Raw genomic sequence first — 46,264 nt, forward strand, 5'->3', positions numbered from 1 at the left:
ACGCCGGCGCCGACGGTGCGGCCGCCTTCGCGGATCGCGAAGCGCAGGCCGTTTTCCATCGCGATCGGCGCGATCAGCTCAACGTCGAACTTCAGGTTGTCGCCCGGCATCACCATCTCGGTGCCTTCCGGCAGGGTCACGGTGCCGGTCACGTCGGTGGTGCGGAAGTAGAACTGCGGACGGTAGTTCGCGAAGAACGGGGTGTGGCGACCACCTTCTTCTTTGGTGAGGATATAGGCCTCAGCTTCGAACTTGGTGTGCGGCTTCACGGAACCCGGCTTACACAGAACCTGGCCACGCTCAACGCCGTCACGGTCCACACCACGCAGCAGGGCGCCGATGTTGTCGCCTGCTTCACCGCGGTCCAGCAGCTTGCGGAACATTTCCACACCGGTACAGGTGGTGGTGGAAGTGTCACGGATACCAACGATTTCGATCGAGTCGCCAACGTTGATCACGCCACGCTCAACACGGCCGGTCACAACGGTGCCGCGGCCAGAAATCGAGAACACGTCTTCGATCGGCATCAGGAACGGCTGGTCAACAGCGCGCTCAGGGGTGTCGATGTAGTCATCAACAGCCGCCATCAGCTCTTTGATCTTCTCTTCGCCGATTTCCGGCTTGTTGCCTTCCATCGCCGCCAGAGCGGAGCCTGCAACGATCGGAATATCGTCGCCCGGGTACTCGTAGGAAGACAGCAGTTCGCGGATTTCCATTTCGACGAGCTCCAGGAGCTCTTCGTCGTCAACCTGGTCCACTTTGTTCATGAACACGACCATCTTCGGGATGCCAACCTGGCGGCCCAGCAGGATGTGCTCGCGGGTCTGCGGCATCGGGCCGTCAGCTGCGTTCACAACCAGGATCGCGCCGTCCATCTGCGCCGCACCGGTGATCATGTTCTTCACATAGTCAGCGTGGCCGGGGCAGTCGACGTGCGCGTAATGGCGGTTGTCGGTCTCATATTCCACGTGCGCGGTCGAGATGGTGATGCCGCGGGCTTTTTCTTCCGGGGCGCCGTCGATCTGGTCGTAGGCTTTGAAGTCACCAAAGTATTTGGTGATCGCCGCGGTCAGAGTGGTCTTGCCGTGGTCAACGTGGCCGATGGTGCCGATGTTGACGTGCGGTTTATTACGTTCAAACTTTTCCTTAGCCATGGTGGCCTCCTTTTGTTTCGAGAAGGGTCCGCACGGATTGCGAACCCCTCGATTTCTTGTCGCTTACGCGAATTTCGCCTGGATCTCTTCCGAGATGTTCTGCGGAACCGGTTCGTAGTGATCGAACTGCATGGTGAACTGGGCGCGGCCCGAGCTCATCGAACGCAGGGTGTTGATGTAGCCGAACATATTCGCCAGCGGCACAAATGCGTCGATCGCGATTGCGTTGCCGCGGTTCTCCTGGCCGGACACCTGGCCACGACGCGAGGTCAGATCGCCGATGATACCGCCGGTATAGTCTTCCGGGGTGATCACTTCGACTTTCATCACCGGCTCGAGCAGTTTCGCACCAGCTTTGCGCATGCCTTCACGCATGCCCATACGGGCCGCGATTTCAAAGGCCAGAACCGAGGAGTCCACGTCGTGGAACTTACCGTCGATCAGGGCAACTTTGAAGTCGATCACGGGGAAGCCGGCCAGCGGGCCGCTATCCATGACGGACTTGATGCCTTTTTCAACGCCCGGGATGTATTCCTTCGGAACCGCACCGCCAACGATACGGGATTCGAAGGAATAGCCTTCGCCCGGCTCTGTCGGCGAGATGATCAGTTTCACCTCGGCGAACTGGCCCGAACCACCCGACTGTTTCTTGTGGGTGTAGGAATGCTCGACCTCTTTGGAGATGGTCTCGCGGTAAGCCACCTGCGGCGCACCGATGTTGGCTTCAACCTTGAACTCGCGCTTGAGACGGTCCACCAGGATGTCCAGGTGAAGTTCGCCCATGCCCTTCATGATGGTCTGACCGGACTCGAGGTCGGTTTCGACGCGGAAGGACGGATCTTCGGCGGCCAGACGGGCCAGACCCTGGGACATTTTCTCCTGGTCGGCCTTGGTCTTGGGCTCAACCGCGATCTCGATCACCGGATCCGGGAAGGTCATGGTTTCCAGAACCACCGGATCGTTGACGGCACAGAGCGTGTCACCGGTGGTGGTGTCTTTCAGACCTGCCAGCGCGATGATGTCGCCCGCGAATGCTTCCGTGATTTCCTCACGGTTGTTCGAGTGCATCATCATCATCCGGCCAACGCGCTCTTTACGACCTTTGGTCGAGTTCAGCAGCGTGTCGCCCTTGTTCAGGACGCCCGAATAGATCCGGGTGAAGGTCAGCGAGCCGACAAAGGGGTCGTTCATGATTTTGAACGCCAGGCCCGAGAACGCCATGTCATCATCCGCACGGCGCGGGATGTCACGGGTTTCAGTCTCGTCGCCGGGTTTGAAGCCCATGTAATCAACAACGTCCAGCGGGCTGGGCAGATAGTCGATCACAGCGTTCAGAAGCGGCTGAACGCCTTTGTTCTTGAACGCGGAACCGCCCAGAACCGGAACGAACGCCAGTTCCAGAGTACCTTTGCGCAGCAGTTTGCGCAGGGTCGGAACGTCGGGCTCTTCGCCTTCCAGATAAGCTTCCATCGCGTCGTCGTCCATTTCGACGGCTGCTTCGATCATCTTACCGCGCCATTCGTCAGCCATGTCTTTCAGGCTGTCGCGGATCGGAGCTTTGATCCAGGATGCGCCCAGGTCTTCGCCCTGCCACAGCCATTCTTCCATGTTGACCAGATCAACCAGGCCTTCCAGCTCGGTTTCTGCGCCGATCGGAACACCAACCGGAACCGCGCGGGCGCCGGTACGGTCTTCGATCATGTTGACGCAGTTGAAGAAGTCAGCGCCGATCTTGTCCATCTTGTTGACGAACACCATACGCGGAACCTTGTAGCGGTCAGCCTGACGCCACACGGTTTCGGTCTGGGGTTCAACACCGGCGTTGGCGTCCAGAACACAGACAGCACCGTCGAGAACCGCCAGCGAACGTTCAACTTCGATGGTGAAGTCAACGTGGCCGGGGGTGTCGATGATGTTCAAGCGGTGCTTGGGCGAGTCAGCGGTTTTGCCGTCTTCGGTGCGTTCCCAGAAGGTGGTGGTCGCAGCCGAAGTGATGGTGATGCCGCGTTCCTGTTCCTGCTCCATCCAGTCCATGGTGGCTGCACCGTCGTGCACCTCACCGATGTTGTGGGATTTGCCAGTGTAATACAGGATGCGCTCGGAACAGGTGGTTTTACCTGCGTCGATGTGCGCCATGATACCGAAGTTACGGTACAGGTCGAGCGGATATTCGCGTGCCATAGGTCTATGTCCTCCGGCTTACCAGCGGTAATGGCTGAAGGCTTTGTTCGCCTCGGCCATCTTGTGGGTGTCTTCGCGCTTCTTAACCGCGGTACCACGGGACTGGACAGCGTCCAGCAGCTCGCCTGCAAGGCGCTCTTCCATGGTGTTTTCGTTGCGGTTGCGGGCGGCAGTGATCAGCCAGCGGATGGCCAGGGCTTCGCGGCGCTCGGGACGGACTTCAACCGGAACCTGATAGGTCGCACCACCAACACGGCGGGAGCGGACCTCAACGGAGGGTTTGATGTTGTCCAGGGCTTCGTGGAAGACTTCAACCGGAGCGCGCTTGATCTTGCCTTCGACGCGGTCGAATGCGTTGTAAACGATACGCTCTGCGACCGACTTCTTGCCGTCGATCATCAGGTTGTTCATGAATTTGGTCAGAACGCGATCGCCGAACTTGGCGTCGGGCAGGACTTCGCGTTTTTCAGCGGCGTGACGACGTGACATATCAGCCTCTCCTTCTTACTTAGGACGCTTCGCGCCGTATTTCGAGCGGCGTTGCTTACGGTCTTTGACGCCCTGGGTATCCAGAACACCGCGCAGGATGTGGTAACGGACACCCGGAAGGTCTTTTACACGACCGCCGCGGATCAGAACCACAGAGTGTTCCTGAAGGTTGTGGCTTTCACCGGGGATGTAGGAGATGACCTCGAAACCGTTGGTCAGGCGGACCTTCGCAACTTTCCGCATAGCGGAGTTCGGTTTCTTCGGCGTGGTGGTGTACACGCGGGTGCAGACGCCGCGCTTCTGCGGGCACTGCTCGAGGTGCTGGGACTTCGAAACTTTACGCTTCGGCTGACGCGGCTTGCGGATCAGCTGCTGGATCGTTGGCATTCAGGTGTTCCCCGTTTAGCAACTTGTCATGCACGCCGGCGCGTGCGGGTGATTTCACTGCACCTGTGCGTCCACAAGCGCAAAAACCGCAATCGCTCCCATTCCGAGGTGAGACGACGCGGTGTGTTTACAGAGGATCCGGGTGGTAAAAGTGCCCGGACCTTGAGCCACTGCAATTTTGAATTCGGCTTTCAGAGCATACACTCCGGGTGCCGGATAGGCGCGCGTATATGGGGAGTCGCAGCGGTTGTCAACAGCAGCCCCAGCCTGGCGGCCCGGCCCGCTGCGGGTGCTTGCCTAGAGGCCGGCCGACCGGCATAGTCACGGCGCACAGCTTTACATCGCGAAACGGATTTCAGAATGCAAGTCATCGGATTGTGCCGGTTTTCCTACCCGGCCCTCGGCGGGTTCCAGGTTGAGCATGAAACGATGGAAGAGCGTCTTGCCTATCTCTACTCCGACGCACGGATGGCAGAGCGTTTTCGGCTGTTTGAAACCGTCGCCCTGCCCTCTCTGCGGCAGCAGACGGATCAGGATTTTGACCTGATCCTGGTGACCGGAGACAGTCTTCCGCAGCAGCACCGCGACAGGCTGCATAGCTTGACCGCAGACATGCCACAGGTGCGGATCGTCACTGAACCGCCGCGCCGACACCGCCCGATTATGAAGGATCTTCTGAACCAGGCGCGGCGGGATCCGAACCAGCCCTGCCTGCAATTCCGTTTCGACGACGACGACGCGGTGGCCGGGGAGTTCGTTGCACGGCTGCGGGAGACGGCTGCGGACTGCGCGCCGCTCCTGGCCAAGACAGCCGCTGCCGCGATTGATTTCAACAGCGGTTACATCGCCGAATTCAGCGCGGATGGGATCGCGGCAGCAGAACCGGCCGTATACCCGTATTTTACCGCCGCGCTGGCCATGTACGCCGCCGGCGGCAGCCGCATGACGATCATGAATTTTGCACACCACCGCATCCATCATCACATACCAACAGTGACTGTGCCCGATGTGCCGATGTGGGTGCGCAGCCACAACCGGTTCAATGACTCCCGCCAGCTCCGCGCCGATCAGATCGCAGTCACACCGCTGACAGCAAAACAGGAGCGTGAATTCGAAACCATCTTCGGCATTCGCAGCGCCCATGTCCGGCAGGTCTTCGGCTCCTAAAAGACCAGCCTCTCCAACTGCTGGCGGTCAAAGCCGAAATGCTGTTCAAGCGCGCTATCCACCTCAGCCGGGGTTGATTTCCGGGTGTTTCCCATCTTTGCCGGGTTGGACATATTGTCCCCATGAATGCTGCGCAGGAAGGACGGGACCGAGATATCCGAGTAGGTGTTGATATGCTGCGCGAATTTGCGGTGATTATAGCTGTAGGGATTGATGCTGGCCGAAACCGGCGCCACCACCGACAGGCCAGTTGACAGCGGCGCCCATTCGCATGTGTCGTAAACCTCGGGTCCGGCAGCCGTCTTTTCCAGATAAAACCCACGGTTATGGGCTATCGCAAAGGGCGTTTGGTCTTGGCCCTGCAAGGGGATTAACCCCCGGGCAAGTTCCTTGGTGCGTTTGACGAAATCCCGGTCCATCGCGTCATCATCATCAAGTCGGAAAAAGGCGCGGTGGCTGGCCCGGCGCAGCTGTACCATGCCATAGCCTTCCTTGATCTGCTTGTAATGCGGCCCTGGCGCAACACCGTGGCAATAGACATTTCTGAACGGTTCTGTCAGGTCCAGAAGCCGTTCCAGATAGCGTTCGGGCATTTCGCTGGATGTCAGCACGATCAGCCGGAAGCTGCTGTCGCTTTGCTGCGTCAACGAACGCAGGCAGAGGTTTTCAAACAGACGAAAGCGCAGTTCCATCCGCTCTGGCGCATAGAGGTGATCAGCCTTTTCCTGCAGGGATTGGAAATCCTCATCAAAGAATTCCGTGCTCAGCACCGAAAACCGGACCAGCCCGATCATCCGCAACTTGATGTCCATCTTTCCCCCTGCCCGCAAGCCTGCTGCCAGAGCTTGTTCGCCGCCCCGGTGATCCCACGCAAGTTAACCGCCGCCGGCAAAATGAAAAGCCCCCGCATGACATCATGCGGGGGTCTTTTTCGCTTGCTCTGAGGAGCCTGCGGCTTAGTCGCGGCTTTCCGGTGTATCGACCAGGTTGTCCAGATCGCTGCCGCCCATCACGTCGTCATCCATCATCGGTGCAGCCAGAGCTGCAGCCGCTTCGGCTTCTTCACGGCGGGCTTCCAGAACCACGTTGTCGCGGCCCTGTGCAATCGAGCGCACAGCCTGGGTCGCGCCGCCGGTGCCGGCCGGGATCAGGCGGCCCACGATGACGTTCTCCTTGAGGCCGACCAGCTTGTCCTTCTTGCCCTGCACCGAGGCCTCGGTGAGAACGCGGGTGGTCTCCTGGAAGGAGGCCGCCGAGATGAAGGAGCGGGTCTGCAGCGACGCCTTGGTGATACCAAGCAGGATCGGTTCGCCTTGAGCGGGGCGCTTGCCGCGAGCCAGCGATTTCTCGTTGGCTGCGTCAAACTCCTGCTTGTCGACGTGTTCGCCTTTCAGCAGCGTGGTGTCACCGGAGTCGGAGATCTCCCACTTCTGCAGCATCTGGCGGACGATCACCTCGATGTGCTTGTCGTTGATCTTCACACCCTGCAGGCGATAGACGTCCTGAACCTCGTCGATCATGTAGTTCGCCAGAGCCTCGACACCCATGATGGACAGGATGTCATGCGGCGCCGGGTTGCCGTCCATGATGTAATCGCCCTTCTGGACAAAGTCACCTTCCACAACCGGGATGTGCTTGCCTTTGGGCACCATGTATTCGACCGGTTCCAGCGCCTCGTCCACAGGATCAATCGCGATGCGGCGCTTGTTCTTGTAGTCACGGCCAAAACGCACGTGACCATCAAGCTCGGCGATGATCGCGTGATCTTTCGGACGGCGGGCTTCGAACAGTTCCGCAACACGCGGCAGACCACCGGTGATGTCCTTGGTCTTGGCGCCTTCACGCGGGATCCGCGCAACAACGTCGCCTGCCATGATCTGCTGGCCGTCTTCGACCGACAGGATGGCATCCACGGACATCGGGTAGGTCAGCGGGTTGCCGTTGTCGTTGCGGACCGGCTCGCCGTTGCTGTCGACCAGAATGATTTCCGGCTTCAGATCCGATCCCTTCGGAGCCGCACGCCAGTCGATCACGATCTTCTGGGTCATGCCGGTGGCTTCGTCGGTCTCGTCCCGCACAGCGATCCCCGAGATCAGGTCCACGTATTTCGCGGTACCCGGCTTCTCGGCGATGATCGGCAGGGTATAGGGATCCCATTCGAACAGCTTGTCGCCGCGCGCAATATCCTGGCCTTCCTTGACGAACAGCTTGGAGCCATAACCCAGCTTGTGGCTGGCACGCTCTTCGCCGTGCTCGTCCTGGATGATCAGCTTCATGTTGCGGCCCACAACCAGGGTCTCGCCATTGGCATTGACCAGGGTGTTGGGCATTTCAAAGACGATCTTACCCTCTTGCGAGGCTTCCTGGAACGACTGCTGGCCACCCTGGGCAACGCCGCCGATGTGGAAGGTCCGCATGGTCAGCTGGGTGCCGGGTTCACCGATCGACTGCGCCGCGATGATACCGACGGCCTCGCCGGTGTTCACGCGGGTACCACGGGCCAGGTCACGGCCGTAGCACAAGGCGCAGACGCCCTCTTCGCTCTCACAGGTCAGCGGCGAGCGGATACGGGTCGACTGCACACCGGCCTCTTCCACTGCATCGGACATGCGCTCGTCGATCAACTGGCCTGCAGCCACAATGATCTCTTCGGTGCCGGGGCGTTTGATGTCATCTGCAGCCACACGGCCCAGGATGCGCTCGCCCAGAGACGCCACGACTTCACCGTCGTTCACAGCCGCTTCGGCGGTGATCGCACGCTCAGTGCCGCAATCGATTTCACGAACGATGCAGTCCTGCGCAACGTCCACCAGACGGCGGGTCAGGTAACCCGAGTTCGCCGTCTTAAGCGCGGTATCCGACAGACCCTTACGGGCACCGTGGGTGGAGTTGAAGTACTCCAGAACGGTCAGGCCTTCTTTAAAGTTCGAGATGATCGGTGTCTCGATGATGTCGCCGTTCGGCTTGGCCATCAGGCCGCGCATACCGCCCAGCTGCTTCATCTGGGTAACCGAGCCACGCGCACCGGAGTGCGCCATCATGTAGACCGAGTTCGGTTCCTTGTCGGAACCGTCTTCGTGCTTCTGAACGGCCGAGATCGAGCCCATCATCGCCTCGGTAACCTTGTCGTTACACTTGGACCAGGCATCAACAACTTTGTTGTACTTTTCGCCCTGGGTAATCAGGCCGTCCATGTACTGCTGTTCAAAGTCCTTCACCTGATCGCGTGTCTCGTCAACAAGCGGCCATTTGGTGTCGGGGATCAGCATGTCGTCCTTGCCGAACGAAATGCCGGCCTTGAACGCTTCGCGGAAGCCCATGGTCATGATCTGGTCGCAGAAGATGACCGACTCTTTCTGACCGCAGTAGCGGTAGACGGTGTCGATGACCTGCTGAACCTCTTTCTTCCGCAACAGGCGGTTGACCAGTTCAAACGGCGCCTTGGCGTTCTTCGGCAGCAGCGCGCCCAGACGGACACGGCCCGGCGTGGTGTCAAACCGCGACTGAACCGCGTTGCCTTCCTCGTCGAACTGGGTGATCCGGGCTTTGATCTTGGTGTGCAGATGCACAACACCTGCGTCCAGCGCGTGCTGAACTTCCTCGATCGAGCCGAACACCATGCCTTCGCCCGGCATGCCTTCGCGTTCCAGGGTCACATAGTAGAGACCCAAGATCATATCCTGCGACGGAACAATGATCGGCGCGCCGTTTGCAGGCGACAGAACGTTGTTCGTGGACATCATCAGGACGCGCGCTTCCAGCTGGGCCTCAAGGCTCAGCGGCACGTGCACAGCCATCTGGTCGCCGTCAAAGTCCGCGTTGAACGCCGAGCAGACCAGCGGGTGCAGCTGGATGGCCTTACCTTCGATCAGTGTGGGTTCAAACGCCTGGATACCCAGACGGTGCAGCGTCGGTGCGCGGTTCAGCATCACCGGGTGCTCGCGGATCACCTCATCCAGAATATCCCAGACTTCGGGGCGCTCTTTTTCGACCAGCTTCTTTGCCTGCTTCACGGTCGAGGACAGGCCCTTGGCCTCCAGACGTGAATAGATGAAGGGCTTGAACAGCTCCAGCGCCATCTTCTTGGGCAGGCCGCACTGATGCAGCTTCAGTTCCGGACCGGTCACAATGACCGAACGACCGGAGAAGTCGACGCGCTTACCCAAAAGGTTCTGACGGAAGCGGCCCTGCTTGCCTTTCAGCATGTCAGAGAGCGATTTCAGCGGACGCTTGTTGGCGCCGGTGATGACGCGACCACGGCGGCCGTTGTCGAACAGGGCGTCAACGGATTCCTGCAGCATCCGCTTTTCGTTGCGGACGATGATGTCAGGCGCGCGCAGTTCGATCAGACGCTTCAGACGGTTGTTCCGGTTGATCACACGGCGGTACAGGTCGTTCAGATCAGAGGTCGCAAAGCGGCCACCGTCCAGCGGCACCAGCGGGCGCAGTTCCGGCGGGATGACCGGGATCACGGTCATGATCATCCATTCCGGACGGTTGCCCGATTCCAGGAAGCTCTCCACCACTTTCAGGCGCTTGATGATCTTCTTGGGCTTCAGTTCGCCGGTGGCTTCGGCCAGTTCGGCGCGCAGCGTTTCGGCTTCCGATTCCAGGTCGATCTGGGCCAGCATGTCACGGATCGCTTCAGCGCCGATATTGGCGGTAAAGGCGTCCATGCCATAGGCATCCTGGGCGTCCATAAACTCTTCTTCGGTCATCATCTGGCCGTAGCTGAGGTCGGTCAGACCCGGCTCGATGACAACGTAGTTTTCAAAGTACAGAACCCGCTCCAGATCGCGCAGGGTCATGTCCAGCATCAGGCCGATGCGGCTGGGCAGCGACTTCAGGAACCAGATGTGTGCAACCGGTGCGGCCAGTTCGATGTGGCCCATGCGCTCGCGGCGCACTTTCTGCAGGGTGACCTCGACGCCGCATTTCTCGCAGACGACGCCGCGGTATTTCATCCGCTTATATTTGCCGCACAGGCATTCATAGTCTTTGATCGGGCCAAAGATCCGGGCGCAGAACAGGCCGTCGCGCTCCGGCTTGAAGGTCCGGTAGTTGATGGTCTCGGGCTTTTTGATTTCGCCATAGGACCACGACAGAATCCGTTCCGGGCTGGCCAGCGAGACTTTGATTTCATCAAAGACCTTGGGCGGGGTCAGCGGGTTGAACGGGTTGTTGGTGATTTCCTGGTTCATTTTGATACCTCAAATCTTGCGGAAGGGGGGACGGGAGAAGGGCGCGAAGCCCTTACTCCTCAACCTCCGCATCCAGGAGTTCCATGTTCAGGCCGAGGCCACGGACTTCTTTGACCAGAACGTTGAAGGATTCCGGCACGCCGGCTTCAAAGTTGTCCTCGCCCTTGACGATCGACTCATAGACCTTGGTCCGGCCGGCGACGTCATCCGATTTCACGGTGAGCATCTCCTGCAGGGTGTAGGCGGCGCCATAGGCTTCCAGTGCCCAGACTTCCATTTCCCCAAAGCGCTGACCACCGAACTGCGCCTTACCACCCAGCGGCTGCTGGGTAACGAGGCTGTAGGGACCAGTGGAACGTGCGTGGATTTTGTCGTCCACCAGGTGGTGCAGTTTCAGCAGATACTTGATGCCAACGGTCACGGGACGCGCGAACTGCTCACCGGTGCGACCGTCAAACAGGATCGACTGGCCCGATGTGTCAAAGCCCGCACGCTTCAGAGAGTCGTTGACATCGGCCTCTTTGGCGCCGTCAAAGACCGGCGTCGCAATCGGCACACCGCGGGTCACATTGCCTGCGGCCTCGACCAATGCGGTCTCGTCCATGTTGGCAATGCCTTCGTCATAGACATCGTCGCCATAGGCGTGGTGCATGGCTTCGCGCACCGGGGTCAGGTCGCCCGAGCGGCGGTATTCCTGCAGCGCGTCATCCACCTTGATGCCAAGACCGCGTGCGGCCCAGCCCATGTGGGTCTCCAGGATCTGACCGACGTTCATACGCGACGGAACGCCCAGCGGGTTAAGGCAGAAGTCGACCGGGGTACCATCGGCGAGGAACGGCATGTCCTCCATCGGCACCACTTTCGAAATTACACCTTTGTTGCCATGACGGCCGGCCATCTTGTCGCCCGGCTGCAGCTTGCGCTTCACCGCGATAAAGACCTTGACCATCTTCATCACACCCGGCGGCAGGTCGTCGCCGCGGCGGACCTTCTCGACCTTGTCTTCAAAACGGGCATCCAGAGCACGCTTCTGTGCTTCGTACTGCTCGTTCAGGGCCTCAACGACCTGGGCGTCCTGCTCATCCTCAAGGGCAAGCATCCACCACTGGCCGCGGGACAGGCTGTCCAGCATGTCCTGATCGATCGGGGCGCCGGAACGCACACCTTTCGGGCCTTTGACTGCCACTTTGCCCAGCAGCATACCGTGCAGGCGGGCATAGATGTTGCGGTCCAGGATCGCCAGCTCGTCGTCCCGGTCACGGGCCAGACGTTCGACTTCCTCACGCTCGATCTGCAGCGCACGCTCGTCTTTTTCAACGCCATGGCGGTTGAAGACGCGCACTTCGACCACAGTACCGTAATCGCCCGGCTTCACACGCAAACTTGTGTCGCGCACGTCAGATGCTTTTTCGCCAAAGATGGCGCGCAGCAGCTTTTCTTCCGGGGTCATCGGGCTCTCGCCCTTGGGTGTGATCTTGCCGACCAGAATGTCGCCCGGCTCCACATCGGCACCGATGTAGACGATTCCCGCCTCGTCGAGGTTGCGCAGGGCTTCCTCGCCGACGTTGGGGATGTCGCGGGTGATTTCTTCCGGCCCAAGCTTGGTGTCACGGGCGGCGACTTCGAATTCCTCGATATGGACCGAGGTAAAGACGTCGTCACGCGCGATGCGCTCGGAGATCAGGATGGAGTCTTCGTAGTTGTAGCCATTCCAGGGCATGAACGCGACGACCACGTTTTTACCCAGCGCCAGTTCACCCATATCGGTGGACGGGCCGTCAGCGATAACCTCGCCTTTGACAACGGTGTCGCCCACTTTGACCAGAGGTTTCTGGTTGATGGTGGTGTTCTGGTTTGAGCGCTGGAACTTGCGCAGACGGTAGATGTCAACGCCCGCGTCGCCCAGCTCCAGATCAGAGGTGGCCCGGATCACGATACGCTGCGCATCGACCTGGTCGATGATGCCTGCGCGCTTGGCCTGAATGGCCGCGCCAGAGTCGATCGCCACTTTTTCCTCGATGCCGGTGCCGACCAGCGGCGCCTCGGCGCGCAGCAGCGGAACCGCCTGACGTTGCATGTTCGAGCCCATCAGAGCGCGGTTGGCGTCGTCGTTTTCCAGGAACGGGATCAGCGAGGCCGCAACCGAGACCAGCTGCTTGGGGCTGACGTCGATCAGGTCCACGCTTTCGCGCGGTGCCAGCGTGTAGTCGCCGGACTGACGGGTCGAGACCAGATCGTTGATGAACTTGCCGTTCTCGTCCAGGGTCGCGTTCGCCTGTGCCACGGTGTGGCGCATTTCTTCGGTCGCGGACATATAGTGGACTTCGTCGCTCACCTGACCCTCGTTCACAACGCGGTAAGGTGTTTCGATGAAGCCGTATTTGTTGACGCGCGCAAAGGTCGCCAGCGAGTTGATCAGACCGATGTTCGGGCCTTCCGGCGTTTCAATCGGGCACATCCGGCCATAGTGGGTCGGGTGCACGTCGCGGACCTCAAAGCCAGCGCGCTCGCGGGTCAGACCGCCCGGGCCAAGCGCCGACAGGCGGCGTTTGTGGGTGACTTCCGACAGCGGGTTGGTCTGGTCCATGAACTGCGACAGCTGCGAGGAGCCGAAGAATTCACGCACTGCGGCTGCGGCAGGCTTTGCGTTGATCAGATCCTGCGGCATCACGGTGTCGATCTCGACAGAGGACATCCGCTCCTTGATCGCACGTTCCATGCGCAACAGGCCGACACGGTACTGGTTTTCCATCAGCTCGCCGACGGACCGCACGCGACGGTTGCCCAGGTGGTCGATATCATCGATATCGCCGCGGCCGTCACGCAGATCGACCAGCGCCTTGATACAGGCGACAATGTCTTCCTTGCGCAGGGTACGCTGGGTGTCTTCGGCGTCCAGTGCCAGGCGCATGTTCATCTTCACGCGGCCAACAGCGCTGAGATCGTAACGCTCGGAGTCAAAGAACAAGGTGTCGAACAGGGCAGAGGCCGCTTCGACGGTGGGCGGCTCGCCCGGGCGCATCACGCGGTAGATGTCCATCAGCGCGCTGTTGCGGTCCAGGTTCTTGTCCGCCGCCATGGTGTTGCGCATGTAGGGGCCGACATTGACGTTGTCGATGTCCAGAACCGGAATTTCGGTGATGCCCGCGTCCAGCAGCTCTTTCAGGGAGCCGCCGATCAGTTCGCCGTCCTTGTCGTATTCCAGGGTCAGCTCATCACCGGCTTCGACATAGATCGCGCCGTTGTCTTCGTTGATGATGTCCTTGGAGACATATTTGCCGACAATGTGCTCGAAGGGAACCAGAAGGTCGGTGACGGTGCCTTCTTCGATCAGCTTCTTGACCGCGCGCGGCGTAACTTTTTTGCCGGCTTCGCAGATAATCTCGCCGGTGGCCGCGTCAACCAGATCGTAGGTCGGGCGGGTGCCGCGAACGCGCTCCGGGAAGAACGGGGCAACCCAGCCGCGGGATTTCTCCAGCTTGAAATGCACGGTGTTGTAATAGGCATCCATGATGCCTTCCTGGTCCAGGCCCAGGGCATACAGCAGCGTCGTGACCGGCAGTTTGCGGCGACGGTCGATACGGGCAAAGACGATGTCTTTGGCGTCGAATTCGAAATCCAGCCAGGAGCCGCGGTACGGGATGATGCGGCAGGCAAACAGCAGCTTGCCCGAGGAATGGGTCTTGCCTTTGTCGTGGTCAAAGAACACGCCCGGCGAACGGTGCATCTGGGACACGATCACACGTTCGGTACCGTTCACGATGAAGGTGCCGTTCGGGGTCATCAAAGGCATGTCGCCCATGAAGACGTCTTGTTCCTTGATGTCTTTTACCGACTTGGCGCCGGTATCTTCATCGACATCAAACACGATCAGGCGCAGGGTGACCTTCAGCGGTGCGCTGTAGGTCATGTCGCGCTGCATGCATTCTTCGACGTCGTACTTGGGCTTCTCAAAGGAATACTTCACGAACTCCAGAACGGAGGTTTCATTGAAGTCCTTGATCGGGAAAACCGACTGGAAGACACCTTTGATGCCTTCACCGTCCATCGGCTCGACGGCATCGCCAGAGCGCAGGAATAGATCATAGGAGGATTTCTGCACCTCGATGAGGTTCGGCATCTCCAGCACTTCGCGGATTTTGCCGTAATATTTACGTAGACGTTTCTGGCCAAGGAACGATTGAGCCATGTCAGATGTCACCTTTCGAGTTCTCACCGGTCAAGGATGCCGCCGGGCCCCGGCACCTTGCCCATACGAGACAGCGCGTTCGGATCAATTCATGGCCACCGTCCCGAAGGCAGCCTCCCGATCCCTTGAACTCCGCCTAAGAAAACGCCCCGCACATCAGGGCCCTTTCTAAGACAGGTTCGGCTGGGCCCGGAAAACTCCGGACCCAGCCAAATTCCTGATGCATCAACGATGCATCTGAAGACAGGCTTAGGCCACTTCGACTTCGGCGCCAGCTGCTTCCAGCTTGGCTTTGATGTCTTCCGCTTCGGCTTTGTCGATGCCTTCTTTGATCTTGCCGCCAGCTTCGACCAGTTCTTTGGCTTCTTTCAGGCCCAGACCGGTGATGCCGCGAACTTCTTTGATCACGTTGATCTTGGAAGCGCCGGCGTTCTTCAGAACGACGTCGAATTCGGTCTTTTCTTCTTCTGCAGCTGCGCCGCCATCAGCGGCCGCCATGACAACTGCGCCGCCAGCTGCGGGCTCGATGCCATACTCATCCTTCAGGATGGTTTTCAGTTCTTGTGCTTCCAGCAGGGTCAGACCCACGATGCTTTCTGCGAGTGCTTTCAGATCAGCCATTGTATCAGCTCTTTCCGTTTACAGTATGTGTGTTCCAACGTGCGGGCTTTGCCCCACGCCAGTCATTCAGTGCCAACCGCTTACGCAGCTTCCGCCTTCTCTTCGATGGTCGAAAGAATGCTTGCGATGTTGCTTGCAGGTGCGCCAATTGCGCCGGCGATGTTCGAAGCAGGTGCGCCAATGCAGCTTGCGATCTGAGCGATAAGCTCGTCGCGGGACGGCATTTTGGACACAGCTTCGACGCCTGCGCGGTCCAGAGCATTCTCACCCATTGCGCCGCCAAGGATCTCAAACTTTTTGTTTTCCTTGGCGAAACCCTCGGCCACTTTAGCAGCGGACACGGGGTCTTCGGAATAGGTCAGAACGGTCATCCCTGTCAGCAGGTCAGACATGCTTTCACACGGCTTTCCCTCGAGGGCGATTTTGGCGAGCCTGTTCTTGGCAACACGCACGGAACTGTTCGCTTCGCTTGCACGCGCGCGCAGATCCTGCATCTCAGCAACTGTCAGACCGGCGTAGTGGGCAACCACTACGACGCCAGAGCTTTCGAAGATCTGGCCGAGTTCCTCGACCACTTTCTCTTTCTGGGCTCTATCCACAGTTCTCTCCAAGTTTGGGATGACATGCATCCCGGCTCATATTTGCCGGCTCCAAGGAACCAGCGTTCAGGTCCGTTTTACGGGATGAGCCAAAGTCGCCCGAGGGAATGAAAACCCTCGATCTTCCTGGTCTTACCCGTCTCAGGAGGGAAATTAAGACCCGATCGAAAGGCCACCCACCATCTTGGACGAAATGCAAAACAGCGCACGACGAATCGCACGCTGGATTGCACGAGTGTCTTAGAAGGTTTTAGAGAGTTTTCCAACCAGAAATCGGGCGCTCCGCAACGCGGCTGCCCAGGATTTCAAGCGACACCCTAACACAGCCACCCTACAAAGGCAAAAAGGCCCGGACCGCTTGCGCGCTCCGGGCCCTGAACTGGCATTGCCTACCCCGAATTACTCGGCGACAGCGTTGTCCACGTCAACCGTGATGCCCGGACCCATGGTCGAGGACAGGTTGATCTTTTTCATGTAGGCGCCTTTTGCGCCCGACGGCTTGGCCTTGGCCACAGCCGACACAAAGGCACGGACGTTTTCGACCAGCTTGGCTTCGTCAAAGGACGCTTTGCCGACGCCTGCGTGCACAACGCCGCCTTTTTCCGCCTTGAACTGGACTTCGCCGCCTTTGGCTGCTTCCACGGCCGCTTTCACGTCCATGGTCACGGTGCCAACCTTGGGGTTCGGCATCAGGTTGCGCGGGCCCAGGATCTTACCCAGACGGCCAACGATCGGCATCATGTCCGGGGTTGCAATGCAACGGTCAAAGTCGAGGTTGCCTGCCTGAATGCTTTCCATCAGGTCTTCGGCGCCGATCACGTCTGCACCGGCTTCCTTGGCTTCGTCAGCTTTCGGGCCGCGGGCGAACACAGCAACGCGCATGGTTTTGCCGGTGCCGTTCGGCAGGCCGACCACACCGCGAACCATCTGGTCTGCGTGGCGGGTGTCGACGCCCAAGTTCAGAGCGATTTCAACGGTCTCGTCGAATTTGGTGGTCGCGTTGGCTTTCACCAGGGCAACTGCTTCTTCCACGGACAGGTTTTCTTTGCCTGCGAAAGCTTCGCGCGCGGCGCGGGTACGTTTACCGAGCTTTGCCATCTTACTTCACCTCGATGCCCATGGAGCGGGCGGAGCCCAGGATGATCTGCATTGCCGCGTCGATGTCGTTGGCGTTCAGATCTTTCATCTTGGCTTCGGCGATTTCTTTCACCTGGGCCGCGGTCACGGTACCAACGGTTTCGCGCGACGGGGTTTTTGCACCCGACTTAACCTTGGCGGCCTTCTTCAGGTAGTAAGACGCGGGCGGCGTCTTGATGTCCATGGTGAAGGACTTATCCTGATAGTAGGTGATCACAGTCGGGCACGGCGCGCCGGGCTCCATGTCTGCAGTCTTGGCGTTGAACGCCTTGCAGAATTCCATGATGTTGATGCCGCGCTGACCCAGGGCCGGGCCGACGGGCGGAGAGGGGTTTGCCTGACCTGCAGGAACCTGCAGCTTCATCGAACCAACAAGCTTCTTAGCCATTTGGTTGTCCTTTCAACTCGGATGAAACGCGTTTCACCCAGTGGATGTTGCGTGGTCGGATGTCAGGATCGCGATCCCTTGATCTCCCACGAGAGAATCTCGCCCAAAGACGATTGGGCGGCATGTACAGGGGAATGCGGGGGTTGGCAAGTGGGCAGCGGCGCCAAATCCGGCTCTGGCGAGCCGGGGCAAACCAGAGCTGGAAGCGATGGCGCCCGCCCCGCGGCAGGATCATTGGAGCAAAGCGACACATCATGCAGCCCAGCCCAATTGCACATCACGCACCAGCCTCACCACAGCCTGTTCAGACAAAAAGGAAATTGTCTTCCGTCAGCTCGACTGGCTGTTCAAAGGACAAGAACTGCACTCCGTCAACATAGACCGCATCACCGCTTTCACTGATCGAAAGCTCCGCGTCGCCTTCCTCCGCACCTTCGTTGTCCCAGGCAAAGAAAATGTCTCCGCCGAAGGTCTCGAAATCCAGCCTGATGCGGTCCCGAGCAGTGTCAAAGTCCAGGATATGCGCAGCCGACAGACCGGTGGGATAGCTGGTGAACTCTATCACATCCCGCCCCTTGCCGGTGTGCACTGTGTCAGGAGCGAATTTCGTGGAGTAGGAAAACGTGATAAGATCGCGCCCCCTGCCAAGATGGTAAAAGCCGGATGTCTCCCCATCGACCATCACCTTATCCCTGCCCCTGCCAGTAAAGATCTGAGAGTCATCAGTACCAGCCAAGTTCCGGACGATATCATTTCCCCAACCGGTTTTGACCAGCAACTCCTCGGTCTGGCTCGAATTTGCGATCGTGACAGTGTCCCGCCCTGCCCGGGTCAAGATTGTCAAGTTTTCGCCAACCCGATTATGGACCAGCACGCTGTCCGCCGACATCGTTCCCTCAACCGAAAAGTCGCGGGGCGGGGTATCAGCCTGGCTGGACTGGAACGACAGGTTCACTGCAGCGACTTCTGCGCCGCTGAACCTCGCATGGAAGGCCGCCAGATCAATGTCCATCACATCTGCCGCCACCTCCAGCCGGAATTCGACAGTGTCCAATCCGCGGCCCCCGGCGAAATCGACAAATTCGAATCCCTCAGCCGAGCTTTCCCCCTCATAGGGGCGGCGCGTATTCCAAACAAACGTGTCCTGCCCGCGGCCGCCAAAGAACCGGTCGGTCATGTCTCCGTTGAACAGCAGCGTGTCGCCGCCCCTCCGCCCATAAAAAACTTCTCCTTCAACCTCCGTCGAAGTAAAAACATCCCCCAAAACGCTTCCGCGAATTTCAGGCATACGTCCCTCCCAATGCAAAACCTCAAATTCAACTAGTACGTTTGCGCTCAAATTCCCGCGCGCACGCCTTTTCAATCGTCAGATTCTGCATCACCTGCTTTGGGGGCCGGGCTAACGGGGCGCAAAAGTCGCGCCTCGCCCCCTCTGCAAGCAACTAAAAGTAAATGGAAACTTCTCGGCGACCGCCCATCTCAATTGCGCCTGCAAACACAAAAAAACGCCGCGTTGAACCCAACGCGGCGTCTCGTAATCCGTAGCACAGGCGCCTGCCCGCTGTCGGTCACACCTGTTTGGTGACCTGGGTAAAGTCCAGCTCCACCGGGGTCTCGCGGCCAAAGATGGACACGGTGACCTTGAGCTTCTGGCTGTCCTCGTCGACCTCTTCGACCATGCCGTCGAAATCCTCGAACGGGCCGTCGTTGACCTTGACCTTCTCGCCGATCTCGAAATGGATCAGCGTGCGCGGTGCTTCGACGCCTTCCTCGACGCGGCCCAGGATGCCCTGCACCTCTGCGTCGCGCATCGGCATCGGGCGGCCTTGCGGGCCCAGAAATCCGGTGACGCGGTTGATCGAGGAAATCAGGTGATAGCCGCGGTCGGACATTTCCATATGCACCAGCACATAACCGGGCATAAAGCGGCGCTCAGTCGAGACCTTCTTGCCGCGGCGGATCTCAATCACCTCTTCAGTGGGGACCAGAACCTCGTCGATCTCGTCCTCAAGGCCCTGTTCTGCGACAGAGGTGCGGATCTGCTCTGCGATTTTCTTTTCGAAGTTCGAAAGAACGCTGACCGAATACCACCGTTTCGCCATGAACCGTTGTCCTTGTTCTGCCGGGCGGGCCACTTGCCGCGCCGCTGCCTGTTCATTCCGCTGCAGCCCCAAGGCTGCGCTCTCCAACAAAAAGCGGCGTGCAAACCGAATCGCTGCACGCCCGCCTCAATAATCCCTGCTCAGCTACCGCTCATCGCCGCCAAGATCAAGTGCAGCGCAGCAATTGCGGCCCCAAAACCCTGGCATCGCTGCAGGCCTAGCCGAACATCCCCAAAAGCCCTTGCAGGCCAAAGCGGATCAAGAGGTCGACCAGCGCAAAAAACAGCGCCGTCAGCGCCGCCATGATGAACACCATGACCGTGGTCAGCAGCACTTCGCGGCGGGTCGGCCAGACGACCTTGGAGACTTCGGCGCGGACCTGCTGGATGAACTGAACGGGGTTGATAGTTGCCATACTGGGGGTGTCTCTCTGCTAGCAGTCAGGGCGATGTAACCGGTGGCGCTCCTGAATTCAAGCCCGCACCGCCGCCGCGGCCCGCCTTGCCCTCCGCCTCGCAGCCTGATCTGCACGCCCGGCATCGGCGGCGTTGCGCAGGCAGCGCCCGCCCGGTCAATCAAATTTTAATCCACTTGCGGCAAAAATGACTCGAAACCGCCCCTCCCACGGCCCTCTGCGCCGCAGGCGGGGCGTCCTGTGTGATTTACAAAAGTAGGAAGCCATGACGCCAGCATACTCCTTGTCCCAAGCCGAACAGTTTGAACGCGAAGCCCAGCTGGAAGATGCCGCCTTGGCCTATGCCGGCATCCTGTCCCGCAACCCTCGCAACAAGCGCGCGCAATCAGCGCTGGAAGGGTTGCGCAAGCGGCTGGACTCGCAGAGCGACCCGTCGCCGGTGCATCAGGCCGGGCTGGAGGAGGCGCTGGCTGAGGGCCGCCATTTCGAGGCCGCAGAAAGCTGCGGCGCCCTGCTCAAGACCTTCCGCGAATCGCATTTTCTGTGGGAATTCCTGGGCCGCTGTCATCTGGCGGCCGGCCATCTGGACAATGCCGCCACCTGCCTGAACAAGGCGGTCGGGCTCAATCCTCGCGCTGCGGGCACCTATGCCGCCATGGGCCGCGTGCAGGCCGCTCGCGGCGAACTGGACAATGCCATGGCGCTGTTTGACAAGGCGCTGATGCTGACGGCTGGCTGCCTGCAGGCGCTGCACGGCAAGGCAGAGGTGCTGATCCAGCAGGGCCAGAGCCGCAAAGCCGCCAACATGCTGCGCAAGGCCGTGAAACTGGCGCCGCATGATGCCGCATTGCATGTCACGCTGGCGGGCCTCCTGACCCAGCAGGGCGCCGCTGAGGACGCCAAAGGGCATTACACACAGGCCGTCCGCCTGAACCCCACCCTGACTGAGGCCCGGTACCAGCTGGGTCTCCTGCTCAAGGCCGAGGGCGCCTTTGCAGACGCTCTGCCCTGCTTCAACAAGGTGCTGGATGCGAAACCGGCCAACGACCGCGCCCGCACCCAGCGCCTGCACATGCTGGCAGAGCTCAATGACTGGCGCTGGCTGCCAGAGTATGCCGACCACCGCCGCCAGCTGGGCTTACGCAGCAGCGGCTGCGCGCCCGACGCGCTGATGCTGATGGAAGACAATCCCGATTTGCTGCGCGCCCGCGCCCAGTCTTTTGCCAGCGATCTGTTCGCAGAAGCAGAGCTCAGTATTGCCTCAGAGGCCGGACAGCGGCCGGACCGGTTGCGGATCGGCTATTTCTTCGCGGCCTGTGACGCTGACGCCATCCTGGACCAGCACAGTGCAATGCTCGACGCCCACGACCGGACCCGTTTCGACATCCGCCTCTATGCCATCGGCGCAGGCCTACCCGAAGCCGTAGCGCAGAAGGTCAGCGGGCTCAGGGTTCTGGACGCAGGCGCCATGGATCAGATGGCCGAAGCCGTGAAAGCGGACCGGCTGGATGCCGCGGTGGATCTCTCTGGCTATTGCGGCACCTTTGCTCCACGGCTGTTCGCCGCCCGCCTGGCGCCGCTGCACATCGCCTTCTCCGGCTATCCCGGCACCATGGGTGCCGCCGCTTATGAGTATCTGATCAGCGATGCGGCCGCCTGCCCGCCGGGCAGCGAACGTTACCACAACGAACATCTGCTGCGCCTGACGGACGGCCATCAAGCGGTCGCCCCCGCTGCACCAGCCACCGCCCCGGACCGCGCGGCCTGCGGCCTGCCGGCAGAGGGTTTCGTGTTCTGCAGCTTCGCCTCCGGCAGTCGCATCACGCCGCAGGAATTCGATATCTGGATGCGTTTGCTGCAGGGTGCGCCAGGCAGCGTTCTGTGGCTGGCGGACAATGGCGAACATGCCATGTCGAACCTGCGCCGCGCCGCCGCAGCGCGCGGGGTCGACCCGGACCGGCTGGTCTTTGCCCCGGCTGCCAGCCGTGACGATCACCTGGCCCGCCTGCCGCTGGGCAGCCTGTTCCTGGACACATTCACCGTGAACGCCGCCGCCGCGGCGCGCGACGCACTGGCCGCCGGCCTGCCGGTCCTGACCCTGGCCGGTCAGCAATTCGCCGCCCGCACCACAGCCAGCCTGCTGCACTCGGCCGGCCTGCCGGAGATGGTTGCCGCCAGCCCCGAAGCATACGAGGCCAAAGCCGCGGAACTGGCCGCCGACAGCGCGGCGACCGCCAGCCTGCGCAATAAGCTCCGTGACCGGCAGCAGACCGCAGCGCTGTTCAGCCCCGAACGGCTGGCCCGCCAGCTGGAGCGCGCCCTGGACGCCGCCTGCGAACGCCAACAGCAGGGCCTGTCGCCCACTCATCTGGAACTGGAGTGACCGGACACGCCAAACGGCCTGCCCGGACGGGCAGTGCTGTACTGGCGATATGCGGAAAAATGGCAGGGGCATCAGGGTTCGAACCCGAGACCTACGGTTTTGGAGACCGTCGCTCTACCAACTGAGCTATACCCCTGTGGTGCGGCATGTCCTACGGCAGCCGCGCTGCAGAGGCAAGAGGAAAAAATGCATTTTCTTGCGCTGCCCCGACGGTTTGCAGACGGCGGGCTTTGCCCCGGCGCAGCCATGCAGTATGACGGGCAAATACCGGGCAGTAACTGGGGCCAAGGCCCTGTGCCCCCAGCAGGAATGAGCCGTAGCCCCGTGAGCCTCAGAAAAAAAATTGCCGACAGCCCAAGGGTCAACCGCGCCGTCGAGGGCCTGTTTGCCGCCTATGTGCGGTTCGCATTCCGCACCTCGCGCTGGACCCGCTCCGGGTTTGAGGAGATGGATGCCTGCGTGCGCCGCGGCGAGCCGGTGATTTTTGTGCTGTGGCACCAGCGGCTGATCATGGCACCCTATCTGTTCGACACCTCGCTGGGCCGGATCTGCGCCCTGACCTCTGCCGCCCGCGCCGGACGGCTGGCGGGGCAGATCCTGGTACGGCTGGGATTTGAGACCATCCCGATGTCGAGCCACAAGCGCCATGTGGCGCTGTCGCGCGAGGTGCTGCGCCGCACCCGCGATGGCTGCTCCATCGGCATTGCCGCCGACGGTCCGCGCGGACCTGCGCGGGTCTCGTCCACTGTGCCGGTGGTCTGGGCGCGGATGACCGGCTGTCGGGTATTCACCGTAGCCTTTGCCGAAAAAAAGGTGATGGCGCTGCCGACCTGGGACCGGCAGATGCTGCCGCTGCCGTTTTCACGTGGCGTGCTGATGTGCCGCGAATGGACGGACGTGGTGCCCAAGAAACCGGACGATGAACAGGTTGAGACACTGCGCCAAAGCCTGGAAGCATCCCTGGATGCCATTACCGATGCCGCAGATACGGCAGCCGGGCGGCGCAGCGAAGATCCGAAAACCCTGTCGGATTGATCAGACCTGTTCCGGCGCAGCGGACGGCCGCAGGCATGCCAGCCCCGCTGCGAACGCAGGACCTGTTCTGGCCGGCGCTGCCCCCGGTGCGACAGGCACCGACAGCCTATTGCGATCCGGCAACCAGCTCCGCAAGGGTTTCAATATATTCAACGGTCAGGGGTTTGTTGACGAAATCCCGCACAGCATCGAACTGAGCCGCCCGCTCCCGGTCCCGTGGATTGAGGGAGGTGGTCAGCATCACGACAACAGCTTTGGCAAAGCCCGGCCCGAATTCTGCAGTCGCCGCCTCCAGAAATTCAAATCCGCTCATGCCGGGCATATTGATATCCAGGAAAATCAGATCAATTTCCGCCCGGTCTTGCCGCTTCAGATATTCCAAAGCCTCGCTCGCATACTGAAAGGAAATGTGATTGCGCACGACGCCCGACCGCTCAAGTATCCGGCGGTACATAATTTGATCGGCGCGTTCATCGTCGATCAGCATGACCGTCTCGATGATTGGTTTAGCTGTCATATGCACCGCCTGTTACAACAAGGGAGAAGGTAGAGCCACGCCCAGGCGCCGAGGAGAGGTCAATTACCCCCTTATGATTCAGGGCGATGCGCTTGCACAATGCGAGACCGAGACCGGACCCCGGATAGGTATCATGCGTATGCAGGCGCTGGAACAGCGCAAAGATCTGCTTGTGGTATTCGGGCGGGATACCGATGCCGTTGTCGGAAACGGAAATACGCAAACTGCCGGTTGCCGGATCAGCCGTGCCGGAGACACGGATCCTGAGCGGCCTTTCCGGGTCCCGGAATTTTATGGCATTGGACAGCAGATTGTGGAACAGGATCCGCAGCTGAAGGGCATTGCCAGACACGACGGGCAGTTCTGCGGCTTCCAGCTGGACAGCATGGCTTGTGATGTCACCAAGCAAGTCGGACGTCAGGTCTGCAAAAAGCTGGTTCAGATCGACAGGTTCCACCGAAAACCCCCGTTCGACGGTTCTGGAGTAGCTCAGAACGTCTTCGATCAGGTCGCCCATCCGCCCGACAGTTTGCACGGCAAGGTCAATCAGCTCCCTGCCCTCCTCGTCGAACAGACCGCCATAGCCCAGAGACAGCTCGTTGATCAGCATGCCGATGGTATTCACCGGCGATTTCAGGTCATGGGAAATGGCATAGGTGAATTCCGCCTGTTCGCGGTTTGCATGCTGCAGCTGCAGATTCGCCCGCACCAGATCAGAGGCCTTTTCGGCCAGTTCCGCAGTGCGTCCCCTGACCTGGATATCGAGACTGTCGCGTTGCCGCTTCAGCTCATCGCTCAATTCGCGAAGCCTGGCCTCGGTGCCGCGCCTTTTCAGGTTTTCGGCCTGCAGCGACTGGACATTGCTTTGGTAGCCACGCAGCGCCATGTCATAGACAGCGATCACCTCAAGGAAGAACTGTTCCAGCCTTTCAAGCCGCTCCATCGGATTGGCCGATGCATCAAACAGCTCCTGCAGCGCGACGTGGTGGATGCCGCTGATTTCGGCGAGAGAGATACCTTCCTGCAAGGCATCCCGGGCCAGATCATACGCCTGGATCAACCGGGTCTCCTGGCCGAATTCGGCAAAATCTTCCAGAGCAGAAATGTACCGTTCGGCGATATCCTGAGGTTGAACTGTATTCATCCGGCCGCCCCCATCGAGACCGCGAGGACAATGGAGTCATCGCGGGGGTGGGCAAACTGCTCCATGATGGATGCGGTTGTCTGATCCGCAGAGGTCGCTGCCGTGACGTGGGTGCGGTAGGCGCGTTTGATTCCGTCGCTGGTCATGATGATCAGATCATCCGGATACAGCGCATGCTCGGCTTGATGCAGCCGAGGCAGGTTCAGGCCGAGGACACCGCCGCGCTGGATTATGCTTTCATTCGGCCGCCCATTGTCGGCCCGCACCAGCATCCCGTCGATGTCGCCAACAGATGCCCAGGAGAACCTGCCGCTTTGCATGTCGATCAGAACAATTCCCAGGGCAGCGCCCCGGCTGCCTCTCAGGACGCGGTGGCAATCTCTGAACCCGGCTGGCAGATCAAATTCCGCCTGCCTGCCCAAAGCCGCCAGGCAATGTTCGGTCGCCTGCGCAGCCTGCTGACCGCTGCCACTGCCATCGGCAACGGCAAACATGGCATATTGGTCATCCCGGCTGACCAGATAGCCGTCGCCCGATGCGTGTCCGGCCAGTTTTGCCTTATGCGCCACGGACCATGTCAGCTGCCGGTTTGAGCCGGACATGGAAATCTGCCCTCCCGTCATCGGAGCTTCCACTTGACGATGGTAATGGTCACGCCTTCGCCTGGGGTGCTTTGGATATCGAATTCATCCACAATCCGTTTGGTTCCAGGCAGGCCAAGCCCCAGACTGCGGCCCGTCGAGAAACCGTCCGCCATGGCGGCCTCGATATCGTCGATGCCCGGCCCGACGTCCGACACGACGACATGAATACGTGTGTCACGGCTGTTGGTAATCGGATGCATCTCAACTGTGCCACGAGAGGCATAGTTCACAATGTTTCTGGCGAGCTCGGAGATTGCCGTTGCTATCAGCGCCTGATCCGCCTTGCTGAAACCGAGATCCATTGCCATTTGGCGGCCCATCTGACGGGCAAGGACGACATCGCCATCATGCTGCACGTTTACCTGCTGCACCTCGGCTATCGCCGCCCGCTTCATTGAGCGGACCCTTTCAATTCGGCAATCCCTGCATCCAGATCCAGCATCGTCGGAACCGAATCCAGGGTCAGCCCCAGCAGCACCATCGACAGGGCCACTTCTGGCTGGATGCCGACGATCACCATTTTTGCGCCGCGCAGCTGAACCGCGCTGGCAATTTCAGCCAATGTTCTGGTTCCGAAACTGTCGATCACATCAAGGGCGCCGACATCAATGATGACACCATCGGCCTGCCGTTTGACGACTTCATCCAGAATGCGGGTCTGCAGGTTCAGGATATCGCTATCGGTCAGCTCTTCCTGTATTGATGCGATCAGATGGCTTCCCTGGCGAAGAATGGGGACGCGGACTGCCATATTCTAAGCGCTCAGCAGTTTGTCTGCCAACTCCATGCCTTGCTGCAAATCCCCGGCGGTGTTCATGCTCTCGCCGTCAACACCGATCTTGACCAGCGCCTGTGCCACATCGGCCGAGATACCGGTCAGGATCGATTTCGCGCCCATAAGGCGGGCTGCTGTCATCGTTTGGATCAGATGGTTTGCAACTGCGCTGTCCACGGAATCCACACCGGTAATATCCAGCACCACGGCACGGGCCCGGTAGTCGCGGATGCCTTCCAGCATTTGCACCGTCAGGGATCTGGCCCGGTAGCTGTCCAATGTGCCGACGACTGGTATCAGAAGCAGGCCGTCGCGCAGCTTCAGCACCGGGGTCGGCAGCTCGCTCATCTGCCGCTGCTGTGTCTCGATCGTCTTTTCGCGCGCGCCGACATAGGTCTCCAACGCCAGCGCCATATCGAAATGGGCGATCTTCATCAGCGACAGGACAAGTCCGAATGCCTTGGCCGGGTCATCTTCCATCGCGTCCAGAACCAGATGCCCCAGGCGCTGCAGATAAAAGGCATAGGATCCGATATACAAGGTGGGCGTGATGCCGGCGCGTTCATGAATACTGCCGATCCGCCTGCGGTCCTCTGCATAAGCTTCATCCAGATCGGCCGTGACAAGTTCCTGAAAATACCGTTTCTGCCCTTGTTTCACACGGTTGATCTGTTCGTCGTCAGTGAACTGTTTGGCTGCTTCTTCGAAACTGAGAATGTGGGAATAGAAATCATTGATGATCTCGTCGCCGACTCGATCCGCGACCGGTGCCAACTCCCGCACACGCGCCCTGTCTGACGGCGTGATATCGAACCACGACAGAGTGTCTGCGTAACCTTGTGTTTCACTGGCTGCATTCGAATGGGAGGAGGAGATTACTGTGGCCATTGGCATCCCGTTGTTTGCTTTGAGGCGTGCGCGCCAGTCACGAAGGGCGGAAGTGGGTTAATGATGTATACCGAACTACTGTTTTTTCCTTAATGCAACCTAAGGGAATTATTAAATATACAAAAAACAACCATAGAAATAAAAGCCAAAGCCATCAGTTTCCGATAGCTGGCGTATTTCACGAGGCTTTGATGATGTGATCGCACCCAAGCAATGCGCACGCTCCGCCCGCCGGAAGACCACGTTCCAAGCCTAGGTGCGGAGCTGTCCTGTCGCCCCCACCACAACCGTTCAGAGCTGTGGCGCGTGGTCGAAAGCGCTGCCTGGGGCGCTATGGGCTGCTGTTACTGCAGGGCTCGGGTGCTGCGGGCTGGGCGGCGGGTGTCTGGCACAACTGTCTGCTTGCGGTCCTGCACCGGCGTGACGCCGTAAAACTTGCGGTAGTGAAGCGTCAGTGTCGACGAACTGGCATAGCCGACTGCATGGGCAATGTCCGAGATACTGTCCCAGGAGTACAGCACCATTTGCCGCGCCGCCTTCAGGCGCTGGCGGCGGTAGTATTCCCCCGGGCTGAGCCCCGTGGCGGTGCGGAAACTGCGCTCGAGCTGGCGCGGGGAAATGCCTGCCATACGGGCGACCTCGCGGATGCCGACAGGTGTTTCGACGTTTTCAGAGAAGATGGACATGGCCTGTTTGACCGCAGGCGGCATCTGATCAACCGTGCGGCCGCTTTGCAGAACAGGAACCTTTTGCCGGGCACTGCCGCTGCGGATGTCGGCGTGCTGAAACAGGCAGGCGACTTCGTTCACCGCAGCGTCGCCCAAAGCATTGGCGATCAGCTCCAGGGACAGGTCGAACATCGCCGCGGCCCCGGACACCGTGTGTATGGCGCCGTCGCGCACCGCCAGCCTGTCCACCGCTGTGCAATCGGCAAAGGCGGTCTCAAAGGCGGGCCTGTAGCACCAGTGAACCGCGCAGCGCCGACCGGACAGAACGCCGCTGCGGGCCAGGGGAAAGACGCCGCCTGCCGCCGCGCCCAGCGCGACGCCATGGCGAGCCAGGAACCGCAGCCGCCCGGGGCTAGAAACCGGGTCTGCAAACTCGGCTTCCGGCCCTGACAGCAGGAACAGACAGTCGAGCCCCTCTGCCTGAGCAAGGCTGGTGTCTGCAGAAAACGGCATGCCTGCCGACGCCACCGCTTGCGTGCCGGTCTCTGTTATCAAGGTCCAGGAGAACACCTCGCGGCCTGCGATCTCATTGGCGGCGCGCAGGGGTTCCACGGCGGCGCTCAGGCAGGCCAGAGGAAAGCCTGGAAACAGCAGGAAGCCGATGCGACGAAGCGGAGCGGGGCCGAAGTCGCCTGAATGCATAGTCATCGCGTCACTCCAGTCCCAGTGCTTCTTTCTTGGTCCGCGCCCAGGTGGTGATCAGATGGTCGACCATCAGCCCCATGAAGGCGACAGCAAGACCCAGCACCAGACCTTTGCCCACATCGGTGGAGGACAGCGCACGCTGCATTTCCTGACCCAGATCCTGAGTGCCGATGAAGGCTGCAATGATCACCATGAACAAAGAGAACATCACGGACTGGTTGACGCCGACCATGACCGTTGGGAGCGCCATCGGCAGACGTACCTTCCACAGGGTCTGCATCCTTGTCGCACCGGACATGTCGGCGGCCTCGATCAGGGTTTCCGGCACCTGGCGCAGGCCTTCGATGGTGTAGCGGACCAGCGGCACAGCGGCGAACAGCACAACGGCGCCGACCACGGCCACGTCATTGACGCCAAACAGCATGACCACCGGGATCAGATAGATGAAGCTGGGGAAGGTTTGCAGGGTATCGCAGATCAGCAGCGCCAGGCCGGCCCGTTTCTGGTTGAAAGAGCCCCAGATCCCCAGCGGGAAGCCGATAACCGCAGCAATAGAGACTGCGACGACCACGGTATAGACGGTGATCATGGCGCGGTCCCACCAGCCGGAAATGGCGATCAGACCGAAAAAGGCAAAGCAGACCAGAGCTGAGCGCAACCCGCCAATTGCCCATCCCGCGGCGGCCAGCAGGGCCAGAACGGCAGTATAGGGCATCCACAGAAAGGCATCGCGGATCGGGATCAGAACCCAGGTGATCAGGAACCAGCGCAGCCATTGAGTGACCGGGTCGATCAGCACAATGAACCAGTCCGCCACCGCATCAATGGGTTTGGAGATGGTAAAGGCATCACGGCGGCTGACCTGATCCAGCAGAGGGATGAACTGGGCCAGTATGAGAAAGACCAGAGACAGGCCGGCACCAATCAGCAGATACTTGTTGCGCAGGGCAAAGGATGTGCCCTTTTCAAAGTGCTCTGGCTGTTTGGTCGCCCAGGCTTTGGTGCAGCGATCCAGCGTGACCGCAAGCAGCACGATGGTGATGCCGATCTCGACAGAGCGGCCGATCTTCAGCGCCTGCAGAAGTTGCAGCAGTTTCTGCCCCAGCCCCGGCATGCCGATGAAGCTGGCCAGAACCACCATCGCAAGACATTGCATGATGACCTGATTGACGCCGACCAGGATCTCGGTCCGGGCCGTCGGGATGCGCACATGGCGCAGCAGCTGCCAGCGGGTAGAGCCGCACATATGGCCGCTTTCGATGACTTCATGGGGGACCTTGCGCAGGCCCAGCAGGGACATGCGGATCATCGGCGGCACCGAGAAGATGATGGTGACGATGGCCCCTGCCTTGGGGCCGACGCCGATAAAGACGACAACCGGGATCATATAGGCGAAATGCGGCAGGCTTTGCGCGATATTCAGGACCGGGTTCAAAAAGCGTTCAAAGGTTTTTGAGCGCCAGGCGAGGATGCCCATGACGAGGCCGAAGAGGATCGAGAAAGGGGCGGCGACGACGATGACGGACAGGGTCTCCATCGCCCATTTCCACTGTCCCATGACAGCAATCCAGACAAAGGTGCCGCCGGTCAGCAGCGACAGGCGCCAGCCCTGCAGGGCGTAGCCGACGACAAATCCGATGCTGGCGATCACGGTCCAGGGAATGGGGCCGATGCGGGGCCAGCGGTTCTTGCCGTAAAGCAGGTTGGCGGTGACATCGAGCAACCATTCGACCCCGCCGGCAAAGGCGCGGGTCAGGTAGAGAAGCCCCAGATCATCGCGCAAAAACTCAAAGATCGCGTTGATCCAGTCGGCAAAAGGCAGCACCAGCCAGGCTGGCGGCCGCACCAGCCCAGCGGGCAGAACAGCATTGCACACAGCCAGGAGACAGGCGGCAGCAAAGATCGCCCAGCCGGTCTTGGCGCGTGTCCAATTGGCGCCTTTTGCGCTGAGTATCAGGGTCTGGTCCGTCATGAGGCCTCTCCCAGAAGCACGTCGAGCGCCTCCTGGCGGCTCATCGCGCCGATCACGCTGCCGGATTTGCTGGCAACCGGCAGGAAGTCGCGGTTGTCATTGACCAGCAGGCGGGCCAGTTCGGAGATGGTCTGTTTTTCGCCGATGGGCGAGCCGGTCAGGCTGTGGCCGTTCACCTCGCGGGCCAGAACGCCGGCATGCACCACGCGGGATTTCTCGATTTCCTCTGTGAATTTGGCGACATATTCAGTGGCCGGGTTCAGCACGATCTGATCGGGGGTGTCGCATTGCTCGACCACGCCGTCCTTCATGATGGCAATGCGGTCGGCAAGGCGCAGGGCCTCGTCGAAGTCATGGGTGATGAAGACAATGGTTTTGCCCAGCATCTCCTGCAGGCGCAGAAACTCGTCCTGCATCTCGCGGCGGATCAGCGGGTCCAGCGCCGAAAACGGCTCATCCAGGAACCAGATGTCGGGCTCAATCGCCAGGCTGCGGGCAATGCCGACGCGCTGCTGCTGGCCGCCGGACAGCTCTCGCGGGAAATAGTCCTCGCGGCCTGAGAGGCCCACCAGTTCGATCACCTCCAGCGCACGGGCGCGGCGGTCATGGCGGTCCTGGCCGCGCATTTCCAGCGGGAAGGCGACGTTGTCCAGAACGGTGCGATGCGGCAGCAGGCCAAAGCTTTGAAACACCATGCCCATCTTGTTCCGGCGCAGGTCGATCAGCTCCTTTTCGGACATATCGCCGATGTTCTGACCTTCGACCTTGACCTCGCCGCCAGTGATATCGATCAGCCGGGACAGGCAGCGCACAAAGGTTGATTTGCCGGAACCGGACAGCCCCATGATCACCAGCATTTCACCCTTGGCGATGTCCATGGAGACGTCGCGCACTGCGGCGATGTAGCCGGCCTGCCGGATTTCATCGAAGCCGGGGTTACCGGTTAGGGACTTCAGGTATTGTTCCGGTTGGGCACCAAACAGCTTCCAGACGTTTTTGCAGGAAATGACGGGGGTGGCGGCGGTCATAGGTCTACTTTCGTTAACAGAAGTCCGGGGCAGCAGGCTGCCCCGGTGAGTTGGAGAGAGATGTGTGGGGTTCAGGAGCCGGTCCAAGGCTTCCAGAGGCCCTCGTTGTTCTCCAGCCATTCGGTCGCCGCGTCTTCGGGCTCCAGCTCGTCAATATCGACCAGCTTTGCCATCTCGGCGATCTGCGGGTTGGTGAAGCTGATTTGCGTCAGCGTTTCATAGGCCGCCGGCCATTTTTCTTTCATGCCGTCCCAGGCAGCTTTCTTGAGGTAGCCATTGGCGGGATTGCCGCAATCATAGGTGGCGTCGGGGTTCGGGCCGACAGCAGGATCTTTGTCGCATCCTTCAACCCACTGCGGGAACTCCACAAATTCACCCGGCCAGACGGCCTCTGCGAAATTCGGTGTCCAGTTGAAGATCACCACCGGTTTCTTGGTCTTTTCGGCTGCGGCGACTTCGGCCCAAAGCGCCGATGCAGAGCCGGCATTCACCACGGTGAAGTTCATGTTCAGCGCGTCCACCCGCTCTGCGTCATGCTTGAGCCAGTCCACCGGTCCGCCCAGGAACCGGCCCTTGTCGCCTGTTTCCGGCGTTGCAAACACTGCGGCGCAGTCGTTCAGGGCCTCCCAGCTCGGCAGACCCGGGCAGGATTCCTTGGTCCAGGCCGGATACCACCATTCTTCGCGGGTCACCGCATTGTGGTCGCCTGCATCATGCAGACCCCCCTTGGCCAGCGCCTCGTTGAATGACTTGCCAAAGGCGCCTTCCCAGACTTCCAGTTCCAGTGTCACATCGCCCAGCCGCACGGACTCGTACACGGCCTGGCTGTCTGTCGAGACATATTCAACGTTGTTGCCCATCGATTCAAAGATCTGTCCGACAACATGGCTCATCACGATTTGGCTCGACCAGTTGTGGATCGGAATGATGATCGGGTCCGACGAATCCTCTGCCATGGCCATCGGAGCTGCCATTGCCAAGACCGCTGCACTGGCCAGTAGGTGTTTCCGGAATTTCATATGTATCTCCCTGTTTTCGCAGCCCGGGTCCTGATGGCCTGAGCCTAAATGCTGTTTGAAAGCAGCGCTTTCAGACAGAGACGCTAGGCTGCAGATGTGAACAGGTCAGCCCGGCGGGATGAACAGACTGGCCAGAGATGTTAAAATTTGTTAACTGGTGGGAAATCTCACGGGGCAATGCGGGTATGGCGCATATTTTGATCATCGAGGACGAGCCGGTCAGCCGGACCACGCTCGCCAGCTATCTGGATGCGCAGGGGTACAGCGTGTCCCAGGCAGAAACGGCCGAAGAAGCAGAGAGAATTTTACAGACGAGCGATGTTGATCTGCTTGTCGTCGACATCAACCTGCCGGGCAAAGACGGGCTGCAGATCACCCGGGAACAGCGGGCCAAGTCAGACATCGGGATTATTCTGGTGACCGGCCGCGATGATGAGGTCGACAGAATCGTCGGGCTGGAACTGGGCGCAGATGATTACGTCTGCAAACCCTTTAACCGGCGCGAGCTGCTGGCACGGCTGAAAAACCTGCTGCGCCGCACCCAGGAAGCCAGACGCCTGTCACGCCGGGTCTATACGTTCGGGAACTTCCGCTTTGATGTTGCTGCACGGCATCTGCAATCTCTGGAGGGCGACAGCGTGCCTTTGACCCGGGCGGAATTCGAAGTGCTGGACATGTTGGTCAGCCGGGCGGGTGAAGTCGCCTCGCGGGATGCGCTGATGAGCCGGGTGACGCACCGGCAGTACGGCGCCAATCCCCGCACTGTGGATGTGCTGATCCGCCGCCTGCGTGGAAAACTGGAAGAAGAACCCTCCAATCCAAGGGTCATCACCACCGTGCATGGCGAAGGTTATGTGTTCACGGCCCCTTTGGTCTGAAGACCGCAGTCGCGCAGCACCCCCGCCAAAGCTTCCAGAACCTGCGGCGCCAGCAGATTAATCTGGCGCATCTGCTCTGCGGCGGCAGACTGGCGGCCATTCACTGCGTCGGCTTCCAGCTTTGTCAGAAGGCTGGCCAGATCCCGCTGCCCGAAATTGCCGGCGGCTCCCTTGGCCCGGTGGGCCTCCTTTCCCAGACGGCCAAGGTCCTGTGCGGACAGTGCCGCTTCCATCTTCTGAATGCTCAAAGGCAGTTCCTGCTGGAAGAGGGCCGCAATTTCGGCTGCGCGGCCAGAGCCGAGATCCTGGATGTTTTCCTGCATATGCTGCAGCAGGCTGGATGTCCTGTCCTGCTCAGGCGCGGCCCCGCGCGCTGACAAGTAGACAGCGCCTTCGCGGCCCTGGGTAACGCTTTGCAGGGCCTTGGCAAGGCGTTCCGGGGACACCGGCTTGGCCACAAAACCATTCATCCCCGCCTGCAGGTGGGTCTCTATCTGTTCTTCCTGCACATGCGCAGAGATGCCTATGACCGGCAATTTGGACAGCCGCGGATCCGGCAGCGCGCGCAGGCGGCGGGTGGCTTCGGTGCCGCTGATGCCGGGCAGATTGACATCCATCAGCACCAGATCGAACGGCACCTCGCGGAGCAGTTCCAGCGCCTCTTCCGCGGTTCCTGCACATTGGCAGCTGTGGCCCATGCGTTCCAGATAACCCTGTGCCACCATCTGATTGATCTCATTGTCCTCGACCACCAGAACAGAAAGAGGAGGACCGGTCGGCCGGACCGGAACCGGCGGCTCCTCTGGTATCAGGGCTGCGGGATCACCGGCTGCCAGCTCCAGGGCCAGAGTGAACACCGACCCGACATTCTTGGCGCTTTCCAAAGACAGGCGGGCGCCGATAGTCTGCGCGAAATGCCTGCTGATTGCCAGACCCAGCCCGGTGCCGCCGAACTTGCGGGCGGTTTCGCTGTCTTCCTGTTCAAAAGCCTCGAAGATGCGGGACTTGGCCTCTTGCGAGATCCCCTTGCCGGTGTCGCTGACTTCAAAAGTGATCTGGTGGCGCCCGTGGGTGCTGCCATTGGTGCGAACCCGCAGAATGACCTCTCCTTCGTCGGTGAATTTCAGCGCATTTGACAGCAGGTTGAACAGAATCTGCCGCAGCTTGGCAGCGTCGCCTTCGACAACGTCAGGCAATTCCTGTGCCGCATCCAGCAAAAGATGAACCCCCTTGCTGTCCGCGCCCGGGCGCAACAGGACGACGATATCATTGATCAGGCCGCGCAGGGAGAACGTGATATCTTCCCGCTGCAGTGCACCGCCTTCGATCTTGGAGTAGTCCAGAATATCATTCAGGATCTTCAGCAGGTTCTGCCCCGAAACCAGCGCCGTGCGCAGACGGTCCATCTGCCGGGGCGGCAGGCCTTCATCCGACAGGCTGCGCAGCATGCCCAGCACGCCGTTCATCGGCGTGCGGATTTCGTGGCTCATCATCGCCAGAAACTCGGATTTGGCCTGGTCGGCAGCCTCGGCTTTCTGGCGGGCCACATCATGGGCTTCGACTTCTTGCCGCAGCCGCTCCGTTTGATTGTCGACAAGAGACTGCAGGTTGTTGCGGTGTTCCCGGAGTTCCTGTTCGTTGCGGTCGCGGACTTTTTCCAGTTCCAGTTTATCCAGGGCCTGCTGGCGGAAAACCTCTACTGCGGCTTCCATGCGCGCAATCTCGTCCTGCCCGCGGGGACGGACCGGATGATCCAGCTGCCCGCGCATCAGCGCAGCCATGATGCCGGCCAGCTGGTTGAGGCGCCGGGTGATGCTGCCGCGCACGTAGAACCAAAGCACTGCCAGCGACAGCAGAAAGCCGGTGACGGCAGCAAAACCATTGCGCAGCTGTGCTCTTTGGATGTCGGCAGCGGCTGCATTGCCTGAGCTGAGCGCCCGAGCCTGCGCCTGATCGGCGACCGCTGAGGCTTCGTCGCCCAGCCGCAACGCGGTGTTCTGCAGCTCTTGTTTCAATGCGGTGATGCGTGTCTCTGTGGTCAGTATCCGGCCGCGCAGCCCGAACAGGCCGGCATTGCTTTCCGGCACCGCCTGCAATTGGGCCGCAAAGGTCTCTGCCTGCTGGCGGCGGCCAGGATCCCGGATTGCCTTGATCCGTCGCGACACGATGTTCAGGCGGCTGGACAGCGCGGCTTCGATCTCTCTCAGTTCGGCCTCAGTGCCGGCCTTTTCGATCCGGTTTATCAGCAATCCGATTTCTGCAGTCTGCGACCGCAGTTCAAACATCAGCCCAAGCTGGAACAGGTCGACCTCGATCAGTTTGTCGAGCATATCAGTGCGGGCCTGCTCTTCGACGGGGGAGCTGCCGGGGCTGTAAAGGCTCGAGATAACCGCCGTTGTGCCCATTTCAGCATTGGCGACCAATGTGTCAGCCATGCTGAGCAGATTATTTGCGGCCGTCAGGTTGCGGGTGGTCAGCTGCTTCAGGCCACTGTGCAGCGCGATGCGGGTCTCGACCAGTTCATTGAGCAGCGCCAGCACCCGCGCGGCGTCAGTCACCGTATCCCGCAGGCGGCCGGAGCCGGCAATGCCGCCACGTTCCAGCGCATCCAGGCGGCCGGTCAGCGCCTGAACCTGATTGGACAGGAACTGCGCCCGGTTGGCGCGTTCTGCCTGGGTCGTGACCGCAGCCAGTTCCGGGGCGATGGCAATGATCCGGGTGCTTTCCTCAGCCATGCCGCGCACCTCGGCAATGGCCGGGATGGTTTGGCTGATCACCTCTGCCTGGCGGCGCGCCAGCACCTGCAGTTCAATCAGCCCCAGAATGCCGGCAAGGGTCGGCAATCCCGCAATGACAATGAATGCCAGGCTCAATTTTCCGCCGAGGCCAAGTTTCTCTAACATTCGGGAACTTTCGCCTGCATTTGCAGATTTCGCAATTTTGAATTTCCCTTTCATGCCCTGCGGCCTATCCTCCGGGCTGGAAACAGGGGGTCTCATGCGTGCATTCTGGTTATTGCTTTTTACGTTTCTGTCCATGCCGGCAGCTGCGGACAGCTGGCGACTGCAAGTGCCGCAAACCGCTTTTGACTACAGCAGCGAGCTTGAGACTTTGGACTATGCGCCGCTGGGGAAGGCCGCACAGGCGTGGCGGCTGTGCATCGCATATCCGCATCTGAAAGACGCCTACTGGCTGAGCGTCAACTACGGGATGGTGGCGGAAGCTGCCCGGCTGGGCGTGTCATTCAAGCTTGTGGAAGCCGGCGGGTATCCCAATTTGCAGCGGCAAATTCAGCAGGCCGAGGAATGTGTCGCAAACGGCGCTGATGCGCTTGTTCTTGGCACGGTGTCATTCTCGGGCCTGACCGACACGGTCGAACGGATCGCCGCTTCGGTGCCGGTGATTGCCGCAGTGAACGACATCGCAGATGCCGGGATCACCGCGAAGGTGGGCGTATCCTGGAAGGAAATGGGCGCCAAGGCCGGCAGGATCATTGCAGCCCGCCACCCCAAAGGAGGGCCGCCCGTGAAAGTCGCCTGGTTTCCCGGACCGGACAAAGCCGGCTGGGTGGCATTTGTGGACGAAGGGTTCCGCGCTGCGCTTGCGGAAAGCGCCGCGGAGATTGCGGTTACCAAATACGGTGACACCGGACGGGAAATACAGGTGCGGCTGGTCGAGGAAGCCCTGGATGAGGTGCCGGATCTGGACTACATTGCCGGTTCCGCACCAGCTGCTGAGGCTGCGGTATCAGTGCTGCGCGCCCGGAGCATGCAAGAGCAGGTTCTTGTTGTCTCTGACTACATGACACATGCGGTCTACCGGGGTGTCCTGCGCGATCGCATTATTGCTGCTCCGACGGATTTTCCTGTGTTGCAGGGGCGGCTGGCGGTTGAAATGGCCGTGCGTGCAATCGAGGGCAGCCTGCGTGTCAAACATGCCGGCCCTGCTATCAGGGTTTTGGATACGGGCACCGCAGAAGAAGACCTGCTGGAACAGACCCTGGCGCCGGCCAGTTTTGTTCCGGTGTTTGATTTTCTGCCGCAGAGATAACCGCTCCGATGGCTGCGGGCGGACCCGGGCTTCAGTCCTGATGTTGACCGCCCGTCTGCAGCGGGTCATCCTGCGGTAATGTTTGCCGGTCGCCGTCCGGGTTGCGGCGGATGTCCTGCGGCGGTCACAGCAGTGAGGCCAGCCAGATGCCGAAAGCGAGACAGAAAGGCTATCTGCACGATACGCACCGGCTGTGTGACCCTGCGCAGACGCTGGCAAACGTGCGCCCGCATCTGGCAGATATGGGCATCACCCGGATTGCCAATCTGACCGGGCTGGACAGGGTCGGCCTGCCCACGGTTATGGTCACACGCCCCAATTCCCGGTCGGTTGCCGTGTCACTGGGCAAGGGGCTGACGCTGGAGGCTGCCCAGGCTTCTGGCGTGATGGAAGCCATCGAGTCCTGGCACGCCGAGCGGATCAGCCTGCCATTGCGGTCAGCCAGTTTTCAGGATTTGCAGAAGGATGCTCTGGTGGCGGATGTGGCCCGGCTGCCGCGTGTGACCGGGGCCGATTTTGATCCGCAGCGCCGGATGCTGTGGGTTGCGGGCGCTGATATGGCCACCGGGGGCCAGTATTGGCTGCCATTTGAAATGGTGGATACAGACTACACGGCTCCGCCCAGCGGCGGTCAGGGCGCGTTTCCGCGCACCACCAACGGGCTGGCTTCGGGAAACAGCCTGGCAGAGGCGGCCTGTCACGCGCTGTGCGAGCTGATTGAGCGGGACGCAATCACCCTGTGGCACCACGCGCCGCCAGGCCCGCGGATCGATCCGGCTACCATTGATGATAGGCGCTGCCGCGATGCGCTGGACCGGTTTGCTGCGGCCGGGCTAGAAACCGGGGTCTGGAACATCACCTCTGATATCGGCGTTCCGGCGTTTCACTGCATGATCTGCGAAGCAGGCAGCCGTCCGGGCCATATCGGTATCGGCAGCGGCTGCCATCCCGACCGCCGCATTGCCCTGCTGCGGGCACTGACCGAGGCAGCCCAGACCCGGCTGACCTATATCTCTGGCGCCCGCGATGATCTGGACCCGGATGAATTCACGCCAGCGGCGGCGGCAGAACGCGCAGGCTATGTCCGCCGCCTGCTGAGGCGCAGCCAGGCCAGCGCCAGGTTCCAGGACTGCCCGTCCCTTTCGTCGCCCTCCTTTGAGGAGGATCAGGCCTGGCTTCTGGACCGTCTGGAAGCCGCTGGAATGGCGCAGGTTCTGATCGTGGATCTGTCCCATTCCGGGTTGGGCATCTCTGTGGTGCGTGCGGTGATCCCGGGGCTGGAAGCGCCGCATGACGACCCTGACTTCATCGCCGGGCCGCGCGCCTTGCGGGCCGCTGAGGTGACCCCGTGAGTGCGGTGGTGTTTGCCGGGCCGACGATCAGAGCAGCCGACGTGGTGGCGGTGCTGCCGGATGCAGACGTGCTGCCGCCTGCCGGTCAGGGGGACATCTACAGGGCAGTCCGCCACGGGGCCTGTGCCATCGGGTTGATCGACGGCTATTTCGAAGGGGTGCCTTCGGTGTGGCACAAGGAGATCCTGTGGGCGATGGAACAGGGCATTGCAGTCTACGGAAGCGCCAGCATGGGGGCCTTGCGGGCGGCAGAGCTGTCGGCCTTTGGCATGGTGGGGGTTGGCAGGATCTACGAAGCCTACGCCTCTGGCAACATCATGGACGACGACGAGGTCGCGGTTCTGCACAGCCCGGCAGAACTGGGCTATGCGCCGCTGAGCGAGCCGATGGTCTCGATCCGTGCGACGGTGGAACATGCGATCAGCTGCGCTGTTTTGAACACGGCGCAGGCCTCTGCAGTTCTGAAGACCGCCAAAGCCCTGTTTTACCAGCAGCGGAGCTGGGCGCAGATCCTCGCGGATGTTGCTGCGGCGCCCTGGCTGGACCGGTTTGCGGCGTGGCTGGAAACCGGGGCCGTGGATGCCAAACGCACTGACGCGCAAGAGATGCTGCACCGGATGGCTGCTGCTGAAGCCCCGGCGGATGGCCCAGCCGGGGAAAGGATGGAGCGGACCCTGGCCTGGCAGGGGCTGGTGCGCCGGGCTGAGGCACTGGAACAGGAACAGGCGCTACAGGCGCCGGACCAGCGGGTGCTTGATGAATTGCGGCTGGCGCCGGCGCGCTTTGACGCCTTGCTGAACCGGGCGGCGCTGCGGTTTGTGCAGTTGCAGACGGCGCGCCGTACAGATGCGCAGGCCGGACGGGAAGCTGTGCTGGCACAGCTCAACCGCCACCGTCAGGCAAACGGCCTGTTGCGCAGCAAGGACCTGCAGGCATGGCTGGACGCCAACGGGCTGACAGTGGCGCAATATGAGACGGTTCTGCAGGAAACAGCCCAAGCCGCCGCGGCCGCGGATGCGGTGCAGGAGGAACTGCAGACCTATCTTCTGGCGGAACTCCGGCTTGCTGGCGCCTATGCCGGGTTGAAATCACGGGCCGAAGCCAAAGAGCAGCAGCTGGCCGGTCATGCGCAGCCCGATGGGCCCGCCGGGCAGGCAGAACGGCTGCAATTGGCGGCCTGGCACTTTGAAACCTGCCTCCGGCAGGATATCCCGGCGGACCTGGAGGCCCATGCGGCGTCCATCGGGCTCAGCGTCGAAGAATTCTTTGCGCTGATCCGCCGCGAATTGATGTATCATCAACGGTGCAGAACACGGCCTGAGCCGGACAGCAACGATTAGGCAGAACGATACAGGCGAAACCTCCGCAGAATTGGAGGCCCAATGGAAGACCCTTTCGAGGCGGCCGAGGAAGCACCGGGAACGCGCTTTCTGCTGTTTCCGCAGTCGCCGTTCCGAACCGAAGACCCGGTGCTGGAGATAGTCGAGATTTCGGCGCCGCCGGGAACCATTGGCCCGGGGCCGTCGGGGCCGCGGATGTATACTGTCAACGCGCAGGGCAAGTCGATCCCTTATGGTGCGATTGTGCAGGGGCCGCAGGGGCCCGGCATGTATCTGCCCCCCTGGCACGGAGCGCTTCAGCCGTCGCCGGAACCGGATGAGGACGGGCACTTCCTGCACATCCCGCCGTCCGATCCGCGGTTCGAGGCCGCGCATCTGTTTGCGGCGGCGCATTTTACCATGGATGTCTGGGAGGCTTACTTTGGCCATCCGGTCCCCTGGCATTTCGCCCGTGACTATGACCGGCTGGAATTGTCGCTGCTGCCCAGCCTGGACAATGCCCATATCGGCTGGGGGTTCCTGGAAACCGGCGGCACCAGCGAACACGGCGGCGAATACCGCGCCTACAGTCTGAACTTTGACGTGGTCGCCCATGAAATCGGCCACGCCATTATTTACAGCATGACTGGAATGCCGGTCTCCGAAGATGTTCCCGGTGAATACTACGGCTTTCACGAATCCGCTGCGGACATGGTTGCGTTGATTGCCTCTTTGCATTTTGGCTCGGTGGTAGAGGAGCTGCTGGAGAACACCCGGGGCAATCTGTACACCTTCAACCAGCTAAACCGCTTTGCCGAACTTGCCGGCAGCGCGCAGATCCGGATGGCGGCAAACACTCGGCTGCTGGATGACTTTGTGTGCGGCTGGAGCAGCGAGCACGCGCTGTCCGAGCCGCTGACCGGGGCAATGTTCGACATTCTGGTGGACATCTTCCACGAACGCCTGCTGGTTCATGATCTGATTACCCCGGAAATGGAGGACCTGTCCGATCAGCTGGAGGACAGCCCGCATTACGCAGAGGTCATGCAGACCCTGTTTGATGCCCGTTATGCGGCGGACCCGGAGGGATTCCGCCTGGCGCTTTTGGAAGCGCGGGACATCCTGGGTTCCTACCTGGCGGCAACCTGGAGCATGCTGGACGCGCAAACCCTGACTTACGCAGCGGTTGAACAGGCCCTGCTGCTGGTCGACCGCAATTCAACCGGCGGTGCGTTTCAGTCGATCATCGAAGGCAATTTCAGGATGCGCGGAATTGGCCTGGTTCAGGCAGGCCCGCGGCTGGAAGAAGCCGATGAAAACAGCCACGCGCATTCGGTGCGGACCCGGGTGCCGGATGGGTAACTTTCCTATAGGCTGTAAATCCCCTTCTTTTTGTGATACTTTGACCCTGAGGGATGCGTTTTGCGGATGCCCGGTTGACCCGCGTGTTGGCCGGCCCGCTGTAAAAAAGGTCTTCCAGTTTTGTTTCCATAGCCACAGGAGTATGTGCGGTGGCCGAGTCTTTACTGAGTTTCTCTGAAGTGCTGTTATTTGGACGCCTCCTGAAAGATCTGCAGATCGTCAGATCCGACATCAAGAAGACAGTGCGCGTGGCGACTGTCGAGAAGATGAATGTGAACAATGTGGATCCAGAGATCGACGGCGTTGAAATCGCAGTGGACGATCTGGTTCTGGTGCGTCGCAACAATGCCAATGACAACGGAATTTACAAGGTCACGGCGGGAAATGGGAACACCCTGAAACTGGTGTCAGAACTGAAGGTTGCGGTGGATGATCGGATCGCCGTTCTGGAAGGGCTTGAACTCGGGGACACGGTATGGACCCAGATCAAGGACATCCCCAAGCAGATTTACAAACAAGAGGGGCTTCGGGGGCGCGGGCGGAACAATCTGCTGGATGCGCAGCTGAGCCTGCATGCCAAATTTGCCCGGATTTACGGTTTTGCCTATGAAGGCACCTATTTCGAGTTGCCGGAACCCACGCTGTTCCTGGTGCATGGCGAGGGCAAGAGCGCAACCGACGACATGCCTGGCAACCAGGGCGCCCGCGCGCCCTTGAGCCCATCCGTGACCGGTGTTGCTTCAGCTGAATACCAGATCGCAAACGATATCCGGGTCTGGGATTATGACAAAGCCGACTATTCGATCCGTATGGATGTGATGACCGGTATGCTGGAACAGGTGCTGCTGGATGTCTATTTCGGCGGCGGGCCTGACGTTAGCGGCGCAAAGGTCAGTGGTGCCAAGGTCAGCGGTGCAAAGGTGAGCGGCGCAAAGGTTAGTGGTGCCAAGGTCAGCGGTGCCAAGGTGAGCGGTGCAAAAGCACGCGGTTCTGGCGACTGACCAGCTGGCATGAGATGGCCATAAAGGCGCGGGCGCGGCTGAACTGGCTGCGCCCGCGCCTGTGCTTCAGAACCCTGCTTTCTTCAGCCCTTCGACAAAATGCTGGGTGTCTTCCTCCAGCCTGTCAGGCTGCACCCGGGCCCAGCGGTCCAAGGAGAAATTCGGATGCGCCTCACGGTGCCGGGCAGCCATGTCCCGCGCCAGTTCCATCTTGCCCAACTGGGCATAGCTGGCGGCCAGCATGCGCTGGCCTTCTGTCGGGTTGTTCATCTTCGTCAGCGTTTCGATGACCGCGTCATATTGCTTGAGATTGTAATAGGCCCCGCCCAGGTGCCACAGATACTGGTCCGGGAAATAGGGGTTGAGCCGGATGGCCTGCTGCAGGCTGCTGATCGCCGTTTCATTGTCCCCGGAATGGGCCAGCGCATCGGCATAGTCCGACAGCAGGTCGGCGTCATTCGGGTTCAAGGCCAGGGCGCGACGGTAGGCGCCGATCGCCGCGTCATGTTCCTTGCGATAGAGATGCACAAAGCCCAGCTCGCCAAAGCCCCGGGCGTCAGTCGGATCCAGCTCCACTGCCCGCTGCGCAAAGGACAGTGCAGTATCCAATGCATGATCCGCGTCCTTGGCCCAGGAATAGCGCCAATCGATGTTCATGGTGCGCGACAGCGCGGCAGACGCCCGGGCGTAATCCTGATCGCGGGCCAGAGCTCTTTCGTACAAAGTCTGTGCTTCGCGGTTGTCCTGCCGCGTGTAGCGAAAGATGTACTGTTGCCCGCGCAAAACATAGCCATACGCGGCAAGATCGGCCGGCGCGGTTTGCGCCATCCGCTTGCGCTCCTGCGCTTCGATCAGCACGGCGGTGGCAGCAACGATGGCATCTGTCACCTCATCCTGAATGGCAAAGATGTCATCGATATCCCGATCATAGCGTTCGCCCCAAATGGTTCGGCCGGACTCCGCGTCGATCAACTCAATGGCCACCCTGATCCGCGAGGCCGTCCGCCGGATGCTGCCCCGCGCGACATAGCGCACCCCCAGTTCGCGGGCAGCGTCCTGCGGCGGCATGGACCGCGCCTTGAAGAAAAAGGCGGAATTGCGGGCAATCACAAAGAGATTTTTGAACTTGGACAGGTTCAGGATGATGTCTTCGGTCAGCCCGTCAGCAAACCAGCTGTCGGATTGATCCCCGCCCAAGCTGGCAAAGGGCAGCACGGCAACTGACGGAATGCCGGGCAGCTGCGGATGCGCAGGCCCCGGGTCCGGGCGCAGGGTGGCCGCCATGGCTGCGCCTTCGATCTCGCTGCGGACGCAATAGCAGGGGATGGACTCGGCGATGTTTTTCAACCGCTGCGGACCAAGAAATTCAAAGCCGTACCGCAACCGGTTGCGGATCTGTTCATAGACTATGGCGCTGACAAACACGCGCCCCGGCTCGGCAATTTCCTGCAGCCGGGCAGCAATATTGACGTTGTCGCCGTGAATGCCGCGGTCGTCGATCAGAATTTCGCCCATATGCACACCGGCGCGAAACCGCAATTGCTGGTCCTCTGCCCGCGCACTGTTGTTCTGATCCGCAATCCGGTGCAGTTCGACACCGAATTTCACGGCATCGGTTGCGGTCTCGAACAGGGCAAGTACCCCGTCGCCCCGCACAGCAACCACCTGGCCGCTGTGCTTCTGGCAAGCTGCTTCAAGCTGCTCCAGCAGCAGTTTGAGCGCGCTGTAGGTATCGAATTCATCATTGCCCATCAGCCGCGCATAGCCGACGACGTCAGCAAACAGCACTGCTCCAAGCTGCCGCCGGACTAGGGATGTCTTGTCTTGGCCGCTCACAAGCTGTCCTCCTCCTGTGAGAATGGCGGAACCCGGCCCGCGGCGCCGGGTTGGGTTTGTTCAGCGCCGTATTGCCTGACGCACTTCAGCTATCCTGCGCGCCGGGCGGTCCAGGCGGCCAGACCCAGCCGGACACCGCTGCGCCCCGAAACTCTACCCTGCACTCGGGCCCCAGCTCCTGTGCCAATGCCCCGCGCCGCGCGTCCCAGTCGCGGCGCAGAATGCCGACACCGACCATGTCGAAATACCGGCCTTCCGCAAACCAGGCTTCCCGCATTCTGCCTTCTTCTGCGAACCCGGCGCGGGATGTCATCTGCTGGCTGTGTGCATTGTCGGCCCGGTAATAGGATGTAACGCGATTTAGCCCGATCTGACGGAAGGCAAAATCCAGCACAAGCGCCATTGACCGGATGCCAATACCCTGCCGGCGCCTGCTCTCTTCGACAAAGAGCGAGATAACGGCGTCGCGGTTGACCGCAGAGATGCCCTCAAGCCCGGTCACACCGCACAGCACGCCGGTGTCCGTCGTGACGGAGAACCAGCAGCGTTCCGGGTTTTTCGCCGCAACCCCACCTGGCTCCCAGGTCTCCTGAACGCGGGCGGCAGGCGCCGGTGCCCGGGCCGACCTGTCAAAGCGGGCCAAGTCGGCAACATTTTGAAACCAGCTGGCCAGATCGGCGAAATCATCCGGTTCCAGCGGCCGGAGCCGGTATGCGGCTGACTGGCTCTCGGGCATCGGCTGTCTCCCTTGCTTTGCTGTTATATGGTTCCGGCGCGAAGGCCCCCGGAAGCAGGTTGCCTGCCCTATATACCACACTCTTTGGCGAATTGGGCATCAGTGGCACGCGCAACTGTCAAAGGCTGCAGGCAGCACTGAAGAACCGGCTGCCAGTCTTGCACCCGGCCTCCTCTGCGGGCTGAGACCGGGCAGGAATTTAGAAGCCTGGTCTCTTTTGGGGTTGCAGCCGTGCGGCGGTATAAGTAAACCCCGCCGCAGTGGACCGATAGCTCAGCTGGATAGAGTACTTGACTACGAATCAAGGGGTCGGGGGTTCGAATCCTCCTCGGTCCGCCACTACCCTACTGTCGAATGCCAAGCAAAACTGACCTTCTTGTCCGGTTTTTGACCCAATTCCCGTTATCTGCTCACGGGGTCTGTTAGGTTTGATCTGACTTCCTTCAGGAAAATTAGGGCTGACTTGCAGATTCAATCGGCGGAGTTGCCTGTTCCTGCTGAGCCACCAGCTGCTATGAGCACAAGGCCGGATTGCTGCGGGCCCAGTCGGTCACTAGCAGCTCTAAGCGAACCTCCGGCCTGCCTCGCAGCTGGGACTGGTACTCATGCAAGTTGGGCGGAAAACGGAAGTTCGCTGCAAGTGGGCGTTGTTGCGCAACTCGTTTTGAGGACGAGCTTCCCCTTTCCGCGGCGGATTCATCCATCACACACGATCTCGGCGGTGCCGAGGGCCGAGAATCGGTTCATGAGAGCGATGCGGATGTGGATTTCGGCGGTTTGTCTGTCTGGGTCCCTCGCCATGATGCGTTCGCCGAATGCCTTGAGGCATAGCATTTTGGCCTCCACGCGACTTCGGATGTGATAACCACTCCATCGTTTCCACAGCGCCCTGCCGAAGCGTTGCGAAGCGCGCAGTATCTCG

Annotated in this window: 36 protein-coding genes, 2 tRNA genes and 1 pseudogene; 10 read left to right on the forward strand and 29 right to left on the reverse strand. The window is 60.6% G+C overall.

Going from position 1 to position 46,264, the window contains the following annotated elements; all coding sequences use genetic code 11:
* The 4 genes from tuf to rpsL all read right to left on the reverse strand — a co-directional run.
* A partial coding sequence (tuf, locus tag ACP151_RS17390; protein WP_424977833.1) for an elongation factor Tu occupies positions 1 to 1,154 on the reverse strand: 1,154 nt, incomplete at its 3' end.
* 63 nt (positions 1,155 to 1,217) lie between these two features.
* Positions 1,218 to 3,335, reverse strand: coding sequence for an elongation factor G (gene fusA, locus ACP151_RS17395; RefSeq protein ID WP_424980167.1), 2,118 nt, complete (start codon positions 3,333 to 3,335; stop codon positions 1,218 to 1,220).
* An 18-nt stretch (positions 3,336 to 3,353) separates the two neighbouring features.
* Positions 3,354 to 3,824, reverse strand: a complete 471-nt coding sequence (rpsG, locus tag ACP151_RS17400; RefSeq protein ID WP_424980168.1) for a 30S ribosomal protein S7 — start codon at positions 3,822 to 3,824, stop codon at positions 3,354 to 3,356.
* Positions 3,825 to 3,839: 15 nt separating this feature from the next.
* Entirely contained in the window at positions 3,840 to 4,211 is a 372-nt protein-coding gene (gene rpsL / locus ACP151_RS17405; protein WP_008204009.1) for a 30S ribosomal protein S12, read from the reverse strand.
* 360 nt (positions 4,212 to 4,571) lie between these two features.
* On the opposite strand from rpsL, the gene ACP151_RS17410 reads away from it, so the two are divergent.
* A complete protein-coding gene (locus ACP151_RS17410) occupies positions 4,572 to 5,378 on the forward strand; it encodes a putative rhamnosyl transferase (RefSeq protein ID WP_424980170.1) in 807 nt (268 codons plus the stop codon).
* On the opposite strand, the gene ACP151_RS17415 is transcribed toward ACP151_RS17410, so the two are convergent.
* The 10 genes from ACP151_RS17415 to secE form a co-directional block, all read right to left on the reverse strand.
* On the reverse strand, positions 5,375 to 6,190 hold the full coding sequence (locus ACP151_RS17415; protein WP_424980171.1) for a glycosyltransferase: 816 nt from the start codon (positions 6,188 to 6,190) through the stop codon (positions 5,375 to 5,377). The two genes, ACP151_RS17410 and ACP151_RS17415, sit on opposite strands and share 4 nt — an antisense overlap.
* A gap of 144 nt (positions 6,191 to 6,334) precedes the next feature.
* Positions 6,335 to 10,579 carry a DNA-directed RNA polymerase subunit beta' gene (gene rpoC, locus ACP151_RS17420; protein WP_424980172.1) on the reverse strand — a complete coding sequence of 1,415 codons (4,245 nt, stop codon included), beginning with the start codon at positions 10,577 to 10,579 and terminating at the stop codon, positions 6,335 to 6,337.
* A 52-nt stretch (positions 10,580 to 10,631) separates the two neighbouring features.
* On the reverse strand, positions 10,632 to 14,768 hold the full coding sequence (rpoB, locus tag ACP151_RS17425) for a DNA-directed RNA polymerase subunit beta (RefSeq protein ID WP_424980173.1): 4,137 nt from the start codon (positions 14,766 to 14,768) through the stop codon (positions 10,632 to 10,634).
* 249 nt (positions 14,769 to 15,017) lie between these two features.
* Positions 15,018 to 15,389 carry a 50S ribosomal protein L7/L12 gene (gene rplL, locus ACP151_RS17430; RefSeq protein ID WP_424980174.1) on the reverse strand — a complete coding sequence of 124 codons (372 nt, stop codon included), beginning with the start codon at positions 15,387 to 15,389 and terminating at the stop codon, positions 15,018 to 15,020.
* Between the two features lie 80 nt (positions 15,390 to 15,469).
* Positions 15,470 to 15,988: a 50S ribosomal protein L10 gene (gene rplJ, locus ACP151_RS17435; RefSeq protein WP_424980175.1), complete on the reverse strand. Its 519-nt coding sequence runs from the start codon at positions 15,986 to 15,988 to the stop codon at positions 15,470 to 15,472.
* A gap of 399 nt (positions 15,989 to 16,387) precedes the next feature.
* The gene (gene rplA / locus ACP151_RS17440) at positions 16,388 to 17,086 is read right to left on the reverse strand and encodes a 50S ribosomal protein L1 (RefSeq protein WP_424980176.1); all 699 of its coding nucleotides are present in this window, start codon (positions 17,084 to 17,086) and stop codon (positions 16,388 to 16,390) included.
* Position 17,087: 1 nt separating this feature from the next.
* On the reverse strand, positions 17,088 to 17,513 hold the full coding sequence (rplK, locus tag ACP151_RS17445; protein ID WP_424980177.1) for a 50S ribosomal protein L11: 426 nt from the start codon (positions 17,511 to 17,513) through the stop codon (positions 17,088 to 17,090).
* Between the two features lie 304 nt (positions 17,514 to 17,817).
* A complete protein-coding gene (locus tag ACP151_RS17450) occupies positions 17,818 to 18,801 on the reverse strand; it encodes a hypothetical protein (RefSeq protein WP_424980178.1) in 984 nt (327 codons plus the stop codon).
* A 280-nt stretch (positions 18,802 to 19,081) separates the two neighbouring features.
* Positions 19,082 to 19,615, reverse strand: a complete 534-nt coding sequence (nusG, locus tag ACP151_RS17455; protein WP_424980179.1) for a transcription termination/antitermination protein NusG — start codon at positions 19,613 to 19,615, stop codon at positions 19,082 to 19,084.
* A gap of 217 nt (positions 19,616 to 19,832) precedes the next feature.
* The gene (gene secE / locus ACP151_RS17460) at positions 19,833 to 20,030 is read right to left on the reverse strand and encodes a preprotein translocase subunit SecE (protein ID WP_019298606.1); all 198 of its coding nucleotides are present in this window, start codon (positions 20,028 to 20,030) and stop codon (positions 19,833 to 19,835) included.
* A gap of 265 nt (positions 20,031 to 20,295) precedes the next feature.
* On the opposite strand from secE, the gene ACP151_RS17465 reads away from it, so the two are divergent.
* Positions 20,296 to 22,413 (forward strand): tetratricopeptide repeat protein, encoded by a 2,118-nt coding sequence (locus ACP151_RS17465; RefSeq protein WP_424980180.1) that lies wholly within the window; start codon positions 20,296 to 20,298, stop codon positions 22,411 to 22,413.
* A 60-nt stretch (positions 22,414 to 22,473) separates the two neighbouring features.
* Here the strand turns inward: ACP151_RS17465 and ACP151_RS17470 are convergent.
* Positions 22,474 to 22,549: transfer RNA gene (locus ACP151_RS17470), tRNA-Trp, on the reverse strand.
* A gap of 188 nt (positions 22,550 to 22,737) precedes the next feature.
* Between ACP151_RS17470 and ACP151_RS17475 the strand changes: the two genes are divergently transcribed.
* Positions 22,738 to 23,448, forward strand: coding sequence for a lysophospholipid acyltransferase family protein (locus tag ACP151_RS17475; protein ID WP_424980181.1), 711 nt, complete (start codon positions 22,738 to 22,740; stop codon positions 23,446 to 23,448).
* A gap of 106 nt (positions 23,449 to 23,554) precedes the next feature.
* Here the strand turns inward: ACP151_RS17475 and ACP151_RS17480 are convergent, their stop codons facing one another.
* The 10 genes from ACP151_RS17480 to ACP151_RS17525 form a co-directional block, all read right to left on the reverse strand.
* Positions 23,555 to 23,965 carry a response regulator gene (locus ACP151_RS17480; protein WP_424980182.1) on the reverse strand — a complete coding sequence of 137 codons (411 nt, stop codon included), beginning with the start codon at positions 23,963 to 23,965 and terminating at the stop codon, positions 23,555 to 23,557.
* Positions 23,955 to 25,109 (reverse strand): sensor histidine kinase, encoded by a 1,155-nt coding sequence (locus tag ACP151_RS17485; RefSeq protein WP_424980183.1) that lies wholly within the window; start codon positions 25,107 to 25,109, stop codon positions 23,955 to 23,957. Before ACP151_RS17485 ends, ACP151_RS17480 begins: the two co-directional genes overlap by 11 nt.
* Complete coding sequence (locus ACP151_RS17490) at positions 25,106 to 25,732, reverse strand: SpoIIE family protein phosphatase (RefSeq protein ID WP_424980184.1); 627 nt, start codon at positions 25,730 to 25,732, stop codon at positions 25,106 to 25,108. The genes ACP151_RS17485 and ACP151_RS17490 overlap by 4 nt, the downstream gene beginning before the upstream one ends.
* Entirely contained in the window at positions 25,729 to 26,148 is a 420-nt protein-coding gene (locus ACP151_RS17495; protein WP_424980185.1) for an anti-sigma regulatory factor, read from the reverse strand. The genes ACP151_RS17490 and ACP151_RS17495 overlap by 4 nt, the downstream gene beginning before the upstream one ends.
* Positions 26,145 to 26,504, reverse strand: coding sequence for an STAS domain-containing protein (locus tag ACP151_RS17500; RefSeq protein ID WP_424980186.1), 360 nt, complete (start codon positions 26,502 to 26,504; stop codon positions 26,145 to 26,147). Before ACP151_RS17500 ends, ACP151_RS17495 begins: the two co-directional genes overlap by 4 nt.
* A gap of 3 nt (positions 26,505 to 26,507) precedes the next feature.
* Positions 26,508 to 27,416, reverse strand: a complete 909-nt coding sequence (locus ACP151_RS17505) for a protoglobin domain-containing protein (protein ID WP_424980187.1) — start codon at positions 27,414 to 27,416, stop codon at positions 26,508 to 26,510.
* 344 nt (positions 27,417 to 27,760) lie between these two features.
* On the reverse strand, positions 27,761 to 28,792 hold the full coding sequence (locus tag ACP151_RS17510) for a GlxA family transcriptional regulator (protein ID WP_424980188.1): 1,032 nt from the start codon (positions 28,790 to 28,792) through the stop codon (positions 27,761 to 27,763).
* Between the two features lie 4 nt (positions 28,793 to 28,796).
* Positions 28,797 to 30,761, reverse strand: coding sequence for an ABC transporter permease (locus ACP151_RS17515; RefSeq protein ID WP_424980189.1), 1,965 nt, complete (start codon positions 30,759 to 30,761; stop codon positions 28,797 to 28,799).
* Entirely contained in the window at positions 30,758 to 31,789 is a 1,032-nt protein-coding gene (locus ACP151_RS17520; protein ID WP_424980190.1) for a quaternary amine ABC transporter ATP-binding protein, read from the reverse strand. Before ACP151_RS17520 ends, ACP151_RS17515 begins: the two co-directional genes overlap by 4 nt.
* Before the next feature lie 71 nt (positions 31,790 to 31,860).
* The gene (locus ACP151_RS17525) at positions 31,861 to 32,808 is read right to left on the reverse strand and encodes an ABC transporter substrate-binding protein (RefSeq protein ID WP_424980191.1); all 948 of its coding nucleotides are present in this window, start codon (positions 32,806 to 32,808) and stop codon (positions 31,861 to 31,863) included.
* A gap of 185 nt (positions 32,809 to 32,993) precedes the next feature.
* On the opposite strand from ACP151_RS17525, the gene ACP151_RS17530 reads away from it, so the two are divergent.
* Entirely contained in the window at positions 32,994 to 33,686 is a 693-nt protein-coding gene (locus ACP151_RS17530) for a response regulator (RefSeq protein ID WP_424980201.1), read from the forward strand.
* On the opposite strand, the gene torS is transcribed toward ACP151_RS17530, so the two are convergent.
* Positions 33,659 to 36,589 (reverse strand): TMAO reductase system sensor histidine kinase/response regulator TorS, encoded by a 2,931-nt coding sequence (gene torS, locus ACP151_RS17535; RefSeq protein WP_424980192.1) that lies wholly within the window; start codon positions 36,587 to 36,589, stop codon positions 33,659 to 33,661. The two genes, ACP151_RS17530 and torS, sit on opposite strands and share 28 nt — an antisense overlap.
* Positions 36,590 to 36,683: 94 nt before the next feature.
* Between torS and torT the strand changes: the two genes are divergently transcribed.
* The 5 genes from torT to ACP151_RS17560 all read left to right on the forward strand — a co-directional run bounded on the left by torT (position 36,684) and on the right by ACP151_RS17560 (position 42,770).
* Positions 36,684 to 37,736: a TMAO reductase system periplasmic protein TorT gene (gene torT, locus ACP151_RS17540; protein WP_424980193.1), complete on the forward strand. Its 1,053-nt coding sequence runs from the start codon at positions 36,684 to 36,686 to the stop codon at positions 37,734 to 37,736.
* Between the two features lie 146 nt (positions 37,737 to 37,882).
* A complete protein-coding gene (locus tag ACP151_RS17545) occupies positions 37,883 to 39,088 on the forward strand; it encodes a YcaO-like family protein (protein WP_424980194.1) in 1,206 nt (401 codons plus the stop codon).
* Positions 39,085 to 40,428 (forward strand): TfuA-like protein, encoded by a 1,344-nt coding sequence (locus tag ACP151_RS17550; RefSeq protein WP_424980195.1) that lies wholly within the window; start codon positions 39,085 to 39,087, stop codon positions 40,426 to 40,428. The genes ACP151_RS17545 and ACP151_RS17550 overlap by 4 nt, the downstream gene beginning before the upstream one ends.
* Before the next feature lie 42 nt (positions 40,429 to 40,470).
* Entirely contained in the window at positions 40,471 to 41,769 is a 1,299-nt protein-coding gene (locus ACP151_RS17555) for a hypothetical protein (protein WP_424980196.1), read from the forward strand.
* Positions 41,770 to 41,918: 149 nt separating this feature from the next.
* Entirely contained in the window at positions 41,919 to 42,770 is an 852-nt protein-coding gene (locus tag ACP151_RS17560; RefSeq protein WP_424980197.1) for a hypothetical protein, read from the forward strand.
* A gap of 66 nt (positions 42,771 to 42,836) precedes the next feature.
* Here ACP151_RS17560 and ACP151_RS17565 read toward each other — a convergent pair whose 3' ends face one another.
* On the reverse strand, positions 42,837 to 44,606 hold the full coding sequence (locus ACP151_RS17565) for a tetratricopeptide repeat protein (protein ID WP_424980199.1): 1,770 nt from the start codon (positions 44,604 to 44,606) through the stop codon (positions 42,837 to 42,839).
* An 85-nt stretch (positions 44,607 to 44,691) separates the two neighbouring features.
* Positions 44,692 to 45,342 (reverse strand): GNAT family N-acetyltransferase, encoded by a 651-nt coding sequence (locus tag ACP151_RS17570; protein ID WP_424980200.1) that lies wholly within the window; start codon positions 45,340 to 45,342, stop codon positions 44,692 to 44,694.
* Positions 45,343 to 45,604: 262 nt separating this feature from the next.
* Between ACP151_RS17570 and ACP151_RS17575 the strand changes: the two genes are divergently transcribed.
* Positions 45,605 to 45,681 (forward strand) — tRNA-Arg (locus ACP151_RS17575).
* Positions 45,682 to 46,038: 357 nt separating this feature from the next.
* Here the strand turns inward: ACP151_RS17575 and ACP151_RS17580 are convergent.
* Positions 46,039 to 46,264: pseudogene (locus ACP151_RS17580) on the reverse strand (IS5/IS1182 family transposase); the annotation flags it as partial.

It is taken from the genome of Leisingera sp. S232 (genome assembly GCF_049800895.1).
Classification (GTDB): domain Bacteria; phylum Pseudomonadota; class Alphaproteobacteria; order Rhodobacterales; family Rhodobacteraceae; genus Leisingera.

Excerpts from the sequence above, each read along its gene's own strand:
- fusA (WP_424980167.1), bottom strand. The coding sequence starts at position 3,335 with ATGGCACGCGAATATCCGCTCGACCTGTACCGTAACTTCGGTATCATG.
- rpsG (WP_424980168.1), bottom strand. The coding sequence starts at position 3,824 with ATGTCACGTCGTCACGCCGCTGAAAAACGCGAAGTCCTGCCCGACGCC.
- rpsL (WP_008204009.1), bottom strand. The coding sequence starts at position 4,211 with ATGCCAACGATCCAGCAGCTGATCCGCAAGCCGCGTCAGCCGAAGCGT.
- ACP151_RS17410 (WP_424980170.1), top strand. The coding sequence starts at position 4,572 with ATGCAAGTCATCGGATTGTGCCGGTTTTCCTACCCGGCCCTCGGCGGG.
- ACP151_RS17415 (WP_424980171.1), bottom strand. The coding sequence starts at position 6,190 with ATGGACATCAAGTTGCGGATGATCGGGCTGGTCCGGTTTTCGGTGCTG.
- rpoC (WP_424980172.1), bottom strand. The coding sequence starts at position 10,579 with ATGAACCAGGAAATCACCAACAACCCGTTCAACCCGCTGACCCCGCCC.
- rpoB (WP_424980173.1), bottom strand. The coding sequence starts at position 14,768 with ATGGCTCAATCGTTCCTTGGCCAGAAACGTCTACGTAAATATTACGGC.
- rplL (WP_424980174.1), bottom strand. The coding sequence starts at position 15,389 with ATGGCTGATCTGAAAGCACTCGCAGAAAGCATCGTGGGTCTGACCCTG.
- rplA (WP_424980176.1), bottom strand. The coding sequence starts at position 17,086 with ATGGCAAAGCTCGGTAAACGTACCCGCGCCGCGCGCGAAGCTTTCGCA.
- rplK (WP_424980177.1), bottom strand. The coding sequence starts at position 17,513 with ATGGCTAAGAAGCTTGTTGGTTCGATGAAGCTGCAGGTTCCTGCAGGT.
- ACP151_RS17450 (WP_424980178.1), bottom strand. The coding sequence starts at position 18,801 with ATGCCTGAAATTCGCGGAAGCGTTTTGGGGGATGTTTTTACTTCGACG.
- nusG (WP_424980179.1), bottom strand. The coding sequence starts at position 19,615 with ATGGCGAAACGGTGGTATTCGGTCAGCGTTCTTTCGAACTTCGAAAAG.
- secE (WP_019298606.1), bottom strand. The coding sequence starts at position 20,030 with ATGGCAACTATCAACCCCGTTCAGTTCATCCAGCAGGTCCGCGCCGAA.
- ACP151_RS17465 (WP_424980180.1), top strand. The coding sequence starts at position 20,296 with ATGACGCCAGCATACTCCTTGTCCCAAGCCGAACAGTTTGAACGCGAA.
- ACP151_RS17480 (WP_424980182.1), bottom strand. The coding sequence starts at position 23,965 with ATGACAGCTAAACCAATCATCGAGACGGTCATGCTGATCGACGATGAA.
- ACP151_RS17485 (WP_424980183.1), bottom strand. The coding sequence starts at position 25,109 with ATGAATACAGTTCAACCTCAGGATATCGCCGAACGGTACATTTCTGCT.
- ACP151_RS17490 (WP_424980184.1), bottom strand. The coding sequence starts at position 25,732 with ATGACGGGAGGGCAGATTTCCATGTCCGGCTCAAACCGGCAGCTGACA.
- ACP151_RS17495 (WP_424980185.1), bottom strand. The coding sequence starts at position 26,148 with ATGAAGCGGGCGGCGATAGCCGAGGTGCAGCAGGTAAACGTGCAGCAT.
- ACP151_RS17500 (WP_424980186.1), bottom strand. The coding sequence starts at position 26,504 with ATGGCAGTCCGCGTCCCCATTCTTCGCCAGGGAAGCCATCTGATCGCA.
- ACP151_RS17505 (WP_424980187.1), bottom strand. The coding sequence starts at position 27,416 with ATGGCCACAGTAATCTCCTCCTCCCATTCGAATGCAGCCAGTGAAACA.
- ACP151_RS17510 (WP_424980188.1), bottom strand. The coding sequence starts at position 28,792 with ATGACTATGCATTCAGGCGACTTCGGCCCCGCTCCGCTTCGTCGCATC.
- ACP151_RS17515 (WP_424980189.1), bottom strand. The coding sequence starts at position 30,761 with ATGACGGACCAGACCCTGATACTCAGCGCAAAAGGCGCCAATTGGACA.
- ACP151_RS17520 (WP_424980190.1), bottom strand. The coding sequence starts at position 31,789 with ATGACCGCCGCCACCCCCGTCATTTCCTGCAAAAACGTCTGGAAGCTG.
- ACP151_RS17525 (WP_424980191.1), bottom strand. The coding sequence starts at position 32,808 with ATGAAATTCCGGAAACACCTACTGGCCAGTGCAGCGGTCTTGGCAATG.
- ACP151_RS17530 (WP_424980201.1), top strand. The coding sequence starts at position 32,994 with ATGGCGCATATTTTGATCATCGAGGACGAGCCGGTCAGCCGGACCACG.
- torS (WP_424980192.1), bottom strand. The coding sequence starts at position 36,589 with ATGTTAGAGAAACTTGGCCTCGGCGGAAAATTGAGCCTGGCATTCATT.
- torT (WP_424980193.1), top strand. The coding sequence starts at position 36,684 with ATGCGTGCATTCTGGTTATTGCTTTTTACGTTTCTGTCCATGCCGGCA.
- ACP151_RS17545 (WP_424980194.1), top strand. The coding sequence starts at position 37,883 with ATGCCGAAAGCGAGACAGAAAGGCTATCTGCACGATACGCACCGGCTG.
- ACP151_RS17555 (WP_424980196.1), top strand. The coding sequence starts at position 40,471 with ATGGAAGACCCTTTCGAGGCGGCCGAGGAAGCACCGGGAACGCGCTTT.
- ACP151_RS17570 (WP_424980200.1), bottom strand. The coding sequence starts at position 45,342 with ATGCCCGAGAGCCAGTCAGCCGCATACCGGCTCCGGCCGCTGGAACCG.